Source organism: Streptomyces sp. NPDC002935 (assembly GCF_040611295.1).
Lineage (GTDB): Bacteria > Actinomycetota > Actinomycetes > Streptomycetales > Streptomycetaceae > Streptomyces.
The window spans coordinates 1-57,166 of record NZ_JBEXNW010000008.1; the positions used below are offsets into that span (position 1 = coordinate 1).

The following is a 57,166-nucleotide window of genomic DNA, read 5'->3' on the forward strand; positions in this document are numbered from 1 at the left end:
CGCCGCCAACACCGGGGAATGACCAACATCAACTGACGCAGTGGGGGTCACTTTTCACCCGCCGGAATCGGCTCACTATTCAAGCGTCGCCGACACCCCGTACGGGATGAAAGCTCGATGGGCGGGCTGCTCCTCTGGCCCGCCGATGAGCCCTGGCCGATGTGCACGGCTCCCGACCACTACAACCCCGCTCGCGGTTGCGCGGTTGTCGGGCCGTCCCCCGTCGCCATGGTGCCCGTGCTGCAACTCATCGCTCGCGACGTCCCGGCATTGGTGTTCCCGGCCGGCGCCGACGTGCTCCAAGTGCTCTGGTGTCCGCTGATCCATTCTGAATACGACCAGCACTCGCCGGTGCCGGTGCTGCGGTGGCGATCCAATGCCGACCTGGCGGATCGTCCACTGCTGGATGAGACACCGCAGCCTCACGAGTTCGACGACGAGTACGTCCCACAGCCCTGCGTAATACACCCCACTGAGACTGTGGAGTACCCCAACTGGGACTTGCCCACGGAGTTGTCCGAGCACGTGGGCAAGTGGAGCGAACAGATAGAGCAGTCCTGCGGCATCTCCTACTACGACGCCTTCACCACCCAGCAGAGCAAGATTGGCGGATACCCCGGCTGGACACAGCCACCGAACTGGCCGCACTGCGCCTGCGGCTCACGAATGGAACACTTGCTGACAATCTCGGCGAGCGAATCGCGTGGCCGTTGGCTCCCGGTCGAGGAGCGCACCCGTCCCGGTTGCGGCTGGGAAACTTCAGATAACCCGGAACTACAGCATGGCAGTCACGAAATGATCATGGGTGACTGTGGAGGCGTCTATGTCTTCGTCTGCCGCACTTGCCCTACCTGGCCCACAATCCACCGCTACGACTGCTGAGCTGTAGAGAACCGAGCTCGGGCCGTGCGGCTCGGAGCCCGTCCCGCCGCGCAGAGGACCAACCATTTCTAAACCGTACTTCGTGTGCGCGTGCCACAGCCGTGCCACATTGTGCGGTCATTCACGGTCAACGACGGCTTGCTGCAGTCGAGATGCGCCGATGAGCTGGGACGGCGCTACAGCCGGAGTGACCTGGACATTCTCACGGTCGACCACGTCCGCCCTTACAAGGCGGCACTCGCCAGGCCTCAGAGTCGATGAGTCAAGTAGTGCCCCGGGGTGACCAGTTCTCCTGAGCACGACATCGGAGAAGCCCTGGCTTCCTTCGTTCGTGCCTTGCATCGCAGCCGCCAAGACGATGACCCCAGGGGTTCTCTGCCACAAAGGCACGCTCTCGGCGGCTAACCGCTGGGCAGCCCAGAACCAGCCTGGAAACGACCGGATGATCAGGCGGGTTCTCAAGGCTAACGGTGCGCAAGCACATCTTCCGGCAGAGGAGCCTCAGCTCGTGAACGTGAAGTACTTCCAGGCTCCGTACGTCGTCGTGTTCACGCTGTCGCCCGAGCCGCTGATGTAGCAGTCGCGGACGCGGAAACGGTGGCCGATGGGCGGGGTGCCCGTGAGAGTGACGACGGACTTACCTGCAGAGTCGAGCTTGAAGTACTGCTTCCCCGTGGTCTCCCAGCCGTTGGAGTATGCCTGGATCTGCAGCATCTGCTTGCGGCCCGGGTACGGCGTCATGGTGGTCGTGACGACCGGGTCCTTGGACTGGTGGAAGTAGTAGTAGGTGTGGTCCCACGTGTAGCGGGTCTTGTAGGAGCCGCCGAGAGCTGTGGACACCGTCACCCTGGCGCCGACAATGCTGGTCGTCGTCTTCGGCGCGTAGCGCCCGTCGCCGGCGAACTTCGCCGTGAGCTCGGTCTTGCGCGTCAGAGGGAGGGTGACGGACAGGTTGCCGCTGGAGTTGACCGTGCCGGACTTCACCAGGGTGTTGGGTTTGTCGGCGCCGTACGGGTTGGCCCAGATCTCGACCGTGCGGTTCTTGTACGTGGTGCCGAGGTGTGCGGTGAACGTGACGGACTGCGCGTAGTCGTACGCCTTGCCGTTGTTGTCCAGCGTCAGCGTGGACGTGGCGCGCGAGACGTCGACGGTATCCGTGGCGGTCGCCGCGGTGTGCGTGCTGTCACCGGCGTACGTCACCGTGTACTTCACCTTGCCGCCGGCCGGCGGGGTGTCCGTGAAAGAGTAAGCGCCCCCCGCGCCCAGGTACTTGGTGCCGAGGGACTTGCCGTTCGGCGACTCCAGGTCGGTGCGGGTGAACTGGAACGGGGTGCCCGCGGGCAGCGCCGGGTTCGCGGTCAGCTTGCCCTTCACGGTCAGGGCGGCGGCCCTGGTGGCCTTGGCCGGGGCATCGACTGTCAGGGTGGAGGCGTACTTGCGGGGCTCGTCGACGACGTGGAACACCGTTTCGCTGCCCACCGGGGTCAGCACGAACAGCTTCGAGCCGTCGGCCGACCAGTTGATGGCGGCACCCCACAATGACAGTTCGTGCGACAGGTTGCGGATGCTCGTCGGCCGGGCGGGGTCGTCACTGAACACAAGGGTTTCGCCGGTGTCATTGGCGTCGGCGGCGATGGCCGCGACTGTGCCGTCCGGGCCGACGCTGATCCTTTCCAGTGGCGAGGGGGTCGGGAAGGTACGTACCTCGGACAAGTCGGAGAGGCGGTACTCGGTGAGCGCCAGGCTGTAGCGGTCGGCAACGATGACGTTCTGGCCGTCCGGCGTGAGGGCGGCGTCCCTGAAGGTGCCGCTCTTCTCTGCCGAGACGCGGATCGTTGGAGTGCCGGAGGAGATGTCGTAGACGATGATCGAAACGGAGCCGCTGCCCACGTCGAGGGCGAGCAGCGTGTCCGGGTTGTCGGGGTCGGCGTAGAGCGCCGGCGCGCTCGCGAAGTCGTGGCCGACCGCCCGGTCGAGGGTCACCGTGGGCGTCTCCGCACTCAGGTCGACCTCGCCGATCCCGGAGGACTCGTAGTCGCCATAGCCGAACCAGAGTTTTCCGTCGGCGTAGACGACTCTGGAAGGGGTCGTTCCGTCGCCCGTCGGGTACTCGGCGGTTTGCGTGAGCTGCCCGGTGTCGATGGCGACGATCTTGTCCGCACCATAGAGCGCGGCATAGAGCGTGCTGGAGTCCGGGCTGAGCTCCAGGCCCGCGGCCTGGGGCAGGCCGGGGAATGTCTTGACAACCTTGCCCGTGAGGTCGGTGACAACGATCTGGTCGCGCGTGGCGTTGCTGATGAAGACATGCTGGTGGACGGGGTCCACCGCGGTGTCGTTCGCTATGAAGACAGGTATGTTCCGGCTGGAGTCGGCGGACGCCGTTGCGGCGAACACCACCGAACCGAACAGGGCCGCAAGAGCCACAGCAGTGGGAAGAGTACGCAGACGCACGGTGTCGAACCCCCGGGTGAAAGTGAGCGCATGAGGGTGCCACCGACACGTCCGATGTGTGCAAATCGCGTGCTGCATGTGGCGAGTGAGCGAAGACTAGATCATGTTGCGGAAAACTGCAGCACACGGATCGCTGCAGCCCTTCCGGACGTCGAGTGAGTACTGCGGTCCAGCAGCGAGGTATAGCAACCCCCCGACCGTGGCCAACCAGTGGTGGCCCTGCATGGCCGTCTGGCCGACCCAATGGGCCACGGGGAACACCGGGGAACCATCTGACCTCGCACCCTGTACCGACGCCACTCAGCCAGAAGTCATCGGCGCCGCCAAGGTCTCCGGTGCGATTCCTGGATAGGGGCAACCCCCACGGTTCGAGGGCGAGATGCCCTTTTCCAACTGGCCCAGGCCCCCCACGAGAACCAGGCACTGGCGGCCAGGCCGCGGATGACGCTTGGGGCGTCGTGTCCATTCACTGCGCCGATCAAGCCGCCAATGGCGCAGACGATGAGCAGCAGGGTAAGGAAGGACCAGATCACGATCTTCATGACGGGGAACGCTATCCGGCCCGCTCCGACCCTCCGAGCTCCGGACCCGTTCAAGGCAGCCGAGTACGACCAGGCGGAGCGAGCGGCCGCAACGAATGCTGCGGTACAGCAGCGGAGTACAGCAACCACCGTGACCGCAGCCGACCGCCAGCAGCCCTCAACAGCCGAGTGACCAGCTTGCTGGACCGCAAAGACCCCCTTGCCGAGAGTTCGGGACGAAGAGGTCGTGGGTTCAAATCCCGCCACCCCGACAGCTAAGTAGCAGGTCAGAGGGCCCTTACCGGGTAGGTAAGGGCCCTCTGGCGTAGCTGCGTGCCTAACTGCGTGACTATCGATTCCTGAGTGCCTACGACCCGCGTCGGTCGGAGCCGAAGATGCCGTCCATGGCCACGGCGCCGGTCTGGATCACGGGCCGGATCTGCTTCCGGTACACCTCCTCGGTCACCGCGGTGCCCGAGTGCCCGACGAGGCGAGAGATCTCCTCCAGCGGGACACCCCGGTCGGAGAGCAGGGACACGAAGCTGTGCCGGAGCTCCCTCGGCGTCCACTCGTCGAGGAGAACCGTTGGCACCCGTAGGGCCACGAGGCGCACGCACACAAGAACACCCACAAAGAGCAACCCCAACAGCCCCTCTCAGCGCAGTTGCTCGGCCAATCCGACGATGATGCCCTCCGGGCCGCGGAGGTAGCAGAGCAGATAGGTGTCCTCGAACCGGGCGATCTCGCCGACGAGTTCGGCGCCGTGAGGGCGCAGACGGGCAACGGTGTCCTCGAGGTCGTCGACGGCGAACATGACGCGGTGCGTGCCCAGAATGTTGTGCGGCCGGTTGCGCGGCCCGGCGCTGATCACTGCGGGGCTGCGGTACTTCGCCAGCTCGAGCCGACTGTGACCGTCCGGGGTCCGGAGCATCGCGATGTCACAGCGGACGCCGTCGAGTCCGGTGCACTGGTCGGCGACGAGGCCCGTGACCTCCGCCCTGCCCTCCAGCTCCATACCGAGTTCCACGAAGAACGCGATGGCGGCATCCATGTCCTCGACGACGATGCCGACGTTGTCCATCCGCTGAATCGCCATGCTGGATTCTCCTTCTTCCTCGTGCGGCCGGTGGTGGCCTCTGTTGTCCCTGGGACGGAGCCGGTGGCACGTTCTCGACATCCGCAGACTGTCGAACTCCGAAAAATCTGGATCGCGCCGCAGGTGAGAATCATCCGGATGTACCAACCCACGCCAGCACGATGAGAATGGCTCCCACGAAGGCCCACACCATGGTTGCTGCGCCGTGCGAGGTAGGGATCAGAGCAAGCATGCTCAGCCAGATACCCGGCAGGAGCGGCCGTAGCCAGTGGACGTTGGCGCCCTCCTGTCGAATACGTGTCGAAGGCGCCGATCCATCACGCTCGGCGTCCGTGGAGCACCAGGTCTGGAGGGATGCGCCGACGATCGCACCAGGCGTCTTCCAAACGGTCGGTCGTTCGGAACGTGCCGCAGTCGTGCCACATCGTGCGGTCAACCACGGTCAATGACGGCTCGTCGCAGTCGAGATGCACTGTTCCGCGCGGCGACCGGGCGTACCTCTTCGGGAGACCTTGCAGCGCACTGAGGTCGATTGAGCGGAGTCGGTGCCCAGACCCGGTGAGCACGTCCTCAGTAGTCGACAGAGCGCAGTTACGAACCCGACGCCCGGAGGAGATCCTTCTCCTTCTCCAGTGGTTCGGCCACCGAGCAGCCGGTTGGTTCTCTCAGAGCAGCGTTTGTGAGAGCACGCGTTGGAGGGCTACGGGATTTCGTGCGCGCAGTTCGGGCCCGGCCGTCACGAGGCGTTACCGAACCCAAGCTCGACGTCCAACTGCCTTTACCTCAGCCGCTATCGACCTCTACCGACCTGTCGCCGCACTCCAGATGCGCGACGACAGGGTTGCTTCGTTGACCGGATTTGGTGTAGATCCAAAACTCGACGTCTGATTCATGTTGTTGCGCTGTGCCACAGGCATGGTTGAACGGGTAAGTCACCTGTCCATTTCTCACTCGCCCGTACGAGGGATGAGAGAAGGAATGGGCCTCCTCCGCCCACCCCGATCCCTTGACTCCCTTGAAACCAAAGCCCTCCGCATTCTTTCCTGGATCAGAATAATGGACACCGAGATAGACGAGCGCTCCTTTTCGATGCGTTTCCCAACGCGTAATGGCGGGACGGTTGTGTTCTTGGACAGCCATCCTCAGCCATGTCCCAGCCTTAATCCCCAGCTGCTGATCGATGTACCAGGCGGCCTGCAAGCAGTAGAGGGCCGGCGTTCCAATTGCACCGAACAGTGATGATGCTGGGACCAGCTTGGCGAGTCGAGTGACGAACCTTGCAGCCTCGAAGACATCTAGTTCGACACTGGTGGACTTGCCATTGCTTAGCTGAGCAATGAGCTCTAGCCCCGTGTTTCCCTTTTGAAATATCTTGACTACCTTGGCTCCTTCCGGAAGGTCCAGGCCTCTAAGCCCCCTACTAAAGGCAGCCGGACCCACGTCTTTGAGGATTGCTTTTCCACAAACTGCGGCGGCTTTGCCGAACTGCACGTCCGGCAGATCCTGCGGGAACCGCTGAATCTCCGAAGAGCTGGGCCGCTGAGGGATTACTTCGGCGGCCAGCGCCGTGGATCCAGGAATCGCCATCAGCGCTGCAGCGAGCAACACTGAACCAACACCGAGGAAAGGTCGTTTCGCACCCATGGGATGCTTCTCCCTTTCAGGAACACGTCACCCCGGGCCTCGTCAACAGAAGGGAGCATCCGGGGAGTTGGCCCAGAAGGAAAGGAAGGACCAAGTTTGGGCTCCGATGAGCCCGTCGACGACGATATCGGCACATTGCTGGAAGTCCTCCGTTGCGGACTTCGTGAGCCGGCCAAAGTCCCCGTCCTCGTCCAGGCCTGCATCGATCGCCTGGTTGAGGTAGCACTGGGCTTGCTGGACCGCCCGGCCGGACGATCCCTGGTGAAGGGTCGGCCGGTTCTTGGTGTAATTGCAGATATCGTCTGGGCCCTGGGCTACGAGGTTTGTTGGATTCTTCAACTGGTGTACGGCCTGAACGCCGGACACTGCGTTCGCAGAAGGACCAGTGGACGCAGCGACAGTTGGCGCTCCCGCGAGGGCAATTGGAAGAGCCAGGGCCGCTGCGGCGGTGAACGCACGTCGCATCCTCATCGCCTCCAAGGAGAGAGCGCCCTCTCTTCATCATGCGCTTCGCGCACCCCGGTTGCATCTCGGGGACCCTGAGCGTGCGGGATTCCGAAGGCGGTGAGATTCCCGCCCGTTACAGTGCTGTTGACGGAGTTCTTGAGGGCCCGTCAGTAAGACGGGAAATCCGCACGGTCTCCAAGGGCGGTGAAGTTCCGAGGCGGCGCCGGCCTGCCTGCCGTGGGCGCCGGAACCCTCGCCGACCACCTGTCGCCGAAGTCTCTGCGCTACGAGATCGCCCAGTGCGCTGCGCGGATGGGGCCCGCCTGCTCCGCATCCCACATCCCGCGAGCTGTCTACCGAATCGCCGGATCTCGGCCCTCGCGTACCGTCCAGCCGATCGTGCCCGGGAGTTCCCCGGCGCGGATTGTGACGCCCAGGCCGGAGGCTGCCACGGCCGCCGCCGTGCCGAGGCAGAGCAACCAGCCAGGGAAGCCCGCCACGGTGCCGAGCAGGGCCGGTGCGGCCAGTGCGAACGCGGCGAGCAGCCAGACGAGTTGGCGTCCGTGCAGATCGCGGCGGAACTTCGCACGGCCGGCCAGGGAGAGGCTCGGGCGGTCGGGAGAGGTGGGGTGCAGGTTGACGGGAGCGCCGTTGACGGGGTCGGCGAGGTACGGGCGGGCGGCATCGCGGGAGAGCTCGCCCCACACCACGTGCCCTGTGTCGGCGACGAGGGCTACGGGGAGTCCCTTGTCGATCAGCTTCCAGCGCGTCGGCAGGCACATCCAGGCCTGGTGGCCGCCGAGTTGAAGTCCGGCCTGGAGCAGGTCCGTGGTGGTGCGCGTCAGGCCGGTGCCGCCGCCCGCCGGATACATCGGATAGACCTGTAATGGGGCGCCACCTCCGACCGGTGACACTTCGAGCCAGTGCGTGTGCTCGGCCTTGATCGTGCCGGGCTTGTCGCCGCGCTTCTCGTACCTCTTCCAGATGGGTGCCTCGACGCGTACGCGCACGGCGTGCACCTGCCCTGCGGCGGCGTCCGCGCACAGGACGCGCTGGCGGGGGCCCAGCCGGCGCCCCAACAGGTCGGTCACGACGTAGACGAGCAGCCAGAAGCCGAGGCCTGCCCCCACGATGACGGCGAGGACTGTCAGCACCCCCTCGTACAGAGTGAAACCGAACCGCAGTACGGCGAGCGGTGTGACGATCGTCAGTGCCACGCCCGCCGCCAGGCCCCAGTCGTGGGGTGGTTGGCGTAGCGAGCGCGGGATCGAGGCCTGCGCCGCCACAGTCGACTCGACCCGCACCGCGGCCGCCGTCCGGCACGCGAGTATCCATCCGCCGGCGGCAAGGGCGGCGACCCCGAGGGCTGCGACGATGTCCCATCTGGGAGTGGGCGCGTCGTGCCCTACGACGGTGAGACCGACCGCGACGGCAACCGCGACGAGCACGGCACCGCCGCACAAGCGGGTAAGGACTGTGGCACGTCGCATGGCGCACCTTTCTCCGAGGCTCCGGTGACGGGGTGGTCAAGGGAGTGGGGGGAGGGGTGCGCTATTCCGTCTGGTTCAGGTGGGGGCACGACATTCTCGGCCGGACAACACGGAGAAGTAAAGGGGGTTCCGGGGCTTCGCCACTGGAACCACTCGCACCCGTGAGGCAGTCTTCTCCTTCGTGGGGAATCTTCCGTCTCAGAGTGCGTCGAGCGACGCCGCAGCTCACATGGTGGTGGCCGGGGACGACGCGCTGGCGCATCGGCTGGCCGCCGAGTTGCGCGGGGTGTACGGCGAGCAGGTGACCCTCGTGGTGCCGCCCGCGCAGCGCAGTGTGCGGCCCCCGATCGTCGGACGGACGCGGGCCACGGCCCTGTTCGACCGGGTGTCCGCGGCCGTGAACCGTGCTTCCGGGAACGGAGGCGGGGGCGGCGGGAGCGGGGAGTCCGGGGGCGTCCGGACCGTTGAGACTCCCGGGTCCGAGCGGGTGCTGGAGGCCGTCGACCTCACCGACGACGTACTCGCCCACGCGGGCGTCGAGCGGGCCGCCGCGCTCGCGCTCGTGTACGACGACGACGAGACCAACATCCGTGCCGCGCTCACCGCCCGGCGGCTCAACCCCCGGATCCGCCTGGTCCTGCGGCTCTACAACCGGCGCCTCGGGCAGCACATCGAGGCCCTCCTCGACCAGGCCTCGGCACTGGCCACCGCCGCGGCCGCGGCCGCGGCCGACAGCACACTCGATGGCGGCGCCTCGAACACCGCCGGGGGCGCCTCGGGGCCGGGTGCCTCGCGGGCGAGCGGGCGCGTCGAGGCCTTCGACGCGTCCACCACCGTGCTGTCCGACGCCGACACGGCCGCGCCCGCGCTGGCCGCGACCGCCGTGGCAGGTACCAGCAAGGTCGTCCAGACCGACGGGCTGATGCTGCGCGCGGTGGAGCGGCCGCCGCCCGGTCCGGGTGAAGTCGCCGATCCGGGGCTGTGCACACTGGCGTTGCTGTCCGCCACGACCAACGACCCCGCCGGCGCCGACGGTTCCGAGGGCAGCGGGGCACAGGGGCCTCAACTCCTGCCCGACGAAAGGGCGGTGGCCGCCGCGACCGGACGCGGCACGGTCGTCCTGGAGAACGTGTCGTACTCCGGTCCCGAACTGTCCTCCGGGCGGGGCGTCGTCCCGTGGTTCGGCTCCCTGCTGTCGCGGCGGCTGCGCTGGTCGTTCGCGGGACTCGTCGCGTGTGTGGTCGGGCTCGCCGTGGCGTCGGTGCTGGTCACCGGGGAGCCCGCGCTCCAGGCGACGTATCTGACACTGCTCGATCTCTTCGCCATCAACGACCCGGCCATCGGTAAGCCACTCGGGCGGCAGATCCTCCAACTCTGCTCCGGGATGGTCGGGTTGCTGCTGCTGCCGGTGCTGCTGGCCGCCGTGCTGGAGGCGCTCGGCACCTTCCGCAGCGGCTCCGCTCTGCGGAAGCCGCCGCGCGGACTGTCCGGGCACGTGGTGCTGCTCGGCGTCGGCAAGATCGGTACACGCGTGCTGGCGCGGCTGCGGGAGCTGCGCATTCCCGTGGTGTGCGTCGAGGCGGATCCCGAGGCGCGGGGGCTGGCGCTGGCGCGACGGCTGCGGGTGCCCGTGGTGCTGGGGGACGTGACGCAGGAAGGTGTGCTGGAGGCCGCCAAGATCAATCGGGCCCACGCGCTGCTGGCGTTGACCAGCGCGGACACGACGAACCTGGAGGCCGTGCTGTACGCACGGACCGTACGGCCCGATCTGCGGGTTGTCCTGCGGCTGTACGACGACGACTTCGCGACCGCCGTGTACCGCACCCTTCGGTCCGCGCATCCCGACGCGCTCACCCGGAGCCGCAGCGTGTCCCATCTGGCCGCGCCCGCCTTCGCGGGGGCGATGATGGGGCGGCAGATCCTCGGGGCGATCCCCGTCGAGCGGCGGGTGCTGCTGTTCGCCGCCGTGGATGTGGGCGGGCACCCGCAGTTGGAGGGGCGCACGGTGGGCGAGGCGTTTCGGGCGGGGGCGTGGCGGGTGCTCGCGCTGGACACGGCGGCCCCCGGAGAGCGCCGGGCGGCCTCGGCGTCCGCCGCGCGCGGCCCCGGGCTGGTGTGGGACCTGCCCCCGACCTATGTACTGCGGTCCGAGGACCGTGTGGTCCTTGCCGCGACGCGGCGCGGACTCGCGGAGCTGCTCGGCCGGCGGCCTCGGCAGCGGGCCGGGGCGTAGGCCGGTTCGCCCCCTCCGCCCCTACCCGTCCCGTAGGTGGGGGCTTCGCCCTCGGGCCCCCAGACCACCGCCAAAGACCGCGCGCGGTTGCCCGCGCCCCTAAAAGGGGACGCGGGGAACCGTTCGACAACGGCGGTTACCGAACCAAGTGCCGCTCCGCGAAGTCCAGTTCCAGGCGGACCTGCTTGATGCGTTCGTCGACCACCAGGGAACCGTGGCCCGCGTCGTAGCGGTAGACCTCGTGGACGGCGTCGCGGGCGGCGAGGCGGGTGACGTAGTTGTCGATCTGGCGGATGGGGCAGCGAGGGTCGTTGACGCCGGCCGAGATGTAGACGGGGGCCTTGACCGCGTCGACGTAGGTCAGCGGGGAGGACGCCTCGAAGCGCTCGGGGACCTCTTCCGGGGTGCCGCCGAGAAGCGTGCGGTCCATGGCCTTCAGCGCCTCCATCTCGTCGTGGTACGCCGTGACGTAGTCGGCGACCGGGACGGCGGCGATGCCGAGGGTCCAGGCGTCGGGCTGGGTGCCGAGGCCGAGGAGGGTGAGGTAGCCGCCCCAGGAACCGCCGGTGAGGATCAGGCGGTCGGGGTCGGCCAGGCCTGACGACACCGCCCACTCGCGCACCGCCGCGATGTCCTCCAGCTCGATGAGGCCGACGCGGTGCTTGAGCGCGTCGGTCCAGGCACGGCCGTAGCCCGTGGAACCGCGGTAGTTGACCCGGACCACCGCGTAGCCGTGGTCGACCCAGGCCGCCGGGCCCGCCGCGAACGAGTCGCTGTCGTGCCAGGTCGGGCCGCCGTGGATCTCGAAGACGGTGGGCAGCGGGCCGGCGGTGCCCGCGGGCTTCTGGACCAGGGCGTGGATACGGCCGCCGGGTCCCTCGACCCAGGCGTCCTCCACGGGGACCGATCCCGGGGACTTCAGGCCGGGCGGGTCCAGGACGATCTCGCCGGTCGTGGAACGGACGGCGGACGGCTCGGCCGCCGACGACCACAGGTACTCCACCGTCCCGTCCGGGCGGGCCGTCGCCCCGGAGACCGTGCCGGGCGGGGTCGCGACCTCCGTCAGCTCTCCGGAGGCGAGGTCGTAGCGCCACAGGTCGCTGCGCGCCTCGAAGCTGTGGGCGATGAGGAGGGCCGAGCCGTCCGGATACCACTCGGCGGCCACGTCACCGGGGAGGTCGAGACCCAGGTCCGTCTCCTTGCTGGTCGTCACCTCCCACACCAGGGGTTCCCAGCGACCGCGGCGCTGGTGCCCGATGAGCAGGCGGGTGTCCCCGTCGACGGGGGAGAAGCCCAGCACCTCCAGGCCGAGCTCGACCGTGCCGCCCTCGGTGTCGTCGAGCTCGGCGACCGCCGAACCGTCCGGGCGCAGCACCCTCAGCGCCGAGTGCATCGCGTCGCCGTGCTCGGTGTGCTCGACGGCGATCAGCGAGCCGTCGTGCGAGAGGTCGCCGACCCCGGCCGACTCGCGGTGCCGGTAGATCTCCACCGTGGTCTCACCGGCGCGGGCCACATGGATCGTCGATCCGTCATCGTCCGTCGAGCGGCCCACGACGGCCGTACGCCCGTCGCGGGCGATGGCCAGACCCGCCGAGTAGGAGGGTTCGAGGCCGGGGACCGCCGGCTCGTCGACGCCTCCGTCGACCAGGCCGGCGTCGAACGGGCGGCGCCGCCAGATGCCGAACTCGTCGCCGTCCTTGTCGTCGAACCACCAGATCCACTCGCCGTCGGGCGAGAGCAGCCCGTCCATCGTGCCGTTCGGCCGACGGGTGACCTGGCGCTGCTCCCCCGTCGCGCGGTCCCACGCGTACAGCTCGTACGTCCCCGTCGCGTTCGAGACGAACAGGGAACGGTGCGGGGCGTCCTCCGCCCAGTCCGGCAGCGAAACCCGCGGTGCCCGGAAACGCTTCTCCCAGTCGGGCATCTCTGCCCGCTGCCGCTCGGTGGACCTGGTGCTCTCAGTCATGGCCCCATAGTGCCTGGCCCGCCCCGCCCCGCGCCGACGAGCTCCCCGGCCTGTGGACAACTTCGGTGCACCGCACGCTCCGCGGCCCGCCCATCGGCACGCGAAACGAGCCCGCGCTGACGGCAGGCGGCGCGGGGTCCGGTCCCGTTGGAGGGGCATGTGCGCAGGTCAGGGGCGATGTCAGTGCCGGGGTGCAGACTTTTTCGCATGACCGATCTGCGCAAGACCGTCGAGCGTTACTGGGCCGCCGCGGACGCCCGGAATTGGGGCGCGTTCGCGGACCTGCTCGCCGAGGGCGTCGTCTACACCCTGCCGCAGACGCGGGAGCGCATCAGCGGCAGGGAGCGGTACGTGGAGTTCAACCGCGAGTATCCGGGCGACTGGCACGTCCGGATCGAGCGCGTCATAGCCGAGCCCGGTCAGGCCGTCACCTGGACCCACGTCACCGTGGGCCTGGAGGAGATGCACGCGATCACGTTCTTCACGGCGGACGAGGAGGGCCGTATCGACACGGTGACCGACTTCTGGCCCGAGCCGTACGAGCCGCCGCCGGGCCGGGAGCATCTGGCCGAGCGCTTCTGAGCGGGACCCACGGCCAGGTCCCGCGCGGCCGCCCCGTACCGTGGACGGCGTGTACCGGTTCCTGCTGACGCCCCGCTGGTGGGGGATCAACGTCTTCGTGCTGTTGGCCATCCCCTTCTGCGTGTTCATGGGGTCGTGGCAGTTGGGGCGGTTCGAGGACCGGGTGCAGGACCACCGCACGGCGGACAGGGCGGCCTCGGAGGCCAGGACCGACCCGGCCCGGCCGCTGGCCGAGATGCTGCCCGTGACCATGGAGACGTCCGGCAAGCAGACCACCGCGAAGGGCCGGTACGGCAAGCAGCTCCTCGTGCCCGGCCGCGAACTGGACGGCAGGCGCGGGTACTACGTGCTGACGTTCCTGCGGGTCGACGGCGGCAAGGCGCTGCCCGTCGTCCGGGGCTGGCTGCCCGGTGACCCCGACCCGGCGAAGGCCCCGGCCGCACCCGGCGGCGAGGTCACCGTCACGGGTGCGCTCCAGGCGTCCGAGAGTCCCGGTTCGAACGGTGTCAGCGCGGCCGGCGGGCTTCCCCCGGGGCAGACCGCCGCGATCAGCTCCGCGTCGCTGGTGAACCTCGTGCCGTACGCCCCGTACGACGCGTGGATCACGCTCGACAAGGCCGACGCCGGGATGAAGGCGGTGCCTCCGACCGCGCCGCAGAACACGGGCCTGGACCTCAAGGCGTTCCAGAACCTCGGCTACACCGGCGAGTGGTTCGTCTTCGCGGGCTTCGTCGTCTTCATGTGGTTCCGCCTGCTGCGCCGCGAGGTGGAGTTCGCCCGCGACGCCGAACTGGGGCTGCTCCCGGACACCCGCGACCAGCAGTCCGAGGACGCCGACGCCACCACCACGGTGACGCCGTCCGCCACGGCCTGACAGGACGGCCGGGGCGAGCCCGACCGCCACTCGCCGGTCAGGACGATGCCAGGATTCCCGTGTGGTAGACCGTGCCCGCGCAGGCGTTGGAGACGATCACCGATGCCGTCGCGCCGCCCGTCGCCGCCGTGCTGGAGACGTTGACGCTGCCGTCCAGGACGCCGTCCTCGACCATCAGCTGGGCCACGGTGCCGCTGCCGCCCGTTTCGGCGGAGGTGCCGCCGTTGCCGGCGGTGCCTTCCGTGGGGGTCGGGTCCGGTGAGGGCTCCGCGGCGGTCGGACACGTCTCCGAGGGCACCCAGGCGAACTTCACCACGTACGAGCCGCCCGGCTGGAGCACCACGGAGGTGACCTCGGTGGAGGGGTCGGGCAGCCCGGTGGCCGCGTCGCCCGCCACATGCGTCGCCACACCGATCTTGCCGGCGTCCGCCGCGCCCTGGGCGACCGCGTTGACGGTGCCGGCGCCGGTGACCGTACAGGCGGTGGTGGAGACGTTCGAGACGGTGAAGGAGCCGTAGACCACACCGGTGGAGTCCGGGCCGGCGGCGGCACCGGAGGCCCCGCCGAGCTGCGCGGTCGTGCACGCGGTGGCGGCCGTGGCCGAGGCGGAGGGGTCGGCACCGCCCGTGGCGACCCCGCCCCCGCCCGTGTCCTTGTCGTCCGGTTTCGCCGTCTTGCCGTCCGTGCCCTTGTCCTTGGACGTGCCGGCGGAGCCGCCCGCGTCCTTGCCGTTGCCGCCCGAGCCCTTGCCCTGGCTCGCGCCGCCCTGGGCCTCCGCGGTGTTGCCCACCATGGACGGGTCGGCGTTCGACCCGGAGGAGTTGGAGACGTGGACGAACGCCGGGATCGCCGTGCCGATGAAGAGCGCCGCGGCCGCCATGCCGACCAGGGCCTGGCGCTTGCGGGCCCGTCGGGCCGGTACCGCACGGCGCAGATGGTCAAGGGTGCCGTCGGGGGGTTCGATCTCCTGGACGGCCTGGTGCAGCAGCCGGCGCAGTGCCAGCTCGTCGGAGCCGAGGCCTTCGGGTCCCAGTCCGTCCGTGCCCTGGGTGTCGGGCTGTTCGTCGGGGCCGTGGTTCACAGTTCCGTTCCCAGCGTGCGATTGCTTGTGCTCGTGTTCCGGGCGCCCCTGATCCTCGGGGCGCGGCAGGTCGTCGTTCCCACTCATGCCGAGGCCCCCATGGCGACACGGAGCGCGGCGATACCGCGCGAGCCGTACGCCTTCACCGAACCCAGGGAGACGCCGAGCGTCTCGGCGACCTGAGCCTCGGTCATGTCCGCGAAGTAGCGCAGGACCAGGACCTCGCGCTGGCGGCGCTGGAGTCCCTTCATCGCCTTGATCAGCGCGTCGCGCTCCAACTGGTCGTACGCGCCTTCCTCGGCGCTCGCCATGTCGGGCATCGGCTTCGAGAGGAGCTTGAGGCCGAGGATGCGCCGACGCAGGGCCGAGCGCGAGAGGTTGACGACGGTCTGCCGCAGATAGGCGAGCGTCTTCTCCGGGTCCCGGACGCGTTTGCGCGCCGAGTGCACCCGGATGAAGGCCTCCTGGACGACGTCCTCGCAGGAGGCGGTGTCGTCGAGCAGCAGCGCCGCGAGGCCGAGGAGCGACCGGTAGTGCGCCCGGTAGGTCTCGGTGAGGTGGTCGACGGTGGTGCCCGCCGCCAGGCTGTCGTCGGCGCCGTCGCGCTGATTCGGAATGCGGGCGGGCCGCGCTGCAGGCATGGGCGCGATCACCGGCATGCCGCCGGGCGCGCCGGGGCTGCGGGGTCGGCGGGGTGGACGCAGGGCCATGCCCCGTGTCTGTACCGCGGTGAATTCGAGTACCTCTGCCACGCCAGTTGGACACACGTCCCCCCGGCAGGGTTGTACGCGACTGGCATCACATTCGCGCCGGGTGTCACTTCGGCCGGATTCCGATCCCTCGGACCGCTCCTCGGACCGCCCGCCGGTTCGCCGTTCAGCGCGCGCGACACTGCACCAGATGCCCTCATGCGTAACAGCTCTTCCCCTATGCCCAATGCCCTGCCGCCCCCCGGACGCCCCTGAATGGCGACCGCAAAGACGCTCCCCGTCCGCCGCGCGGTTGCGGAGGACGGGGAGCAAAATCTTCGAACGCCGACAGGGCTCCGTTCAAGTGGTCCGGACCATTAAATTGATCACTGGACCAAAAGAGATCCTACAAAGCCGCCGCCCGAAGGGCACCGAGATTACGGCCGGCGCACGCCGGGAGCGCAGAACCTGTGGAACCCGCCCCCTCCGAAGGTCCGGACCTAGGGCCTGCCGATGATCTCCGCCGCCACCAACTCCGCGATCTGTGCGGTGTTCAGGGCAGCACCCTTGCGCAGGTTGTCCCCGCACACAAACAGTTCGAGAGCCGTCGAATCGTCCAGTGCCCGGCGGACCCGGCCCACCCAGGTCGGGTCGGTGCCCACCACGTCCGCGGGCGTGGGGAACTCACCCGCGGCCGGGTTGTCGAAGAGCACGACTCCGGGCGCGGTGGCCAGAATCTCCCGGGCCTTGTCGACCGTCACCTCGTCCTGGAAGCGGGCGTGCACGGTCAGGGAGTGCGTGGTGACGACGGGGACGCGGACGCAGGTCACGGCGACCTTCAGATGGGGCAGTCCGAGGATCTTGCGGGTCTCGTTGCGTACCTTCATCTCCTCCGAGGACCAGCCGTCCTCGGCGAGCGACCCGGCCCACGGCACCACGTTCAGGGCGACCGGCTCCGGGAACGGGCCGGTGTCGTCACCCACCGCCCGGCGTACGTCACCGGGGCTGGTCCCCAGCTCCGTACCCGCGACGAGGGACATCTGCCGGCGCAGGGTGTCGACGCCGGCGCGGCCCGCGCCGCTGACCGCCTGGTACGAGGAGACGACGAGTTCGCGCAGCCCGAACTCGGCGTGCAGGGCGCCGAGAGCCACGATCATGGACAGGGTCGTGCAGTTCGGGTTGGAGACGATCCCGCGCGGGCGCACGCGGGCGGCGTGCGGATTGACCTCGGGGACGACGAGGGGCACTTCCGGGTCCATCCGGAAGGCGCCGGAGTTGTCGACGACGACCGCGCCCTTGGCGGCGGCGATCGGCGCCCACTGGGCGGCCACCTCGTCCGGTACGTCGAACATGGCGACGTCGATCCCGTCGAAGGCCTCCTTCGACAGGGCCACCACCTCGACCTCGACGCCGCGCACGGTCAGCTTGCGGCCGGCCGAGCGCGGCGAGGCGATCAGACGGATCTCGCCCCAGATGTCCGCGTGCTGGGACAGGATCTGGAGCATGACCGTGCCGACGGCCCCGGTCGCTCCCACGACCGCGAGCGTCGGTCGTCCGGTCATCGCCCGGTGCCTCCGTAGACAACGGCCTCGTCGCTGTCGGAGTCGAGTCCGAAGGCGCTGTGCACGGCGCGTACGGCCTCGTTGACGTCGTCGGCGCGGGTGACGACGGAGATACGGATCTCGGAGGTCGAGATCAGCTCGATGTTGACCCCGGCGTCGGTGAGCGCCTCGAAGAACCCGGCCGTGACACCCGGGTTCGTCTTCATGCCGGCGCCGACGAGCGAGATCTTGCCGATCTGGTCGTCGTAGCGCAGCGACTCGAAGCCGATCACGCTCTTCGCCTTCTCCAGGGCGTCGATGGCCTTGCGGCCCTCGGTCTTCGGGAGGGTGAAGGAGATGTCCGTGAGGCCCGTGGTGGCCGCCGACACGTTCTGCACGATCATGTCGATGTTGATCTCGGCGTTGGCGATGGCGCGGAAGATCGCGGCGGCCTCACCCGGCTTGTCCGGGACACCGACGACCGTGACCTTGGCCTCGGAGGTGTCGTGAGCGACACCGGAAATGATGGCCTGCTCCACCTTCTGGTCCCCTTGCTGCTGTGTCTTTCGAACGAGCGGTTCGCTGCTGACCCAGGTGCCCTGAAGTCCGCTGAAGGACGAGCGCACATGGATCGGGATGTTGTAGCGGCGGGCGTATTCCACACAGCGGTGGAGCAGCACCTTGGAGCCGGAGGCGGCGAGCTCCAGCATGTCCTCGAAGGCGATCCAGTCGATCTTCTTCGCCTTCTTCACCACGCGCGGGTCGGCGGTGAACACGCCGTCCACGTCGGTGTAGATCTCGCACACCTCGGCGTCGAGCGCCGCGGCCAGCGCGACGGCCGTGGTGTCGGACCCGCCGCGCCCCAGCGTGGTGATGTCCTTCTTGTCCTGGGAGACGCCCTGGAACCCGGCGACGATGGCGATGTTGCCCTCGTCGAGCGCCGTACGGATACGGCCGGGGGTGACGTCGATGATGCGCGCTTTGTTGTGGACCGAGTCGGTGATGACGCCTGCCTGGCTGCCGGTGAAGCTCTGGGCGCTGTGGCCCAGGTTTTTGATCGCCATCGCCAGCAGGGCCATGGAGATCCGCTCTCCGGCGGTCAACAGCATGTCGAACTCTCGGCCGCTGGGCATCGGAGATACCTTCTCGGCGAGATCGATCAGCTCGTCCGTCGTGTCGCCCATCGCGGAAACGACCACGACCACCTGGTGGCCGTTCTTCTTCGCTTCCACGATTCGCTTGGCGACGCGCTTGATGCCCTCGGCATCGGCTACGGAGGAACCTCCGTACTTCTGCACGACAAGGCCCACGTGCGCTCCTCGCTCAATCCGTCTCTGCACCGCACAACTGCGGTCGGCTCAGTCTAACGAGCGGCCGGATTTCCCTTCCGGAGTATCGCATCGTGAGATGTCCCGCTCACGACGTGATCACTTCGGGCTGTCAGGTCGGTAAGGGACCTCCGGCCGCTCCGAGACGGCACCTGCCCGTGGCGAAGCCCCGCCACTCCGAAAGTGCCCCGAGTCACACCGTGGGCCTCCGGATCTCCGCCGGAGCGCGGCGGACTGCACCGCGCGCCTCCGCCGGATCGCGGTCGGCTACTTGACCGTGCGCAGGCCGAGCGGCCCGGCGATCTCCTCCGCCATCACCTTGCCGGCAGCCTCCGCGAGGGCTTCCTCGCCGATCTCCTGGTCGGTGTCGAGGCCGTCGAGCTCCTCGAGGGGCTGGTTCAGCCGGACGTGGGCGACCACGGACTGCAGGGCGCGCAGGGTCGCGGAGGCGGTGGAGCCCCAGTTGGAGAAGTAGGAGAACTGCCACCACCACAGGGCTTCCGTGGTGCGGCCCGCGCGGTAGTGGGCCATGCCGTGGCGGAGGTCGGCCATGACGTCGGCCAGGTCGTCGGAGATACGGGCCGGGACGGGTGCCTTGCGGGGCTCGTAGGGGTCGAAGACCTCGGAGTAGACGTCGATCGGTTCGAGCATCACCGCGAGACGCTCACGGATTTCGTCCACATCGGCTTCCGGGCCGAGGTCCGGCTCGTAGCGCTCGTCGGGGACGATGTCCTCGTGTGCGCCAAGACGGCCGCCGGCCAGGAGGAGTTGGGAGACCTCCAGGAGGAGGAAGGGCACGGCCGAGTCCGGCTCGTCGCCCTTGGCCACCTCGGTGACGGCGACCAGGAAGCTCTCTACCTGGTCCGCGATCTGGACCACGAAGTCGTCGGGGTCCGGGCTGGTCGCGTGCAGCGTGGCGTCAGACATCTAGAAGTCGTCTCCCCTCGAAGGCGCGGCCGAGCGTGACCTCGTCCGCGTATTCCAGGTCGCCACCCACCGGGAGGCCGCTGGCCAGGCGGGTGACCTTGAGGCCCATGGGCTTGATCATGCGGGCGAGATACGTGGCCGTGGCCTCGCCCTCCAGGTTCGGGTCCGTGGCGAGGATGAGCTCGGTGACCGCGCCGTCGGCGAGGCGGGCCAGGAGTTCCCTTATCCGCAGGTCGTCCGGGCCGACGCCCTCGATCGGGCTGATCGCGCCGCCGAGCACGTGGTACTTGCCCCGGAACTCGCGCGTGCGCTCGACCGCGACGACGTCCTTCGGCTCTTCCACCACACAGATCACCGAGAGGTCGCGGCGCGGGTCGCGGCAGATGTTGCACAGCTCTTCCTGCGCGATGTTGCCGCAGGTCGCGCAGAAGCGGACCTTCGCCTTGACCTCCAGGAGGGCGTGCGCGAGCCGACGGACGTCCGTCGGCTCCGCCTGCAGGATGTGGAAGGCGATCCGCTGCGCGCTCTTGGGACCGACGCCGGGGAGCCGCCCCAGTTCGTCGATGAGGTCCTGAACAACGCCTTCGTACAACGGATCGCCTTTCCGAGTGCCCTGGTACCGCCTGGTTCCGTCTTACGTTTCTTCCTGGTGCGTACGGTAGTTGGCCACCACCGGTCTTAGAAAGGCAGACCGGGAATGCCGCTGCCGCCGCCGAGCCCCTGGGTGAGCGGGCCGAGCGTCTGCTGCTGGAGCGCCTGCGCGTTCTCGTTCGCCGCCTGGACGGCCGCGACGATCAGGTCGGCGAGCGTCTCGGTGTCCTCGGGGTCGACCGCCTTCGGGTCGATCACCAGACCGCGAAGCTCTCCGGAGCCCGTCACGGTCGCCTTGACCAGGCCGCCGCCCGACTGGCCCCCGACCTCCGTCCGCGCCAGTTCCTCCTGCGCGTTCGCCAGGTCCTGTTGCATCTTCTGGGCCTGCTGCAACAACTGCTGCATATTGGGCTGGCCACCACCGGGAATCACGATCAGCTCCTGGTTTCGAGTACGGCTGTGTGGACCGTTTTTCCTGTCCAGCACGAGCCTACGTGGTCGACGGGCCCGTCGCCCAAGCACTCTTTCGAGTGACACTGTCGCGGCGCCTATACCTGATCAAGACCCTCTTCCAGGCGGAAAAGCGAGTAAACCAGGTCCATCGCCACCCATTGGGCGGTAGGAAGGGGGCGGCGCATTTACACCACGCGTCACACGGCGTCACGCAGTGTCAGCTCCGTCACCGTGGTCAGCACCATCACCGTGGTCAGCACCGTCACCGTCGTCCGTCATCACCGTCGTCAACTAGGGAGTGCCGGGTGAGTCAGCCGGAGATGCAGCCGGAGGGGCCGCCCCAGGACGGGCGGAGCGAGGGGGCGGCGGGGCTGCGGCCGGGCGACCTGACCGGTAGGCCGTTTCCGCTCGGGGACTGGGGGGAGCCCGCCGAACGGCTCCACGAGCTCTACCGGTGGGTGGAGCAGGGGGCGCTCGACACTGCGGCCTGGTACCTCTCCGACCGCACCTGGAAGCGGTGGGGTGCGCGTCTGCTGCGGTGCGGGGCCGCGCTCGGTGCCGTCGCCGGGGCCGCGCTGCCGTTGCTCGACCTCACCGGGTCCGTGAGCGGGGCGGCTCCGTGGGGATATCTGGCGCTGCTGGCCGCGGTCGCCTGCGTCGCCGTCGACCGGTTCTTCGGAGTGACGTCCGGATGGATAAGGGATGTGGCCACCGCCCAGGCCGTACAGCGGCGACTTCAGGCACTTCAGTTCGACTGGGCGTCCGAGAGTGTGCGGGAGTGCCTCGGGCCCACGGACGGGACGGCCAGTGAGGCGGCCGACCGGTGTCTCGGGGTACTGCGGAGGTTCTCGGAGGACGTCACGGAGCTGGTGCGCACCGAGACGGCGGACTGGATGGTGGAGTTCCGCACGGGGCCGGCGCCGCTGGGGATCCAGTCGTCGTCGGCGGGAGCGCCCCGGGCGGACGGGCCACCGCTGAACGGACGCACCCCGCTGCCGCCGGGAACCCGCCCGAACATGCCCCGCCAGCGCCCGCCCGAGCCTCGGTAGCGGTCCCGGGCGGGTCGGTCCCTTCACCTGTGCCGCGGCCTCCGCGGGATCACCCGGCGCCGCAGATCTTCAGTCCGACCGGCGTCCCGCACGGGAGATGGCCGTGGGTGCGGACGACGTCCTGGCCGCTGCCCCGGCTGATGTAGGCGAGGAAGCTGGAGGCGAGGGAGTCGGCGGGCGGGTCTCCGTAGGTGTAGGCGTACTCGATCTCGCGGTACGGGTAGTCCGAGGTGCCGTGCTCCAGATCCTCGACGGAGGCGGTGTGGCCGTCGAGGCCGATCTTGTGCAGGCCCGTGTGGCGGACGGCGCTGTTCAGTTCGCTGTAGCCGATCGCGCCGGGCAGCTTGGCGACCGTGTTCAGCACCTGCTCGGTGGAGTCGAGTTCGCAGCGCACGAGCGGCGCCGTCACGTCGTCCTTGTGGACGCAGTCCAGCGAGGAGTTGGCGATCTCGCCGCGTCCGAGCACCCGCCGCTGGAACACCTGCCGGGTACCGGAGTTGGCGTCCCGGCTGACGAGAACGACCCGCCGGTCGGGTCCGCCGAGCTGCTTCCAGTTCCTGATCTCCCCGCGGTAGAGACGTCGTACGTCGGCCAGCGACAGGTCCTTGAAGGGGACGTCGTCGTTGACGACCAGCGCGAAGACCGACACCGCGATCCGGTTCTCGCTCAGCTGCCGGAAGTCGCCCGGCTTGGGACCGTCGGAGAAGGCGACGACGGCCGGGGACCCGCTCTTCGACTCCCGCCCCGCCGTGTCGAGTTCGCGCACTCCGGCCGTACTGCCGTGGGCGTCCACCGTGATGGTGGAGCCTTCGCAGTCCTGCTCGTACTTGTCGGCCAGCTCGCGCATGACGGGCTCGAAGGCGGTCGAGCCCGTGACGGTCAGCGTGCCCTGTGCGCAGCCGATCGGCGGCGGTGAGTCGTCGCGCAGGACGACGATCAGGGCGAGCGCGACGACGCACACCGTCAGCAGCACGGTGATCAGCCGGGCCGCGCGGCTGAACAGCGGCGGCTGATCGTCCGGTGTCGTACTGCGGTTGGGCCGGACCTCGCCGTCCCGGATGCCGCCGACGATCCGTATCGGGCATCCCACATCGCCGCCCGACAGCAGGACGAGCAGCTTGAAGTGCTCGCCCCGGTTCAGCGGGACCCGCGGGATGCGCAGCGTGCCGTCCGCGTAGCTGAGACCGGCGGCCGGGGTGAAGTGGTCCATCAGATGGTCGGTGCCGGGCGGCTGGGTCACGGACACACCGCGGATGGTGCGGTCGGTGAACACTGCGGTCAGACCGTGCCGTTCACGGCTCGTGTAGTCGTCCCCGGCGATGCTTTGCGAGCCGTCGTTCTCGATCCGCAGCAGCACGAGGGTGGCGTCGGACATGCCGGGCGTCTCGTCGAACAGCCCGAGCCGTACGTTCGCGCGCCCCGAGCGGACGTCGTCGCCGATGGGGTTGTCCATCTGGACGCGGTAGCCGACCCGTTTGCGGCGCGGCACCCTGCGCTCGTACCAGACCATCACGGCGGAGGCGACGACACCGATGACGGCGGTCCCGACGGCCACGACGTTCTCTGCGCTCAGCCACTCCACGTGAGCCACTCCCCCGAGCCTGCGGTGCGGTCACCGTACGGCTCTGGCCGGAAACACCTCACATACGGGAAGTGAACTTCAACAGCCTTGGACTGCACACCAGTTGAAGCGTTCCAAGGTACGTCGCGGGCCGCTGCCCGCGCGGTGGGCTCAGCCGCTCTTCGAATAGGTCAGCGCGTCGCCCGAGTTGGTGTTCACCCGGCGCAGCCGGCCGTCCGACAGGAGGGTGACCTCGGAGGCGGCGCCCGGCGAGCAGGACGAGGCCGGTTCGCCGGAGGTGACCTGGGAGGGGCCGATCTCCAGCGGTCCGCCGGCGCCCGGGACCTCGGTCAGGGCGGCCTGGAAGACGCAGTGGTAGGTGCCGCTGCCGGCCGGGCCGTCCGCGGTGAGCGTGAGCACCGTGTCGCCGACCTCGCCCTGCTCGATGGTCAGGCGGCGGGAGTTGTGGCCGGTGGCGTTGTCGATGGCGGCGTCCCAGGTGCCGAGGAAAGCCTCCGGAACAGTGCCGCCCTGCGACGCCTCGGCGCTGGGCGACTCGGAACCGGCGGACGGCGCCTGCGAGGTGCTCTGCCCCGGTGTGCTCGGCGCGCCGGAGGCCGGCGTGGACGCCTTGGGGTCGTCCTGGCCGCCGCCCGTGCCGCCCTTCAGCAGCGCGTACACACTGCCGCCCGCGCCGAGCGCGACGACCAGGGCCACGACGACGAGGAGAGCCGTGGACCGGCCGCTGCGGCGCGGGGGTTCCGGGCCGAGCGGGGCGACGGCGGGGCCGTACGGCGGGGTCGGGCCGTAGGGCGGGGTGGCGCCGCCGGGTCCGTAGGGGTTGGCGGCGACGCCCGGGCCGTACGGCTGCTGCTGGGGTGATCCCCAGCCGGCCTGCGGGTAGCCGTACGCGGGGTGGGCGGGTCCCTGTCCGGAGGGCTGCGGGTGCTGCTGCGGGTAGCCGTAGGCGGGGTGCGGGCCGGCCGGCCCCGTCGGAGGAGGCGTCGCGCCCGAGCCCGCGATGAGCGTGGGGAGATGGTTCAGGGGGCCGGGCTGCCCGGGCGGCGGCGGGGTGGCGCCCTCCTCGGCGGGGGTGGGCGCGTGCTCCGGGGACGCCTCGGCGGACGCGGCCGGTGTCGAGGAGGAGGCGGAGGGCGTCGAGGAGGAGGCGGACGGTGCCGAGGACCCGGGCGGGGCGGACGGCGGCTTCGAGAGGTCCGGGGCGGGGACCGGCGACACCGGTGCCGGCGGAAGAGCCGGCCGGTCGGGTGCGGCACCGGACCGGGGCTGCGCCTGTCCCTCCTCGGGGTTCTCCGTGTCGAGCAACTGCACCGCGTGGCGCCCGAGCTGGGCCACCAGCGCGCTGGGCAGCCAGGGATCGAGGGTGCGCCCTTCCGAGACGGTGTCCTCCGCGCCCGTGCGCTCCAGGATCTCGTCGAGGCCGGGCCGGCCGGCGGGGTCCTTGCGCAGACAGGCGCGCACGAGGTCGGCGAGCCCCTCGGGCACGCCCGTCAGGTCGGGGTCCTCCTGGGCGATGCGGAACATCATGGCGTGCACACCGCTGTTGGCCGCTCCGAAGGGAAGGGAGCCGGTGGCGGCGTACGACAGGACCGAGCCGAGGCAGAAGATGTCGCACGCGGGCGTGACGCGGTCGCCGCGCACCTGCTCGGGAGCCATGAACCCGGGCGAGCCGACGAGCGCCCCGGTGTGGGTCAGACCGCCGTCGGTCACCGTCTCCAGGGCGCGTGCGATGCCGAAGTCGATGACACGGGGGCCGTCGATGGTGACGAGGACGTTGGAGGGCTTGAGGTCGCGGTGGATGAGGCTCGCGGCGTGGATGTCCTTCAGCGCGTGCGCGAGGCCCGCGGCGAGGATGCGCACGGAGCGCTCGGGCAGTGCGCCGTGGTCGCGCCCGACGACGGCCTGGAGCGAGGGCCCCGCGACATAGCCGGTGGCCACCCAGGGGATCCCGGCGTCGGTGTCCGCGTCCAGGACGGGTGCGGTCCAGAGCCCCCCGACCCGGCGCGCGGCCTGTACCTCCTGGCGGAAACGTGCCCGGAACTCCTCCTGCTCGGCGAGTTCCGGGCGGACGAGCTTGACGGCGACGGTACGTCCCCGGTCGGACCGCGCGAGATAGACGTGACCCATCCCTCCGGCACCGAGTCGCGCCAGCAGTCGGTACGCCCCGATCCGCTGCGGATCCCCTGGCCCCAGCTTCTCCATGGCAGCGCCCACCTCCCCCGTATGTGTGCAACAGACCGAGGATAGTGCGCCATACGGGGAGGTGGACGGGGCGGTGTCTACGGTTCCGTCACGACTGGTGCCGTTTTCGTAACAGGTGCCGCGGACGCGTTGACGTCCGCCGCCGCGAGCTCGTCGAGGACGGCCGACAGGCGCTCCAGGACGCGGACGGTCTCGGCGAGCCCGTCCTCGCCGAGCGCCTCGGCGATCCGGTCGGCGAAGGCGGCGTGACCGGGGCCGATCTCCGCGACGGCGGCGCGGCCCCGCTCCGTCGGGGAGAGGAGTTTGGCGCGGCGGTGAGCGGGGTTGGGCAGGTACGCGGCGAGGCCCTTGTCCACGAGCAGGTCGGCGATGCGCTGCACGCTCTGCCGGGTGATGCCCATGACGCGGGCGATCCCGGAGACGGGCAGGGGTTCGCCGAGGACGGCACCGAGGACCTGCCACCAGGCGGCGGTGATCCCGGCGGGCCGGGCCAGTTCCTCGGCCACGGAGAGGTACTGGCCGTTCAGCCGGAAGACCGCGAGGGCGCCGCGGCTGAACAGGTCCTGCCGCCGTCGGCTCACCGGCCCGCCTTCTCGAGGACGGCGTACGCCTCGGCGTCGGAGTCGTGGAAGAGCCGGTACCAGGCGTCGAGGACCTCGCCCTCGTAGACCCCGAGCAGCCGGAAGACCTCGCGGGCGAAGGCGACGGGTTCGGTGGGCCCGGCGGTGACGAGCCCGCGGTCGGTGACGGCGTCGGTCTCGGTGTACCGCTCGCCGCCCCGGTAGCCCGTGGCGGCCAGGTAGAAGGAGACGGCGCTGGTGTGGTCCCGGTCGTCGAGCAGCCCCTCGCGGGCGAGGCCGGCCGTCGCCCCGCAGATCGCGGCGACGGGGACGCCGGCGTCGAGGAACGCGCGGGCGGCGCGGGCGAAGGGTGCCAGGTCCTCGGAGGTGTCCCAGAGGTCGGCGCCGGTGAGCACGAGCAGCGAGCTGTCCTCGGGACGGAGCTCGTCGAGCGCGAGGTCGGGCTGGATACGGAGCCCGCCGATGGTGGTGACCGGCTCCCGGCCGGGGCCGACCGTGCGGATCGTGTGTCCGGCGCGGGCGAGGTACGCCGTCGTGTGTCCCGTCTCCCAGTCGGCGAAGGTGTCGTAGACGGCGAGGTGGACGGGCTTGCGGGGTACGGGACTCGCGTCGGCGTCTGCGGTGGTGTTCATGACTCCTCCTCGGGCGGGCGAAGCAGCTTATGTAAGCATGCTGTCAACTGGACAGGATGCTGTCAAGCGATCCCCGTGCCGTCGCCCGGGATCCCCGCCGGACGCCGGTCGCCGGCCGACCGCCGACGGGGGCCGCCCGGAGCGCGCCCGGAGACCGCCCGGAGGCCCCTCCGACACCACCCGGAGGCCGCCCGGACTCCGCCGCGTCCCCTCGGCCAAGCCCGACAGACTGTCGCGGAAAGTCCCCGACCACAGACAGGACGCCGATATCGCGCCCGGTCCGTGGACATTTACGCTTCGCGGCATGACCCCTCAGCCCAACCCCCAGGCCGGCGCCGCCGTGAAGGCCGCGGACCGTGCGCACGTGTTCCACTCCTGGTCCGCGCAGGAGCTCATCGACCCGCTCGCCGTTGCCGGCGCGGAGGGGTCGTACTTCTGGGACTACGAAGGCAAGCGGTATCTGGACTTCACCAGTGGGCTCGTCTTCACCAACATCGGGTACCAGCACCCGAAGGTCGTCGCCGCGATCCAGGAACAGGCCGCGACGATGTCCACGTTCGCGCCCGCCTTCGCCGTCGAGGCGCGTTCGGAGGCGGCCCGGCTCATCGCCGAGCGGACCCCGGGCGACCTGGACAAGATCTTCTTCACCAACGGTGGCGCGGAGGCCGTCGAGAACGCCACGCGGATGGCCCGGCTGCACACCGGCCGTCCGAAGGTGCTCTCCGCCTACCGCTCGTACCACGGTGCCACCTCGACCGCGATCAACCTCACCGGTGACCCGCGGCGCTGGCCGAACGACAGCGGCGCCGCCGGTGTCGTCCACTTCTGGGCGCCCTTCCTGTACCGCAGCCCCTTCCACTCCGACAGCGAGCGGCAGGAGTGCGAGCGCGCGCTGCAGCACCTGGAGGACACGATCGCCTTCGAGGGGCCGGCGACCATAGCGGCCCTCATCCTGGAGACGATCCCGGGCACCGCGGGGATCATGACGCCGCCGGTGGGCTACCTCGCCGGGGTGCGCGAGATCTGCGACCGGTACGGGATCGTGTTCATCCTGGACGAGGTCATGGCCGGGTTCGGGCGGACCGGCAAGTGGTTCGCCGCCGACCACTACGACGTGACGCCCGACCTGATGACCTTCGCCAAGGGCGTGAACTCCGGCTATGTGCCGCTGGGCGGTGTGGCGATCTCCTCCGCCATCGCCGAGACCTTCGCCAGGCGGCCCTACCCGGGCGGGCTCACCTACTCCGGCCACCCGCTGGCCTGCGCCGCCGCCGTCGCGACGATCAACGTCATGGAGGAGGAGGGGATCGTCGACCAGGCCGCGGCCATCGGCGAGACCGTCCTCGGGCCGGGGCTGCGCGAGCTGGCCGAGCGGCACCCGAGCGTCGGCGAGGTGCGCGGCACGGGCGTCTTCTGGGCGCTGGAGCTGGTGAAGGACCGGGAGACCAGGGAGCCGCTGGTTCCGTACAACGCCGCGGGCGAGGCGAACGCGCCGATGGCCGCGTTCGGCGCCGCGGCCAAGGCCCGCGGTCTGTGGCCCTTCATCAACATGAACCGCACGCACGTCGTACCGCCGTGCAACATCACCGAGGCCGAGGCCAAGGAGGGACTGGCGGCCCTGGACGAGGCGCTGTCGGTGGCGGACGAACACACGGCGTGAGGCTGTAGGGGTTCCCAGAGGCTGTAGGGGCGTCCGCCCCTGTGGGGGCCGCCCCTGTGGGGGTGTCCGCCTCTCGGAGGCCGCCCCTGTGGGGGAGGTGTCCGCCCCCGTGGGGGTCGTCGCGCGGTTGCCCGCGCCTCTTCGGGGGTGCCGGGAAATCCGCCCGCCGACCCCCACCGCGTATGGTGGCGTGCTCGACGAGATACGCGAGTAGATCCGCGCACCTACCCACGCGATGGGGGAGTGAGACGACCACCATGGCCGGTACCGGCGGCAGTGGCGCCGTAACCCGTAGCACCCTGCGGCAGCAGATCGCGGACGCGCTCCGCGACGAGGTGCTCGGGGGTCGCCTCCGGCCGGGCCAGGAGTTCACGGTGAAGGAGATCGCCGAGCAGTACGGCGTCTCCGCCACCCCCGTCCGCGAGGCCCTGGTCGACCTGTCGGCGCAGGGGCTCCTGGACGCGGACCAGCACCGCGGCTTCCGCGTGCACGAGTACTCCGCCGCCGACTACCGCGGCATGATCGAGGCGCGCAGCCTGATCACGGAGGGCATGTTCCAGAGTCTCGTGGCCGGCGGCATGCGGCAGGCCGACGACCCCCGCGCCCTCGCCGCCCTCGCGGCCGTCCGGCGCCGCGGCGAGGAGGCCCAGCGCGCGGCCACCGCCGGCGACCTGAACATCCTCATCGGCTACGACCTGCGCTTCTGGCGCGAACTCAGCAGCCTCTTCGGCAACCCCTACCTCGGCGACTTCCTGCACCGGCTGCGGGTCCAGTCCTGGGTCTGCACGGTCCAGCACCTGCGCCGGGTCTCCGACCTCAGGGGCCAGCTGTGGTCCGGCCACACGGAGCTCGTGGACGCCCTCGCCCGCCGCGACCCCGATACGGCGCGGGCGATCGTGACGGCGTACAACGATCACGCCCTCGCCCTCATCGAGCGCCTCGACGCCAAATAGCACCCGGCCGGGGCCGGATCACCCCGGTCCGTGTTTGAGGACAGCTCCTCCGGGCGATCGGGGGGTTGGGGGCGCGGCCCCCGTGGCGACGGGCGAACCCCGGCCCACCCGGGGGCCTACTTGCGTACCGGCCTCTTCACAGAGTGGCCACGCGCACTACGCTGCCCTGACCACCCTGCACCCCAAGGAGCAAGAGGAGCCGTCTGTTGGCCTGTGACCTGTGGTTGGTCCCGCTCGTCGACGTGCTGTGCCACACCCCCGACAACCCCTTCGCCGAAGAACTCGCGCTCTACGACAAGGTGCTCGCCGAGGCCGGACTCCCACCGGTGCCGGTGTACGCGTACATGCCGGGCCTCTCGGGTGACGTCGCCCCGGTCGCCGGGTTCGACTACGACGCGCTGCACTTCCTGCGCCGCGCGTACCTCCTCCAGATGTGCGGGCTCGCGGTGACGCCGGTCGACGAACTGGGCGGCGACTACGAGCAGTTGCTGGAGATGTTCGAGGCGAACGCCCAGCAGTCGCATCTGGTCTGGCACTACGACCACGCGGGCGCGTATGTCCCGGTCGAGTTCCCGCACCCGCTGGCCAACGACGAACTCCTCGCGGGTGGCGGACCCCTGGGCTCCTCCCAGGCCCTCCTGCGTGAACTCGAGTTCGTGGCCCCCTCGATCGGCATCGACCCGACCAACCCGCCGGCGGCACCGCAGCCCCCCAGCGCTCCCACGGAGCTGGAGGAGCCTGCCGCCCCCGCCCCCTACGACGCCAGCCCCTTCGCCCGCGAACGTCACGTCTGGCTGGGCCTGCACGCCGCCGCGACCCGGAGTCTCGCCCAGGGCTCAATGATCATCTTCAGCTGAGCGGCCCTCCTGGTGCGGGGCCCGTCCTCCTGCGGCCCCGCACCGGCGGACATCGCCACCCGGCCCGCCCAGATACGCGTACGCGCGACCGGCCCGCCCGGATACGCGTTTGCGCACCCGTCCGGCCGTCAGGCCAACTGGGACAGGCCCTTCTGGAGGTCCTCAGCGTTCATGACGGGGGAGAACTCAAGCTTGGCGCCAAGGCTCATGAAGAACGGCTCGGCGATCACGGGCAGTTGACTGCTGTCCTGCAGGTCGAAGACCATGTAGCAGGCGCGGTTGCCGTCGTGGGTCGTGAAGTAGGCCGCCTCCGGCTTGAGATGCTCCATCGTTTCCTGCACCAGCTGCTGCAGCTTTCCGTCGCGGATGAGCTCATTGGCCTTGTCCGTGTCCATGGTCGCCCTGAGCAGCACGCGCATCGCACTCACCTTCTCCACTGGCCGACGCACACATAGGCACCCAAACGTGCATTTTCAGGCTATGCCCCTTGTCATTCGCCTGCCCACTCCAGCGCCGGAGCACCGAGCGCGGTAGCAGCAGCAGCGGTAGCGGCATCAGCAGCGTTTGGACGAGTGGGGCGACCGCGCCCGGCCGGTCCGCCAACTCGGCGGCCAGGTCTGCCCGCTGAGGGCGGGCACGGGCGCGTACGGGGTGTTCCGTCCCGAGAACGGCGTGAGCACCTCCACCCGCGCCCAGGTCCTGCAGTGGGACGACAACGGCAGCGCCGACCACCTGTGGGGACCGACCTCGCGTTGAGGCCGGCTCCCCGGGTACGGGTACGCCCCCGGATGTCGGCCGGGGGCGTACTCGTGGAAACAACCGCTTCGGACACCGCGGCGGATCCGGTTCGGACACCGCCGCGGACGCCGCTCCGCGTTAGATGAACGAGTTGATCTCGATCGTCTCGTCGCGGCCCGGGCCGACGCCGATCGCGGAGATCGGCGCGCCCGACATCTCCTCCAGCGCCTTCACGTAGTCCTGCGCGTTCTTGGGGAGATCCGCGAAGGTCTTCGCCTTGGTGATGTCCTCCGACCAGCCGGGGAGGTTCTCATAGATCGGCTTCGCGTGGTGGAAGTCGGTCTGGGAGTACGGGAGTTCCTCGACACGCTTGCCGTCGATCTCGTACGCCACGCAGACCGGGATCTCCTCCCAGCCGGTCAGGACGTCCAGCTTGGTGAGGAAGAAGTCGGTCAGACCGTTGACGCGGGTCGCGTAGCGGGCGATGACCGCGTCGAACCAGCCGCAGCGCCGGTCACGGCCGGTCGTCACGCCGCGCTCGTGGCCGATGCGCCGCAGCGCCTCGCCGTCCGCGTCGAAGAGCTCGGTCGGGAACGGCCCCGAGCCGACACGGGTCGTGTACGCCTTGAGGATGCCGATGACCCGGCTGATCTTGGTCGGGCCGACTCCGGCACCCGTGCAGGCGCCGCCCGCGGTCGGGTTCGACGACGTCACGAACGGATACGTGCCGTGGTCGATGTCCAGCAGCGTGCCCTGGCCGCCCTCGAAGAGCACGACCTTGTCCTGTTCGAGCGCCTCGTTGAGGATCAGGACGGTGTCCGCGACGTACGGCTTGAGCCGGTCCGCGTAGCTCAGCAGCTCCTCGACGACCTGGCTCGCCTCGATGGCGCGCCGGTTGTAGAGCTTGGTGAGCAGCTGGTTCTTGACCTCCAGGGCCGCTTCGACCTTCTGGGTGAGGATCGACTCGTCGTAGAGGTCCTGGATCCGGATGCCGACGCGGTTGATCTTGTCCGCGTATGTCGGACCGATACCGCGTCCGGTGGTCCCGATCTTCCGCTTTCCGAGGAAGCGTTCCGTCACCTTGTCGACAGTGACGTTGTAAGGCGTGATGATGTGAGCGTTTCCGCTGATCAGCAGCTTGGAGGTGTCGACGCCGCGCTCGTTGAGTCCGTTCAGCTCGGAGAACAGGACGGACGGGTCGACGACGACCCCGTTGCCGATCACCGGAGTGCACTCCGGCGTGAGGATTCCGGAAGGGAGGAGGTGGAGGGCGTATTTCTGATCGCCCACGACTACCGTATGGCCGGCGTTGTTGCCGCCCTGGTAGCGCACCACATAGTCCACGGATCCACCGAGCAGGTCGGTGGCCTTTCCCTTGCCTTCGTCACCCCACTGAGCACCGAGCAGCACAAGTGCGGGCACAGGCGTACACCCCTTCCGGGCGGGGCATGTCCAAGGTCGGGGACGTACGCGGCTGGATTTTGGTACGGCTGCGTACGCCGGCGACCACCTTTGGCCGCGACCGTCGGACCGGATGCCCCGGAATAGACGAAGCCCCTGGCGCAATAGCGCAAGGGGCTCTTGCACAAAGATGCTACCCGAGGAAGCGAGGCATGACCGAGGTGGCGGCTTCCGACCAGCTTCTGGTGGTCATCGACCCGGTCGCCCGACGGACCGACGGCGAGTCTGTACGGATCGCGAAAGACGTGCTCAGCGCGGGTGCGGCGACCAAAGTGTGCCTCCCGGAGGGGCCCGAGGAATTCGCCCGCGCGCTGATCCGTCGGGGTGCGCGCCGACCGGTCGTGATCGGTGACGACGGTGCCCTGCTGCGGGCGGTGTCCCTGCTGTACCGGCGGCGGGAACTCGCCGCGTGCGCGCTGTCCCTCGTGCCCGTGGGCGGTGTGCTGTCGCTGTCCCGGTCGCTCGGGGTCCCGATGGGGGCCGTCGCGGCGGCCCGGGCGGTCCTCGACGGGGCCGAGCGACGGCTGGACCTGCTCGTGGACGACAGTGACGGCGTGGTGCTCGGCGCGCTGCGCATCCCCTCGCTGCCCTCCCGGCCGCCCGCCCCGGTGGGCGCGGGGGCGCTCGGGGAGGCCGGTGCGCACCCCTGGCTCCGCACCTGCCAGTCGCTGGTGCGGACCCTCGCCTCCCGGCCCTCCCGGCTCGCCCCCGGGCCCGGCCCGGGACCCTCCCGGCTGCGGATCGAGGTCGACGGGGTGTGTGTGGTGGATCTGGACCAGCCCGTGGAGACCGTGTCCGTGACACCCGGGGAATCGGGAACCGGCGCCGCGATCGAGGTCCGCGCGGTGTCCGTCGGGGCCGAGGCCTCGCCCCTGCGACTGGTCGGACACAAGGTCACCGTCTCCGGCGCCGACTTCCGCTACCGAGCGGACTCCGTGGTGTCCGGACCGGTCCGTACCCGCACCTGGACGCTCCGGGAAGCGGCGTGGAGCCTGACCCTGCCGGCAGCCCACTGAGGGGGCGGGGTCCGGTCCACGCCGACAGGCGAGACGCCGACACCCGCTGACCGGGCGGGGTACCGATTGCCGGTGCACGCCGACGCAGCAAAACCGGAGTGGCCGATGCACGCCGACGAAGCGGGACCGGAGTGGCCGGCCCCCGCCGACGAAGCGGGACCGGGGTGGCCGGTCCCCGCTCGTCATCCGTCGCCGTACAGCGTCTCGCGGTGGGCGCGCCAGCGTTCCATCATCGCGGCGATCTCGCCGTCGATGAACTCGAAGAACGCGAGGGTCTCGGAGAGCCGGCGCCCGGCGGGGGTCGCGGAACCGAGGGAGTCGACGCCCGCGCGCAGGGCGACTTCCCAGCGCTTGAGCACCGCGTCGCGGTTGGTCACCGCCTCGTACCACTGGTTGCTGTGCACCCGGTACCGCTCGCGCCGCGAGCCGGGTTCGCGCTCGCGCGAGACCATGTGCTGCTGCGCGAGGTAGCGCACCGCGCCGGAGACGGCAGCGGGGCTGACCTGGAGCTGCTCGCCGAGTTCGGCGGAGGTCATGGCACCGGAGTCGGAGGCCAGCAGCGCCGCGAAGACCCGGGCGGGCATCCGCTGCATCCCGGCCTCGACGAGCTGCGCCGCGAAGCCCTCGACGAACTTCGAGACCGCTTCCGGATCCCGCTCCGCCGTGGTCGGTTCCGCCATCTGTCGATCATCTCCCCTGCTCGCGCATCACCGTCGAGTGTATCCAGGGTTTATATGTTTCCTTAACTTCACAAATTTCTGAAAGAAGCGTACGTTCTGAATCATGACGAAGGCAATCAGCGTCGCCGGACTGCACAAGTCGTTCGGCAAGACGCACGCGCTGGACGGCCTCGACCTGGAGGTCGAGGCCGGTGAGGTGCACGGCTTCCTCGGTCCCAACGGCTCCGGGAAGTCCACCACCATCCGGGTGCTGCTGGGCCTGCTGCGCGCCGACTCGGGCGCCGCCCGGATGCTGGGCATGGACCCCTGGTCGGACGCGGTCGAACTGCACCGCCGGGTCGCCTACGTCCCCGGCGACGTGACCCTGTGGCGCAACCTCTCCGGCGGCGAGGTCATCGACCTCTACGGGCGGCTGCACAACGGGGGCCGGGCCCGGCGCGGCGGGCAGAGCGGCGGCGGACGGACCGGCGGCCTCGACCCGGCGCGGCGTGCCGACCTGATCGAGCGCTTCGAGCTCGACCCCACCAAGAAGGGGCGCACCTACTCGAAAGGCAACCGCCAGAAGGTCGCCCTCGTCGCCGCCTTCGCCTCGGACGTCGACGTGCTCATCCTGGACGAGCCGACCTCGGGGCTCGACCCGCTCATGGAAGAGGTCTTCCAGCGGTGCGTCCGGGAGGAGCGCGACCGGGGCCGCACCCTTCTGCTGTCCTCGCACATCCTGAGCGAGGTCGAGGAACTCTGCGACCGCGTCAGCATCATCCGCAAGGGCCGGACCGTCGAGAGCGGCTCCCTCGCCGACCTGCGCCATCTGACCCGCACCAGCGTCACCGCCGAACTCACCGGGCCCCCGAACGGACTTGCGTCCCTGCCCGGGGTCCACGACCTCGACGTACAGGACACCGGGGTCCGGCCGGACGGAGTGCGGTGCCGGGTCGAACTCCACGCCGACGCCGACAGCCTGAACGCCGTCCTGCGGTCGCTGACCGACTCCGGCGTACGGTCCCTGACCTCCACCCCGCCGACCCTGGAAGAGCTGTTCCTGCGGCACTACCAGGAGGATGTCCGGGCGGACGGATCCGACGAGGCGATGGCCCGATGACCGCCACGACCGCCGGCACCTTCGCCGCACGCGTCGGCGGCTCCCGCCCGCTGGCCGGCACCGGAACCCTCCTGAGGTTCGCGCTGCGCCGCGACCGCGTGATGATGCCGCTGTGGATCGGCGTCATCGCCCTGATGGTGCTCTCCCTGCCAGCCTCGCTGAAGTCCGTCTACAGCACCCCGGCCGAACGCGCCTCCCTGGCACGGCAGATGCTCGCCAACAGCTCCCTGCGCGCCACCTACGGACCGGTGTTCAGCGACTCGCTCGGCGGACTCACCGCCTGGCGCATCGGCGCCTACGCCGGAGTCCTCGCCGCCATCATGAGCCTGATCGTCGTCGTACGGCACACCCGGGACGAGGAGGAGAGCGGACGCCAGGAACTAGTCTCCGCCGCGATGGTCGGGCGGCGGGCCCCGCTGACCGCCGCGCTGCTCGCCGCGTTCGTCGCCAACGGCGTCCTCGCGCTGATCGTCGCGGGCGGCCTCGCCGGACAGGGCGGCGCCGGCGCGCTGGCGCTGGGACTCGCGATCGGCGCGACCGGGATGGTCTTCGCGACCATGGCGGCCATCGTCGCCCAGCTGACGGAGAGCGCACGGCTCGCCAAAGGGCTGACGGGCGGGCTGATCGGCGCCGCGTTCGTCCTCAGGGCGGCGGGCGACTCCGCGACCGACGACGGCTCGTCGGTGCTGACCTGGCTCTCCCCAGTGGGCTGGCTGGAGAACCTCCGCGCCTTCGCGGACGAACGCTGGTGGGTCCTGCTGCTGTTCGTCGCGACGGTCGCCGTACAGGGCGCCGTCGCCTACACCCTCGCCGGGCGGCGCGACGTCGGCATGAGCTTCCTGCCCACCCGGCCGGGACCCGCGTCCGGCCGCCTCGGCACGGCCGGAGCACTGGCCTGGCGGCTGCAACGCGGCGCGGTCCTCGGCTGGAGCCTCGGCTTCCTCGCCGCCGGCGCCGCGTTCGGCGGCATCACGAAGGGTGCCGCGGACCTGGTCGGCGACAACGCCAAGACCCGCGAGATCATCGAGCGGATGGGCGGGCAGTCCGGGATCACCGACGCATTTCTCGCCACCATGGTGAACATGCTGGGCATGGTCGCCGCCCTCTACATCGTCTCCTCCGTGCTCCGGCTGCACGGCGAGGAGACCTCGCAGCGCGCCGAACCCCTGCTCGCCGCCGCCGTCGGACGGCTGCGCTGGGCCGGCGGACACCTCGTCCTCGCCTTCGGCGGCGCGGTCCTCATCATGCTGCTCGGCGGACTCGGCCTCGGTCTCGGCTACGGCTCCGAACTCGGCGCCGTCCTCGGTGCCTGCCTGGTCCAGGTCCCGGCGATCTGGACCCTGGGCGGCGTCGCCGTCCTGCTCCACGGCCTCTCGCCCCGCCTCGCCCCCGGCGCCTGGGCCGCGGCCGGACTCGCCCTCCTCCTCGGCTGGATCGGCCCCGCCCTGAACATCCCCCAGGCCGTCATGGACCTCTCCCCCTTCGGCCACCTCCCGAAGCTGCCGGGCGGCACCATGGCCTGGACACCCGTCCTCGTCCTCACCGGGATCGCGGCGGCCCTGACCGCCGCGGGACTGACAGCTCTGCGGCGGCGCGACCTGACCCTGTGAGAGGCGGCGCCGCCGAGCGGGGGGTGGGCAAGGGCGTGGGCAACGGGGTGGGCAAGGGCGTGGGCGGCGTCCGTCAGACCTCGACGGTCAGGCCCTCCAGACCGCGGATCACGAAGTTCGGCCTGCGGACCGGCTCCTCGACGAGCCGGAGAGCGGGGGCCCTGGTCAGAAGCGCGCTCATGGACGCCGCCAGTTCGAGCCGGGCCAGCGGAGCTCCGATGCAGTAGTGGATACCCGCGCTGAAGGAGATGTGCGGGTTCTCCGCCCGGGACAGGTCCAATGTCTTCGGGTCCGCGAACACTTCGGCGTCACGGTTCGCGGACCCGAAGAGCATCGCGATCTCCGCGCCCCGCGGGACCGTCGTACCGTCGATCTCGATGTCGTCGAGCACCCAGCGCTCGAACAGCTGGAGCGGAGTGTCGTAGCGCATCAGCTCCTCCACCGCCGTGGGGATCAGCGTGTGGTCCGCCCGCAGCGCCGCCAGCTGCGCGGGGTGCCGGAACAGCGTCCACCAGCCGGTCACCGTCGAGTTGACCGTCGCCTCGTGCCCCGCGTTCAGCAGCAGCACGCACGTGGAGATCATCTCCTGCTCGGTGAGCCGGTCGCCCTCGTCGTGCGCCGCGATGAGCCCCGAGATCAGATCGTCCGCGGGCTCCTTGCGGCGGGCCTCGATCAGCCCGCGCAGGTACTCGGTGAACTCCACCGACGCCCGCACCGCCTTCCGCGCCACCTCCTCGGACGGGTTCAGCTCGTACATCCCGCAGATGTCCGCCGACCAGGGCCGCAACGGCGCACGGTCGGACTCCGGGATACCCAGCATCTCCGCGATCACCGACACCGGCAGCGGCTCCGCCACGTCGGTCAGCAGATCGCCGCCGCCCGCCTCCACCAGCCGGTCGACCAGCTCACCCGCCAGCCCCTCCACATAGGGCTTCAGCCGCTCCACCGTGCGCGGTGTGAACGCCTTCGAGACCAGCCGCCGGATCCGCGTGTGGTCGGGCGGCTCCAGATCCAGCATCCCGTGATCGTTGAGCACATGGAACGGCTCGTGCTCCGGCGGCGGCGCCGTCCGCCCGAAGTCCTCGTGCGTGAACCGGTGCTGATACGTCCGGCCCAGCCGGCGGTCCCGCAGCAGCGCCGACACATCCGCGTGGTGCGGCACCAGCCACTGGTTCGTCGGCTCGTAGTAGTGCACCCGGCCCCGCGCACGCAGCTCCTCGTACGCCGGATACGGGTCCGCCACGAACGCCGGGTCCCACGGGTCGAAAGCCTGCGAACTCTCCAAAGCTGCCATGAACGGACGCTAGCCCGACCCACCCCCCGCTGAACAGGCCCGTCCGGACCGGCGCCCGCCGCAGCCCCTCCCTCTCCCCTCGGCGCCGCGCCGAGCGATGTCGAGCGCGGTCACCTCGGTGTGACCAGCCGGGCCTCGTACGCGAACACCGCCGCCTGCGTCCGGTCCCGCAGCCCCAGCTTCACCAGGATGCGGCTCACATGGGTCTTGATCGTCGACTCCGCGACGACGAGCCGCCCGGCGATCTCCGCGTTCGACAGCCCTTGCGCGATCAGCACCAGCACCTCCGTCTCCCGGTCGGTCAGATCCCCGTACGCCGCATGCGCCGTCGCCGACAGCCGGGGCTCGTCCGCGAGCTTGGAGAACTCCGTGATCAGCCGCCTGGTGACCGAGGGGGCGAGCAGCGCCTCCCCCTCCGACACCACCCGCACGCCGTCGGCGAGCTGGCGGGCCGAGGCATCCTTGAGGAGGAATCCGGACGCCCCCGCCCGCAGCGCCTGGTACACGTACTCGTCGAGATCGAACGTCGTCAGCACCAGCACCTTCGCGGCGCCGTCGGCGGCGACGATCTCCCGGGTCGCCTCGATCCCGTTCATCTCCGGCATGCGGATGTCCATCAGCACGACGTCCGGAGCCAGCTCCCGTACGCGCTCGACCGCCTCCCGGCCGTTGACCGCCTCGCCGACCACCTCGATGTCCGGCATCGCGCCCAGCAGTACGGAGAAGCCCTCGCGGACCATCATCTGGTCGTCGGCGATCAGCACGCGGATCGCTCGGCCCGTGCCGCCGCTCATCCGGTCCCCTCCCCCGACGGCACCGGCAGGAACACCGCCACCTCGTACCCTCCGTCGTCCATCACGCCCGTCGTCATCTCACCGTCCAGCATCGTGACCCGCTCGCGCATGCCCGTGATGCCGTGCCCCGCGCCGTGCGTGGACTTCTCCAGGGTCGTCGCCGGCGCGGGACCGTTGACTATGCGCAGGCCGAGCCCGCCGAGCACATAACCGACCTCGACGCGGGCCGACGCGCCCGGTGCGTGCCGCAGGGTGTTGCTGAGCGCCTCCTGGACTATCCGGTACGCCGACAGCTCGACGCCCTGCGGAAGCTCGCGCACCGCACCGGTGACCGCCTTCTCCACGGTCAGCCCCGCGTCCCGCACATTGGCGAGGAGCGCGTCCAGATCGGCGAGGGTGGGCTGCGGAGCGTCCGGGGCCTCGTAGTCCTCGGCCCTGACCACGCCCAGCACACGGCGCAGCTCGGTCAGCGCCGCCACCGCGTTCTCCCGGATCGTGACGAAGGCCTGCTCCAGCTCCGGGGGCGGATTCTCCACCCGGTAGGGCGCCGCCTCCGCCTGGATCGCGACGACCGACATGTGGTGCGCCACCACGTCGTGCAGCTCGCGGGCGATCGTCGTGCGCTCTTCGAGCAGCGTGCGCCGGGAACGCTCGTGTGCCGTCTCCGACTGGTGAGCGGTCACCTCCTGCTCGGCCTCCCTGCGGATGTTCAGGACCGTGACGACCAGGAGGGCCAGCGCGGAGACGAAGAGCAGCGGGAAGGTGTTGATGCTGTAGTAGCCGCCGCCGAACAGGGTCTCGGCGAGCAGGCTGTACGCCGCGGTCAGCAGCCACATCCACGCCGCGACGCGGGGGCGTGAGCGCAGCGCCACGACCGTCAGCACCGTGACATGCGCTATGAAACTGCCGGGCGCCCACGGCCAGTCGCTCCAGGCGCTGCCGAACATGGCGGCGATCGGGGCCGCCGCCATCGAGAACCAGAAGGCGCCGACCGGGCGGACCAGGGTCGCCAGGACCGGGAGCAGGGCGAGGAGCCCGCACAGGAGGGGGGCGATCGTGCCGCCGCCGAGGCCGTCGCGTAGAGCGCCGGCGCTGTAGGCCGCGGCCATCGCCAGCAGGCCGGCGGCCGCCACCGCCGCGTGCGGGGTCCAGGCCGCGTACGCGCGCAGGGTCCCCCGGAGGCGGCGGGTGAGGGGGCCGTCCGTGCGCATGCGGGGGAGCGGGCGGTAGGCGAAGGCGTCGTGGAACATGTCCTGCCGCAGGCCGCGCACGGCGTCCGCGGCGAGGCGGTACTCCGGGCTGCGGGGCTTGGCCCCGGCACCGCCGGGGCGGGGAGGTGTCGTCTGCGTCTGGGTCGTCTCGGTCACGTTCAAAACGGTAGGGCCGGGTGGGGGGTGCGGTCGTCACCTGCGAGGAGGGTCCTTGCGAGTCCCCCTCAGGTACTACGGGTAGCGGCGGGGTGGAGACCGGCGACCGCTCGCGTACGAGTCGCTCGCGTCGGGTGGGGGCGCGTCGGGGTGGGGGCGGGTGCATCGTGGCTCGGGCGTGGTCCTGCGCACCGGGGGGTGAGGATTCAGCCCCTCCGGCGTTTGAGGAGCGGGGTCTGGGGGGCTGGGGGCGGGGCCCCAGGGATGACGGGGCTCGTGACAAGGAGTGGGGCAGCAGCCCGTGGGGCGGATCAGTAGCCCGTGGGGCGGACCAGGCCTGATTCGTAGGCGAAGACCGCTGCCTGGGTGCGGTCGCGCAGGCCGAGTTTGACGAGGATGCGGCCCACGTGGGTTTTCACGGTCTGCTCGGCCACCACCAGGCGTTGGGCGATCTCGGCATTGGAGAGACCCTGGGCGATGTGGGCCAGGACCTCGGTCTCGCGTTCGGTGAGGTCGCCGACGCGTTGCTTGAGGGGCGCTCGCGGGGTGGTGTCGAGGCGGGAGAACTCGGCGATGAGACGGCGGGTGATGCCGGGGGCGAGGAGGGCGTCACCCGCCGCGACCACGCGGACCGCCTCCGCGAGTTGATCGGCCGAGGCGTCCTTGAGGAGGAAACCGGAGGCGCCGGCGCGGAGCGCTTCGTAGACGTACTCGTCGAGGTCGAAGGTGGTGAGCACCAGGACCTTGATGTGCGGCGTGTCCGTGGTGATGCGGCGGGTCGCCTCGATGCCGCCGAGTTCGGGCATGCGGATGTCCATCAGGACGACGTCCGGGGCGAGTTCGGCGACCTTGAGGATCGCGTCCAGTCCGTCGACCGCCTGACCGACCACCTCGATGCCGGGGTGGGTGTCGAGCAGCACGGTGAATCCCTGCCGGACCATCTGCTGGTCGTCGGCGATCAGTACGCGGATGGTGCCGCTCACGGTCGTCATGGACTCTCTTCCCCTGGGATGCCTGTGAAGGTGTCGTCGGTCCGGGCGGCGTCGTGGGCGGTCGCCGCGTCGTCGGTGGACGCGGCGCCCGAGCGGGGGAGGAAGGCCGCCACCGCGAATCCGCCGCACGACGTCGCCGAGGTCACGAGGGTGCCACCCAGCATCGCGACGCGCTCCCGCATGCCGAGCAGTCCGTGTCCCGCGCCCGGGGACGGCGGAGCGGGGCGCTCGGGCCGTGAGTTGACGACCCTCACCTGGAGGCCGCGCGGGAAGTGCCAGAGCTCCACCCGGACCGCGGAACCCGGCGCATGGCGCAGGGCGTTGCTCAGCGCCTCCTGGATGATCCGGTACGCCGACAGCTCCACGCCCGGCGCCAGGGGAAGCTGTTCCCCGGTGACCTCCGTGGTCACGTGCAGTCCCGCGGCGCGCGTGTTCTCGACGAGGGCGTCGAGACGGTCGAGCGTGGGCTGCGGAGCGTCCGGCGCCACACCCGCACTCGCGCCGAGGCCGTACGGACTCTCCGGGTTCTCCGAACGCAGCACTCCGAGCACACGGCGCAGCTCGGTCAACGCCTCCAGGGCGTTCTGCCGGATGCCTTCCAGGTTCTCCTTCAGTTCCTGGGTCGGATGCTCGACCAGGTGCGGGGCGACCTGCGCCTGAATGGAGATCACCGACATGTGGTGCGCGACCACGTCGTGGAGCTCGCGCGCGATGCGGCTGCGCTCCTCCAGGACCGTGCGGCGGGCGCGCTCCGCCTCGGTCAGCGAGGCTTGCCGCACCAGTTGGGTACGGGCTTCTCGGCGACCGTGCAGCGCTGTTCCGAGAAGGACGACGGCGGCGAAGACGACCACCGCCAGCGTCCCGGTCGGACTGTACGACGGTCCGCCCAGCATGCCCCTCGCCCGGTACACCGGTCCGCCCGCCAGGCCCTGCAGCACATACGTGGCCAGACCCGTCAGGGACAGCGCGCCGACGGCGACGCGTGTGGGCATCCGCAGGGCGAGCAGGAAGAGCACGAAGGCCTGCGACAGCATCGCGGACGTGCTCCACGGCCAGTCCGGTCCCGGGATCGGAATGTCCCACGCGCTGTGCGCGCGGGCTACTACGGCGGCCACCACAGTGGTGCCCAGCGACAGCCACCAGGCCGGAACGGGACGCCACAGCGCGAGCACGATCGCCGCACCCAGCAGGAGGCCGCTCCCCGTGCCCAGCGCGAAACCGAGCCGATAGCTGCTGGTCAGCTCGTCCATGGCCGCCAGCCCGACTCCGAGGGCGATCAGGCACACCACGGCATGCGGCAGCCGGCGCAGCCACCGGGGCCGGGACAACGGCGGCAGCGGCGCGGCCGTCGGCATCGCGAGCTCGGCCAGGATCTCGCGCAGGAGCGACAGGACCGACGTGACCGAGAGGGAGGCCAGTGCTTGTATGCGGGTGCGATGAGGAACGCGGCCGGTGGATGGGGCGGTGGGGGCGGGGGGCTCGGCCAGCCGTGAGGGGGCGTCAGGGAGCATGGCGGGCCCGCGGTTCGGGGGCTGGTGCTCCTCGCTGGTCACGTCGCCAAGCCTAGGCACGTGGCGCCGCCTCGGGTGCGGCCGGGCCCTGACCGCGGTGGACGCGGACGATTCGGGACGTGCGGCCGGTGGGACGGCGGGGTCCCCGCTCGTGGACGCTGAAGGCGCACCAGCACAGGGCGAGGGCGCAGCCGAAGACGGGCAGCCAGGCGACTCTCGCGGCCACCCAGACCAGGTTGTCGGGGGTGGTGTGCAGGCCGGGGAGCCGGCCCGCGAGCAGGCCGAGGGCGGTGACCGCCATCAGGGACGTCTGGTGCCAGAGGAATATCGTCATCGCGGAGAGGTTGGCGAAGGCGATCGCGGCCCAGGCCGCGGGGTGCCGCATCCCCCGGCGCAGCGGCTCGCGCAGCAGCAGGGCGAGTCCGCACTGGGCCAGGCCGAAGGTGACCGCGGCCAGCGTCGGCGGATCCAGGTTGGAGACCGCGGTCCCCGGGACGCCGACCATGGACGACGGATATCCGGCCCACGCCACCAGCACCGCCGTCGCCACCGCTCCGCCGCCGAACAGCACCCAGCCCGCGCGCCGCCCCTCCAGCTCACCGCGCGTCCAGGCGGCGCCCAGCGTGTACGGCACCAGCCAGCCGGCCGCGACGTTCACCCAGCCGAGCCACGCCGGGCCTCCGAGGCCGAAACGGATGACGTCCACATGGAGGACGACGGCCAGCGGCCACAACGGGTTGACGCGGGTCAGCAACGGCGTCGCCGCCGTCAGCGCGGCGAAGACCACGAGGAACCAGAGCGGGGACAGCGCCAGCTTCACCAGCGTGTGCACCGTACGGAGTTCCGCGCCGGACACGAGCAGGCAGGCCGTCGCCACCGCCCAGAGTGTCAGCACCGCCGCCACCGGTCTCAGGAGGCGGCTCAGCCGCGTGCGCAGCCACTGCCCGTAGGTCGTGCCGCGCGCCCGCGCCGACGCGTAGCTCTTCGTCGCCACATGGCCGCCCACCAGGAAGAACACGGCGAGCGTCTGGAAGACCCAGGAGATCGGGGCCAGCCAGGGCATGTGCCGCAACGGGCTCGCCGTGTGCAGCGCGCCGCCGTCCGCGACGAGCGCCGTCACCAGCCAGTGGCCCAGGACGACGCCCAGGATCGCGAGGGCGCGCAGGGCGTCGACGGCGCGGTCCCGCTCGACCGGGGTGGCCCGGTCGAGGCGGTGGATCGCGGTCCGTACGCCGGTCAGGACGGTCGTGCCGGTCACGTCACGCACGGGTCACCTCCGAGGTGTCGCCGAGGACGATGCGGGCGAGGTTGGCCAGGGACACCGACCCCGGCTTGAAGTAGTCGCTGTGGCCACCGCTTCCCGCCCGGAAGACCTGGGCGCCGAAGGACGGGCACACCGGGTCGGGGCCGAGGCCGAGGGTCGTGCCGAGGAGCCCGACGCTCGTGTGCGGGACGTGCGCGATCCAGTCGGCGGAGCCGCGGCCCGCCCAGACACGAGCGGAGGTGCGCAGCCCGGCGACGGAGGACGCTCCGGTGCCGGGGCTGCCGAAGAAGACGATGTCGCTCGCGTCCGACCCCGGGGCCGCGCGGCCGCAGACCACCGTGCCGTACGAGTGGCACAGCAGGGACAGGTGCGCCGACCGGCCGACGACGCCGCGCAGTTGGCGCAGGAACGCCCGCAGGAGGGGAGCCGCGTCCTCCGCGCGGTCCGTCGTCAGGACCGTGGTGCTCACGGTGCCCGGCGTCTCGTACCCGAGCCAGGCGAGGACGGCTCCGCGCGGGCCGAGTCGGCCGTGCAGGGCGACGGCGCCGGCGCGGAAACGGTCGTACGTCTCCAGGGTGGTGTCCGAGCCCGGGACCAGGACGGCCACGCGGTCGGCGTGCGCGAGGTCGCCGAAGACCTCGACGGCCCGGCCGGGGCCCCGGCCGTCGAAGGAGAGGAAGTGGCGGGAGGGGGCGGTCAGGGAGCGGTCGGCGGCGGCCCGGGTGCGGTCGCCGTGGTCCGCGGCCATCCTGGCCGCCCGCGCGGCGTTGGCCCGGTTCGCCTCGTACGCCTTGTCCAATGTCGATGCCGTGAGCCGTGCGAGGACCGCGGGTGCCGGCGCGGGAATCTCCGGGCGGGCGGCGGCGGACACGGGGACGACGACGGCGGCCGTGACGAGCGCGGCGAGCAGCGTCCGGCGCAGCCGACGGGCGATCCGGCCTCCGGTGCGGCGGCGAGGGACTCCGGTCGCCGCGGCCGGTGAGCCCGGCCTGCCCCGCGGCGAGACCGCGGGAACACCCGCTGCCCCTCTGGTGGTCGGCCTCGACCGGAATGCCATGGTGTCCGTCCCTCCCCGTCCGCCCGTTCATCGGGCGTCGCTGGAAGGAAAATTACGGACCGTCATCTGTCGTCCGCGTCCCGCTGGGGAACTCACCTGGCAGGTAGCTCTCAGGTATTACGGGTATGACCGGGGTTCGGGAGCGGGCGGTCAACTCCCCTGATCGCCAGAGCTCTTGAGGACTCTCCCCACTGCCAGGCCAATTGGGCGACTACCAGGCCAGTTGGGCGATCTCCTCCGCCACCACGGCACAGGCGTCGGCGGCCGGGTCGATCAGCGGGAAGTGGCCGACGTCCTCCAGGAGGGTCAGACCGACCACCTCGCCCGCCTTGGCGGCCGCGTCCGCGTACGACTCGGCCACCGCCTGCGGAACGACGATGTCGGAGCGACCCTGGACGAGAGTGGTGGCGATGCCGGTGGGCAGCAGGCGCATCGGGTCTGCGTACGGCAGACGTTCGGCGAACGTGGCGTCCCCACCCAGGAGTTGGCGGGACGCCCCGCCGCAGACGTCGAGCTCCTCCGCGACCTCGAAGTCCGCGATCGGGGCGAGGGCGACGACGCCGCGCAGTGCTGCGGGGCGGTCGGTGTGCCAGGGCGCGTCGTCGGGCAGGAGGTGGCGGGCCGCCACCCACAGGGCCAGATGACCGCCCGCCGAGTGGCCGGTGACCACCATGCGCCGGGGGTCGGCCTGCGGGAGCGCCGCGCGTACGAGCGCGGGCAGTGCGTCGAGTGCGGCCGCCACGTCGTCGAAGGTGTCGGGCCACCGACCGGCGACCGGACCTCCGGTACTTCCGGTACTTCCGGCACTTCCGGCACTTCCGGTACTTCCGGCACTTCCGGTACTTCCGGTACTTCCGGTACTTCCGGTACTTCCGGCACCTGCGGCACCTGCGGCGCTTCCGGCGCTGGCATCGCCGGCATCGCTCCCCTCGCGGGCCCCGTCGTCGCCTCGGTCGCCGGCTCCGGTGGCGCCCGTGGACGAGGCCGCAACGTTCGGTCCAGGGGCCGCGGGGCCGCCCTGCGCGGGGATCGCGGGCCCTTCCGGCGCGGGGGCCGGCGCCTCGCCGCGGCGGTACTCGACATTCGCCACGGCGAAACCGCGGCGGGTCAGGAAGTCGGCGAACGGGGTGATGTGACGGCGGTCGTACGGGGCACGCCAGGCGCCGCCGTGCAGAACGACCACGAGCGGGGTGAGGACCGCCGGGTCGGGCTCGCGCGGGGCGTAGAAGTCGATCACCTGGTCGGGGTGGTCGCCGTACGCCATGGTGACGTCGGGCTCCACGGCCGGGTGCGAGAAGGCGGACGCCTCCTCGGCGGCGTCACGCTCGGCGGCGGCCTCACGCCGGGCTGCGGCCTCACGCTCGGCCGCTCTGTCACGCTGCGCGCCCGCGCCCTGCTGTGCCGCGGCGTCGGCGCCGTCCCGGGATGCGGCGTCGTCCTGCATGCTCCAACCTCTCAGCGGTGAAACGGATTTGGCGGACCAGGGAAGAATTCGGCCGTTGGCGGGGACGGTATCAGGCCGGTGACGTGCGCCGACACCGGGTTGTCACGCTCGGTGAGGGGTAAACGGTTCTGCTGTTTCGTTACGCTGGCGGTGGCGTCCAGCCGTCCGGGACGCGATCGACGAAGGAGACCGTCATGTCCGCCGAGTCCGGCACCGTACGGCCCGAGCCTGCCGAGTCCGGCACCGTACGGCCCGAGCCCGCCGAGCCCGCCGAGCCCGGCACCGTACGGCCCGGGGGGCGTACCGCGCGTGTCCGTGCGGCCGTTCTGCGGGCGGCCGGGGACGTGCTCGCCGAGGAGGGGTTCGCGCATCTCGATCTGGCCGATGTCGCCCGGCGGGCCGAGGTGGGCAAGACGACCGTGTACCGGCGCTGGGGGTCCGTCGCGGGGCTGGTCGCCGATCTGCTCGGCGACATGGCCGAGCAGTCGCTTCCGCGGGTGGACACGGGGAGCGTGCTCGGGGATCTGCGGGCCAACGCCGATCTGGTACGGCGGACGCTCGCCGATCCTCGGCAGGGCGCCCTGTTCCGGGCGGTGATCGCCGCGGGGGCGTGCGACGCGCGTACGGCCGAGGCGTTGCGGAGGTTCTACGAGGTGCGGGTCGCCGAGTGGGCGCCCTGCGTGGAACAGGGGGTTGCCCGGGGGGAGTTGCCGGTGGGGACGGATGCGGTGGGGATGGTACGGGCGGTTTCGGCGCCGTTGTACTACGGGCTGCTCACCACTGGCGTGGCGCCTGGTGCCGCCGATGCGGATCGGGCGGCCGAGGCCGCGGTTGCCGCGGCGGCGGCGGGGGTGTTCGTCGTCGCCGGTTGAGCCCCGGCGGGTCCTGGTCACGGGGCCGAGGCCGAGGCCGGAGCCCGCGCCTGGCCGGACCAGGGCACCAGGGAACCCCCGGTCGGGGCCGGGCCGGAGGGGATTTCGCCCCCTCCGCCCCTGCCCTTCCCGTCCCTGGGGCTCCGCCCCAGACCCCGCTCCTCAAACGCCGGAGGGGCTGACACTTGCCGGAGGGGCTGATACTTGCTAGCCCAGGGTCTCCGCCAGGACCCTTGCCGCTCGTTCCGTTTCCGCGAAGCCGACGTACAGCGGGGTGAAGCCGAAGCGGAGGATGTCCGGGTGGCGGAAGTCGCCGACGACGCCCTGGTCGATCAGGCGCTTCATCACGGCACCCGCGTCCGCGCAGCGCAGGGCCACCTGGCTGCCCCGTTCCGCGTGGGCGGCGGGAGTCACGGACTCGACCCGCCCGTCGGGGACGTACGCGGAGACGCACTCCAGGAAGAAGTCGGTCAGCGCGAGCGACTTGGCGCGGACGGCGTCGATCGAGACGCCGTCCCACACCTCCAGCGCGGCTTCCAGGGCCAGCATCGAGAGAATGTCCGGCGTGCCGACCCGCCCGCGCAGCGCGCCCGGCGCGGGTTCGTACGACTGGCTCATACCGAAGGGCTCGGCGTGCGAGTTCCAGCCGGGGAGCGGGGAGTCGAAACGGTCCTGGAGTCCGGCGCGGACGTAGAGGTACGCGGGCGAGCCCGGGCCGCCGTTCAGGTACTTGTAGGTGCACCCGACCGCCAGGTCCACCCCGTGCTCGTCCAGCCCGACCGGCAGGGCGCCCGCGCTGTGGCACAGGTCCCACACGGCGAGCGCGCCCGCCGCTTGGATCGCGGACGTCAGGGACGGGAGGTCGTAGCGCCGGCCCGTGCGGTAGTCGACGTGGTTGAGCAGCACCGCCGCCGTACGGGAACCGAGTGCCGAGGGCACCTCGTCCGGATCGACCGGACGCAGCTCGCAGCCCGTCATACGGGCCGCCGACGCCGCGATGTACCCGTCCGTCGGGAACGTCGTCGCGTCGACGAGGATCTCGTCCCGCCCCTCGCCCGCCAGCCGTACCGCACCCACCAGCGCCTTGAAGACGTTCACGCTGGTCGAGTCGCCGACCACGATCTGCCCGGCCGCCGCGCCGACCAGCGGGGCGATCCGGTCGCCGATCCGCTCGGGCGCGGTCCACCAGCCGCTCTCCTCCCAGCTGCGGATGCGGAGTTCGCCCCACTGCCGGCGTACGACGTCCTCGACCCGGCCGGGGACCCCGGTCGGCAGCGCGCCGAGCGAGTTCCCGTCCAGGTACACCACGTCGTCGAGCACGAACTGCTTGCGCAGCCCGGCGAGTTCGTCGGCGGCGTCCAGTTCCGCCGCCCGCGCGCCGAGCGCGGACACGGCGCCTTCCTCAGACATGGGACCTCGCCGTCCACAGCTCGGGGAACACGTTCTTCTGCGCGCGCTTCTCCAGCCAGGCCACTCCGGCGGAGCCGCCCGTGCCGGTCTTCGAGCCCATCGCGCGCCGCGTGGCGACGAGATGGTCGTTGCGCCAGCGCCACACCAGCTCGGCGACATCGGTCAGCGCCTCGCCGAGACGGGCGAGCTCGTCGCTGTCGTCGCCGGCGTACAGGGCCGCCCAGGTGGCCTCCACCTCGGGCGAGGGCTCGTAGCGGCGCGACACGTCACGCTCCAGCACGGCGGCCGGGATCGCGTGCCCGCGCCGCGCGAGCAGCCGCAGCACCTCGTCGTACAGGCTCGGCTCGTGCAGTGCCTTCTCCAGTTCGGCGTGCACGCGCGGCGCGCCCCGGTGCGGGACGAGCATGGACGCGGCCTTCTCGCCGAGCAGGAACTCCATGCGGCGGTACATCGCGGACTGGAATCCGGAGCCCTCACCGAGGGCCGAACGGTAGGAGTTGAACTGCGCGGGGGTGAGCTGCCCGAGCGGACGCCAGGACGCGTTGAGCGCCTCCAGCTCGCGTACGGACCGCTTCAGCGCGGCCACCGCGACGGGGATGTCGTCCGAGCGCAGGGCCTTGGCCGCCGTCTCCCACTCGTGGACGATGACCGTGAACCACAGCTCCATGACCTGGGTCGTCACCAGGAAGACCATCTCTCCGGGGTCGTCGGAGAGGGTGTGCTGGAGGTGGGTGAGCACGTCCGCCTGTACGTAGTCCTCGTACGGCGTCGTGCCCTGGAAGTCGAGATGCGGAGTCTCGGGCTCCTGAGCCTGCGTGGGCTGAGCCTGGTGGGACATCGCTGTCTCCTGCAATGTGCTCCGGGTAGCGGTCCGCCCCTGCCGTTACCGACACGGGGGCCCCGGTCCCCACCGGGCATCCTCCACAATCGTCCCCCGAAACCGCAAGGTCCGCCTGGTCACACCAGACGGACCCGCATCACGGCCCCCGGAAACCGGCCGGTCCCTAGCCCAGGGTCTGGGCGGCGGTCGGCGAGGAGTCCTTCAGGAACTGGCTGCAGCGCTCGTACTCCTCCTGCTCGCCGATCGCCTGCGCGGCGCGGGCGAGGGCGTGCAGGGCGCGCAGGAAGCCGCGGTTCGGCTCGTGCTCCCAGGGCACCGGGCCGTGGCCCTTCCAGCCGCTGCGGCGCAGGGCGTCCAGGCCGCGGTGGTAGCCGGTACGGGCGTACGCGTACGACTCGACGACGCTGCCGCGCTCGAACGCGTCGTCGGCGAGCTGCGCCCAGGCGAGCGAGGAGGTGGGGTACTTCGCGGCGACGTCGGCGGGGGCCGTGCCGTTCGCGAGGAGCTCGCGCGGCTCCGGGTCGTCGGGGAGGTGGGTCGGGGGCGGTCCCCCGAGGAGGTTCTCGTGAATCGTCATGGGTTCCAGTCTGCTCCATTGCCGGTGATCGGTAACGGTTGCCCACGGTGCTCGGGGAACGGCCTGCTCCTCCCGCCCGACGAACACCGCCGGACACCGCCGGACACCGCCGGTGCGGTCACGGAGCCGGATCGGCGCTGGAGGCCGAGGCACCCTTGGAGCCCGTAGAGCCCTTGGAGCCCGTGGCCCCGAGGACGCCCCGGGAGCGCTCCGGCTCCAGCGGGGGCGCCGTCAGCGAGCCGTGCGTATGGCACTCGGGGCGGAGGCAGCCGGGCGTCGGGCGGCGTACGGTCGTGAAGGCCAGCACCGCGCCGACCACCAGCACACCGGCGCACAGCGGCATCGCCCGGCGGAACGCGGCGTCGAAGGCGTCCGCCGAGCGGTACGCCTCCTCGCCCATCCCGGTGAGCAGCGGCAGCGCGGCCACCGCGAGGAGCCCGGCCACACGGGCCGCCGCGTTGTTGATCCCGCTGGCCAGGCCCGCCCGCCCGGTGTCCACGGAGGCCAGGACGGTGGCGGTCAGCGGCGCGACCAGGGTCACCATGCCGAGGCCCATCACCAGCAGCGCGGGCAGCACGTCGGCCACGTACGAGGCGTCCTCGCCCACCCGCAGCATCAGCAGCATGCCCGCCGCGCACAGCAGCGGTCCGACCGTCAGCGGGATGCGCGGGCCGATGCGCTGGGAGACTTCGCCGGAGCGGGCGGAGAAGAGCAGCATCAGGACCGTGGTCGGCAGCAGCGCCGTTCCGGCCTGGAGCGCGGAGTAACCCGCCACGACCTGGAGCTGGAGCGCGGTCAGGAAGAAGAAGCCGCCGAAGGCCGCGTAGACGCACAGGGTCACCAGGTTGACAGCCGTGAACTGGCGCGAGGCGAAGATGTCCAGCGGCAGCATCGGATCGGGCCGCCGACGCTCGACGTACACGAAGGCCACCCCCGCCAGCACGCCCCCGACCGCCGCCACCCACACGAGCACGGAACCGCTCGTGGCCTCGATCAGGGCGTACGTCACCAGGGCGAGCGAGAGCGCGCCGAGGACGGCGCCGAGGACGTCGAAGCCGCGGTGCGACGCGCCTTCCCCACTCTCGGTTTCGCTCGGGCGGGAGGCGCCCCCAGCGGACTCGGGGACGTGCCGCAGTGCGATCGGGGCGCACACCAGCGCGACGGGGATGTTCAGCAGGAAGACCCAGCGCCAGCCGGGCCCGTCCACCAGCCAGCCGCCCAGGAACGGCCCGACGGCGGCCCCGACACCCCCGAAGCCCGACCACAGGCCGATGGCACGGGCCCGGTCGTCCGGGTGGAAGGAGGCCTGGATGATCGCCAGCGAACCGGGAGTGAGCAGCGCCCCGCCGACGCCCTGGAGGACACGGGCGGCGATGAGCACGCCCACGTTCGGGGCGAGCCCGCACAGCAGCGAGGCGGCGGCGAACCACACCACGCCGATGACGAAGACCTTCCGGCGCCCGAAGCGGTCCCCGAGCGAGCCGCCCAGCAGGATCAGCCCGGCCAGCGACAGCATGTAGCCGTTCACGGTCCACTGGAGGGCGGAGAGGCCGGCGTCCAGGTCACGGCCGATGGTCGGCAGCGCCACGTTGACGACCGTCGAGTCCAGCAGGGCCATGCTGGAGCCGAGGACGGTGGTCAGCAGGATCCACTTCCCGGTCCGGGAGGCGATCCGTACCGCGGGTCTGCCGTCCGACAGGTCCGATGCGTCCCGCGCAGGCACAGCCATACCTCGGAGCATACGGAAGGGCCCGGCACCGTGGGAGGTGCCGGGCCCTTGCGCGGGGATGACTGTCGGAGGAGCGCCGGAGGCCTACCGGCGGACCACCGGACGACTACTTGAGCCGGGTGCCCGTGGAACGCAGGGCGGCGCAGGCCTCGGTCACGCGCTGGGCCATGCCGGCCTCGGCGAGCTTGCCCCAGGTGCGCGGGTCGTACTTCGACTTGGTGCCGACCTCGCCGTCGACCTTCAGGACACCGTCGTAGTTGCGGAACATGTGGTCCACGACAGGACGGGTGAAGGCGTACTGGGTGTCGGTGTCGAGGTTCATCTTCACGACGCCGTTCTCCAGCGCGGTGGCGATCTCCTCGGCGGTGGAGCCGGATCCGCCGTGGAAGACGAAGTCGAACGGGCTCGCCTTGCCGTACTTGGCGGCGACGCCCTCCTGGAGGTCCTTGAGGAGCTCGGGGCGCAGGACGACGTTGCCCGGCTTGTAGACACCGTGCACGTTGCCGAACGACGCGGCGAGCAGGTAGCGGCCCTTGTCGCCCAGGCCCAGGGCCTCGGCGGTGCGCAGGGCGTCGTCGACGGTCGTGTACAGCTCATCGTTGATCTCGTGGCTGACGCCGTCCTCCTCGCCACCGGTCGGGGTGATCTCGACCTCGAGGATGATCTTCGCGGCGACGGCCTTGGCCAGCAGTTCCTGGCCGATGGCCAGGTTGTCGGCGAGGGTCTCGGCGGAGCCGTCCCACATGTGCGACTGGAACAGCGGGTTCTCACCGCGGGCGACGCGCTCGGCGGAGATGTCGAGCAGCGGACGTACGTAGCCGTCCAGCTTGTCCTTGGGGCAGTGATCCGTGTGCAGCGCGACCGTGATGTCGTACTTCGCGGCGACGATGTGCGCGAACTCGGCGAGCGCGACGGCGCCCGTCACCATGTCCTTCTTGTGCTGACCGCCCAGGAACTCCGCACCACCGGTGGAGATCTGGATGATGCCGTCGCTCTCCGCCTCCGCGAAGCCGCGCAGCGCAGCGTGCAGGGTCTGGGACGAGGTCACGTTGATGGCCGGGTAGGCGAACTTGCCTGCCTTCGCCCGGTCGAGCATCTCGATGTAGACCTCGGGGGTTGCGATGGGCATCTGTCCGCTCCTTGTATGTGCGGGTCTGCGTACTGCTGCTGCGGTACGACGGGACTGGTGCTTATGGCCCTGACCTAGGGGGGCGACGTCATCGTCGGCCCCATCTTTCCAGACATCGCCGGATGCTCCAGACCCCCATCCGACATGCGGGACCCTGCCGTCGGCGGGGCCCCGCGGGAGCTTCGTCAGTCGAGCCCCAACTCGCCCTTGGAGTAGGCGAAGAGGTACGGAACACCGGCGCCGGCCTCGATCTTCTCGGCGGCACCGGTCGCACGGTCGACGATCGTGGCGACACCGACGACCTCGGCTCCGGCCTCCCGGACGGCCTGGACGGCCTCCAGCGGAGAGCCGCCCGTGGTCGAGGTGTCCTCGACCACGAGCACGCGCCGGCCCTTGATCTCGGGACCCTCGACACGGCGCTGCAGGCCGTGTGCCTTGGCGGCCTTGCGGACGACGAAGGCGTCCAGCCTGCGGCCGCTCGCTGCGGCGGCGTGCAGCATGGCCCCGGCGACCGGGTCGGCGCCCATGGTCAGCCCGCCGACCGCGTCGAAGTCCAGGTCGGCGGTGAGGTCGAGGAGGACCTGTCCGACGAGCGGGGCGGCCTCGCCGTCCAGCGTGATCCGGCGCAGGTCCACGTAGTAATCGGCCTCAAGACCCGAGGAGAGGGTCACCTTGCCGTGCACCACGGCCTTGTCCTTGATCTGCTGCAGCAGCGTGCCGCGTACATCACTCATGGAGGCCAGCTTAGAGCCGCCGCCAGCTCCAGGTCGTGGTGGCTTCGAGGGGCTCGATGGGTGTGACCAGGCGGGGGTGGGTGTTGAGCCCGTTCGGCGGACCGGTCTGCGGCTCCACGCACACGGCCGCCTCCTGCTCGTCGTAGACGACGACCCACTGCTCGCGGCTGCCGACCTTCAGCTCCAGCCGCCCCGGCCAGGTGAGCGTGACGTCGACGCCGTCCGGCATGCCGAAGCAGTCGTCCCAGGGGCCGGGCTTTTGGTCGAGGCGGCGGCCGGTGGGCAGGTGGTCGTCGCCCCGCTCCTCCTGCCAGCCGGGCCGGAAGTCGACGCGGACGTCCTCGCCGCCCTCCCCCAGGTTCCTGTTGAACCAGGGATGCCAGCCGATCTGGGCCGGGAACGAGTCCCCGTACGTCTCCACGGACATGGTGAGCGTCAGGGCGTCCCCCGTGAGGGTGAAACCCTGGGTGACGCGAGCGGGGTGCGGCCAGGGGTCCACCAGGTCGTACGTGATCACGGCCTCGTCGGCGGTGACGCGGGCCGGTTTCCAGGCCCCGTCGCGGGCGGTGCCGTGGATGGCGTGCGGCGGGGAGTTGAGCGGCATCTGACGGACGGCGGTGCCGTCGAGGAACCGGCCGTCACGGATCCGCCCGCACCACGGGACCATCGGGAAGCACCCGAACTTCTCGCCCTGCCGCAGCAGTTCGACGCCGCCGACCCGCAGACTTCCGACCCGTCCGCCGTTGCCCGGCGCCACGGTCACCTCCGCGTCACCCGCGGTCAGCGTGATGTCTTCGTTACTCACGGAGTTGACCCTACTGGGGCGGGAGCGCCGTGCGGTTTCCGCCCTCACCGGCGTTTGCGCAGCGCCCGGGTCACGACGATCGCCGAGGCCAGTGCCAGGGCCGCCGCGGGGGCCGCCCAGCGGAGGGTGGCGCGGGCGGCGGTGGCCTCCGGGGGCGGGACGGGGGCGTAGCGGCCACGCGGAGGAGCGTGGTCCACCTCCTCCGCGCTGCGCCCGATCATCGTGCGCCGCGCGTGCGCCGCCTCGGCCATCGCGTCCTCACTCCCCGGCGCCCCGGCCTCCGCCACGAAGTCCTCCCCGTCGAACGCGTCCCCGGCCGACGGATCGAGCGAAGGAGGCGGCACCTCGGCCTCGAAGACGGAGGAACCCTCAGCTCCGAGCCCCCCTTCGGACGCGGGCCCGCCTTCGGACGCGGGCCCACCTTCGGACGCACGCCCCCCTTCGGACGCGGGCCCGCCTTCGGACGCGGGACCGCCTTCTTGCCCGGGGTCAGCCTCGACTCCGGCCTCGACGTCGGCCCCGGACTCGGAATCGACGTCGGGCACGGGCTCGGACTCGACGTCGGACGCGGACGCGGAGTCGGTCGAGGGTCCGACGTCGGGTGTGGCGTCGGGTCCGGCGTCGGGTGTGGCGTCGGCCGGGGGCGCGAGGGCTGCGGCCAGTGCCTCTCCGAAGCGGGTCAGCAGGCGCAGCCCTGCCGAGGACACGGCGTCGTGCGGGAGTTCGGCCACGCGGCCGTCGCCGGAGGCCGTGCCGCCGAACGCGAGGGTGGTACCTCCGTCGGAGGGCAGGAGCCGCAGGGTCAGCGTCAGTTTCACGGCGCCCCCGCCGCGTACCTCCGTGGCGTCGCCCTCGACGGCGTACGAGCCGTCGTCCTGGGCGGTGACACGGATCGCGCCGCGATAGGTGATCGTGTGACCGGCGACGCGGACCTTCAGCCGCCCGGCGACGCGCGCGGCCCCCGCGCCTCGTTCGCGGCCGCCGGGGGAGGACACCTCGGCGGCGTCCTGCCCGGTCCCGGAGGCGGACGGCGTCGCCGCCGCGCTGTCGGAGCCGGCCGACGCGTCCTGCTGGAGACCCGGGATCGCGCGGGCGACCCGGGCGGGATCGCCCAGCGCCTCCCTCAGCCGCCCGGCCGGAAACGGAACGAACACCTCATGCTCCATGTCAGCCGAGCCTACCCAGCACGACCCGGAGCGCACCCGCGTATCACGGGATTCCCGCACCTCCGCCTCAGTCGGAGTACCGCGGATGCACCAGCGTCGAGGGCGGGAGGGGACGGGGGACACGGCTGCGGGAGGCGGCGCGCCCGTCCGCCGCCAGGGCCGCCTGGGTGAGGGTGCGCAGTCGCGGGCAGGAGGAGTCCAGCCGCAGGGGTGCGGGCGTACGGGAGGCCAGGATGAAACCCCAGTCGCCCGCGGAGCCCGCCGCGCCGCCGGTGGTGCGGTCGGGACCGGCGGCGAAGCCGGAGTCCCGGCCGCCGACACGGTAGGGCCTGGTGAACAGGCCGGCCGCGCGGATCGTCGCGTCGACCGTCCAGAAGGCCCGGTGCCGGTCGGCCAGCGGACCGGCGTGGACCACGAGGCGCCCGCCGGGGGCGAGGACGCGGCGGGCGAGGCCGTAGAACTCCTGCGAGTACAGCTTGGTGCTCGCGGTGATGCCCGGGTCGGGGAGGTCCGAGATGACGACGTCGTACGTCGACCGGGCGTCCCGGAGCCGGCTGAAGGCGTCCGCCGTCACCTCGTGCACCCGCGGGTCGTCGTACACATGGCGGTTGAGGGCGGACAGCGCGGCGTCGTGGCGCGCCAGCCGGACCACGTCCGCGTCGAGTTCGACGACGTCGACGCTGCGGACCCCGGAGTGGCGCAGCACTTCGCGGGCGGCGAGCCCGTCACCGCCGCCGAGGATCAGCACGCGCGCGTGCGGACCGTTCATCGCGGGGTGGACGAGTGCCTCGTGGTAGCGGTGCTCGTCGCGGCCGCTGAACCGCAGGCGGCCGTCGAGGAAGAGGTGGAGCGGACGGCCGCGGGTGCCGCCGGTGAGGACGACCTCATGGACGCCGGTGCGGAGCGCGACGCGCGCGTCCGCTCCGTACAGGGCGTGCCGTGCGGCCCGTTCGAAGTCGTCGACCAGCACCGCGGCGGAGCCGAGGATGCCGAGGACGACGAGGTTGGCGACCAGCAGGGTCCAGCGCGCGCGGCGGGTCAAGTCCCTTCGGAACAGACCGAGTACGAGGGCTCCGCCCACGATCGCGTTCACCGCTCCGGTCAGCAGCGCGCCCGTCACCTGGCCGAGCAGGGGCAGCAGCAGGAACGGGAAGGCGAGGCCGCCGACGAGGGCGCCCACGTAGTCCGCCGCGAACAGGTCCGCGACCGCGCCGCCGGGATCCTGGCGGCGGATGCGCTGTATCAGCTCCATGAGGAGGGGGAC

The 57,166-nt window shown here is 71.0% G+C and carries 50 protein-coding genes and 1 pseudogene (1 of these 51 cut by a window edge); 13 read left to right on the forward strand and 38 right to left on the reverse strand.

The window, feature by feature from the left end; genetic code table 11:
• Positions 1–117: 117 nt before the first annotated feature.
• Positions 118–882: a hypothetical protein gene (locus tag ABZX90_RS12625; RefSeq protein WP_355204185.1), complete on the forward strand. Its 765-nt coding sequence runs from the start codon at positions 118–120 to the stop codon at positions 880–882.
• A gap of 501 nt (positions 883–1,383) precedes the next feature.
• Here the strand turns inward: ABZX90_RS12625 and ABZX90_RS12630 are convergent.
• From ABZX90_RS12630 to ABZX90_RS12655, 6 genes and pseudogenes are all read right to left on the reverse strand, one after another.
• A complete protein-coding gene (locus ABZX90_RS12630) occupies positions 1,384–3,306 on the reverse strand; it encodes an Ig-like domain repeat protein (RefSeq protein ID WP_355204188.1) in 1,923 nt (640 codons plus the stop codon).
• 915 nt (positions 3,307–4,221) lie between these two features.
• Positions 4,222–4,428: pseudogene (locus ABZX90_RS12635) on the reverse strand (tyrosine-type recombinase/integrase); the annotation flags it as partial.
• Between the two features lie 81 nt (positions 4,429–4,509).
• Positions 4,510–4,950, reverse strand: coding sequence for a VOC family protein (locus ABZX90_RS12640; RefSeq protein ID WP_351129116.1), 441 nt, complete (start codon positions 4,948–4,950; stop codon positions 4,510–4,512).
• Positions 4,951–5,733: 783 nt separating this feature from the next.
• On the reverse strand, positions 5,734–6,594 hold the full coding sequence (locus ABZX90_RS12645) for a hypothetical protein (RefSeq protein WP_355204192.1): 861 nt from the start codon (positions 6,592–6,594) through the stop codon (positions 5,734–5,736).
• Positions 6,595–6,636: 42 nt separating this feature from the next.
• Positions 6,637–7,065, reverse strand: coding sequence for a peptidoglycan-binding domain-containing protein (locus ABZX90_RS12650; protein WP_355204195.1), 429 nt, complete (start codon positions 7,063–7,065; stop codon positions 6,637–6,639).
• Positions 7,066–7,394: 329 nt separating this feature from the next.
• Positions 7,395–8,531, reverse strand: coding sequence for a hypothetical protein (locus ABZX90_RS12655; RefSeq protein ID WP_355204198.1), 1,137 nt, complete (start codon positions 8,529–8,531; stop codon positions 7,395–7,397).
• A 229-nt stretch (positions 8,532–8,760) separates the two neighbouring features.
• Between ABZX90_RS12655 and ABZX90_RS12660 the strand changes: the two genes are divergently transcribed.
• Complete coding sequence (locus ABZX90_RS12660) at positions 8,761–10,764, forward strand: NAD-binding protein (protein WP_355204201.1); 2,004 nt, start codon at positions 8,761–8,763, stop codon at positions 10,762–10,764.
• 136 nt (positions 10,765–10,900) lie between these two features.
• On the opposite strand, the gene ABZX90_RS12665 is transcribed toward ABZX90_RS12660, so the two are convergent.
• Positions 10,901–12,730 carry a prolyl oligopeptidase family serine peptidase gene (locus ABZX90_RS12665; RefSeq protein WP_355204204.1) on the reverse strand — a complete coding sequence of 610 codons (1,830 nt, stop codon included), beginning with the start codon at positions 12,728–12,730 and terminating at the stop codon, positions 10,901–10,903.
• Positions 12,731–12,937: 207 nt separating this feature from the next.
• On the opposite strand from ABZX90_RS12665, the gene ABZX90_RS12670 reads away from it, so the two are divergent.
• Complete coding sequence (locus tag ABZX90_RS12670) at positions 12,938–13,312, forward strand: nuclear transport factor 2 family protein (RefSeq protein WP_355204207.1); 375 nt, start codon at positions 12,938–12,940, stop codon at positions 13,310–13,312.
• 49 nt (positions 13,313–13,361) lie between these two features.
• Positions 13,362–14,186, forward strand: a complete 825-nt coding sequence (locus ABZX90_RS12675) for an SURF1 family protein (protein WP_351129096.1) — start codon at positions 13,362–13,364, stop codon at positions 14,184–14,186.
• A 37-nt stretch (positions 14,187–14,223) separates the two neighbouring features.
• Here ABZX90_RS12675 and ABZX90_RS12680 read toward each other — a convergent pair whose 3' ends face one another.
• From ABZX90_RS12680 to ABZX90_RS12710, 7 genes are all read right to left on the reverse strand, one after another.
• Positions 14,224–15,267: a hypothetical protein gene (locus tag ABZX90_RS12680; protein WP_355204210.1), complete on the reverse strand. Its 1,044-nt coding sequence runs from the start codon at positions 15,265–15,267 to the stop codon at positions 14,224–14,226.
• Positions 15,268–15,350: 83 nt separating this feature from the next.
• Positions 15,351–15,977 carry a SigE family RNA polymerase sigma factor gene (locus ABZX90_RS12685; protein WP_351129150.1) on the reverse strand — a complete coding sequence of 209 codons (627 nt, stop codon included), beginning with the start codon at positions 15,975–15,977 and terminating at the stop codon, positions 15,351–15,353.
• Between the two features lie 479 nt (positions 15,978–16,456).
• Positions 16,457–17,518, reverse strand: a complete 1,062-nt coding sequence (locus ABZX90_RS12690; protein ID WP_355204213.1) for an aspartate-semialdehyde dehydrogenase — start codon at positions 17,516–17,518, stop codon at positions 16,457–16,459.
• Positions 17,515–18,807 carry an aspartate kinase gene (locus tag ABZX90_RS12695; protein WP_351129088.1) on the reverse strand — a complete coding sequence of 431 codons (1,293 nt, stop codon included), beginning with the start codon at positions 18,805–18,807 and terminating at the stop codon, positions 17,515–17,517. The genes ABZX90_RS12690 and ABZX90_RS12695 overlap by 4 nt, the downstream gene beginning before the upstream one ends.
• A gap of 285 nt (positions 18,808–19,092) precedes the next feature.
• The gene (locus tag ABZX90_RS12700; RefSeq protein WP_351129085.1) at positions 19,093–19,752 is read right to left on the reverse strand and encodes a DUF5063 domain-containing protein; all 660 of its coding nucleotides are present in this window, start codon (positions 19,750–19,752) and stop codon (positions 19,093–19,095) included.
• A complete protein-coding gene (recR, locus tag ABZX90_RS12705; protein WP_351129082.1) occupies positions 19,745–20,344 on the reverse strand; it encodes a recombination mediator RecR in 600 nt (199 codons plus the stop codon). The genes ABZX90_RS12700 and recR overlap by 8 nt, the downstream gene beginning before the upstream one ends.
• Before the next feature lie 86 nt (positions 20,345–20,430).
• Positions 20,431–20,775: a YbaB/EbfC family nucleoid-associated protein gene (locus ABZX90_RS12710; RefSeq protein WP_266765781.1), complete on the reverse strand. Its 345-nt coding sequence runs from the start codon at positions 20,773–20,775 to the stop codon at positions 20,431–20,433.
• Between the two features lie 326 nt (positions 20,776–21,101).
• On the opposite strand from ABZX90_RS12710, the gene ABZX90_RS12715 reads away from it, so the two are divergent.
• Entirely contained in the window at positions 21,102–21,845 is a 744-nt protein-coding gene (locus tag ABZX90_RS12715) for an SLATT domain-containing protein (protein ID WP_355204219.1), read from the forward strand.
• Positions 21,846–21,894: 49 nt separating this feature from the next.
• Here ABZX90_RS12715 and ABZX90_RS12720 read toward each other — a convergent pair whose 3' ends face one another.
• The 4 genes from ABZX90_RS12720 to ABZX90_RS12735 form a co-directional block, all read right to left on the reverse strand.
• Positions 21,895–23,427 (reverse strand): substrate-binding domain-containing protein, encoded by a 1,533-nt coding sequence (locus ABZX90_RS12720; protein ID WP_355204597.1) that lies wholly within the window; start codon positions 23,425–23,427, stop codon positions 21,895–21,897.
• A 150-nt stretch (positions 23,428–23,577) separates the two neighbouring features.
• Positions 23,578–25,629, reverse strand: a complete 2,052-nt coding sequence (locus ABZX90_RS12725; RefSeq protein WP_351129076.1) for a serine/threonine-protein kinase — start codon at positions 25,627–25,629, stop codon at positions 23,578–23,580.
• A gap of 77 nt (positions 25,630–25,706) precedes the next feature.
• Positions 25,707–26,210 carry a MarR family transcriptional regulator gene (locus ABZX90_RS12730; RefSeq protein WP_351129073.1) on the reverse strand — a complete coding sequence of 168 codons (504 nt, stop codon included), beginning with the start codon at positions 26,208–26,210 and terminating at the stop codon, positions 25,707–25,709.
• Positions 26,207–26,842 (reverse strand): DJ-1/PfpI family protein, encoded by a 636-nt coding sequence (locus ABZX90_RS12735; protein WP_355204223.1) that lies wholly within the window; start codon positions 26,840–26,842, stop codon positions 26,207–26,209. The genes ABZX90_RS12730 and ABZX90_RS12735 overlap by 4 nt, the downstream gene beginning before the upstream one ends.
• Before the next feature lie 304 nt (positions 26,843–27,146).
• Between ABZX90_RS12735 and ABZX90_RS12740 the strand changes: the two genes are divergently transcribed.
• From ABZX90_RS12740 to ABZX90_RS12750, 3 genes are all read left to right on the forward strand, one after another.
• Positions 27,147–28,502 carry an aspartate aminotransferase family protein gene (locus ABZX90_RS12740; protein ID WP_355204226.1) on the forward strand — a complete coding sequence of 452 codons (1,356 nt, stop codon included), beginning with the start codon at positions 27,147–27,149 and terminating at the stop codon, positions 28,500–28,502.
• A 257-nt stretch (positions 28,503–28,759) separates the two neighbouring features.
• A complete protein-coding gene (locus ABZX90_RS12745) occupies positions 28,760–29,455 on the forward strand; it encodes a GntR family transcriptional regulator (RefSeq protein ID WP_351129066.1) in 696 nt (231 codons plus the stop codon).
• Between the two features lie 206 nt (positions 29,456–29,661).
• On the forward strand, positions 29,662–30,312 hold the full coding sequence (locus ABZX90_RS12750) for a hypothetical protein (protein WP_351129064.1): 651 nt from the start codon (positions 29,662–29,664) through the stop codon (positions 30,310–30,312).
• A gap of 128 nt (positions 30,313–30,440) precedes the next feature.
• On the opposite strand, the gene ABZX90_RS12755 is transcribed toward ABZX90_RS12750, so the two are convergent.
• On the reverse strand, positions 30,441–30,731 hold the full coding sequence (locus ABZX90_RS12755) for a hypothetical protein (protein ID WP_351129062.1): 291 nt from the start codon (positions 30,729–30,731) through the stop codon (positions 30,441–30,443).
• A 145-nt stretch (positions 30,732–30,876) separates the two neighbouring features.
• Here ABZX90_RS12755 and ABZX90_RS12760 point away from each other — a divergent pair, with 145 nt between their 5' ends.
• Complete coding sequence (locus tag ABZX90_RS12760) at positions 30,877–31,068, forward strand: hypothetical protein (RefSeq protein WP_355204230.1); 192 nt, start codon at positions 30,877–30,879, stop codon at positions 31,066–31,068.
• Between the two features lie 120 nt (positions 31,069–31,188).
• On the opposite strand, the gene ABZX90_RS12765 is transcribed toward ABZX90_RS12760, so the two are convergent.
• Complete coding sequence (locus tag ABZX90_RS12765) at positions 31,189–32,472, reverse strand: adenylosuccinate synthase (protein ID WP_351129056.1); 1,284 nt, start codon at positions 32,470–32,472, stop codon at positions 31,189–31,191.
• A gap of 191 nt (positions 32,473–32,663) precedes the next feature.
• Between ABZX90_RS12765 and ABZX90_RS12770 the strand changes: the two genes are divergently transcribed.
• Positions 32,664–33,527, forward strand: a complete 864-nt coding sequence (locus ABZX90_RS12770) for a diacylglycerol kinase family protein (RefSeq protein WP_355204233.1) — start codon at positions 32,664–32,666, stop codon at positions 33,525–33,527.
• 182 nt (positions 33,528–33,709) lie between these two features.
• On the opposite strand, the gene ABZX90_RS12775 is transcribed toward ABZX90_RS12770, so the two are convergent.
• Positions 33,710–34,207, reverse strand: a complete 498-nt coding sequence (locus ABZX90_RS12775) for a MarR family transcriptional regulator (RefSeq protein ID WP_351129051.1) — start codon at positions 34,205–34,207, stop codon at positions 33,710–33,712.
• A gap of 103 nt (positions 34,208–34,310) precedes the next feature.
• On the opposite strand from ABZX90_RS12775, the gene ABZX90_RS12780 reads away from it, so the two are divergent.
• Positions 34,311–35,306, forward strand: coding sequence for an ABC transporter ATP-binding protein (locus ABZX90_RS12780; RefSeq protein ID WP_355204236.1), 996 nt, complete (start codon positions 34,311–34,313; stop codon positions 35,304–35,306).
• Complete coding sequence (locus tag ABZX90_RS12785) at positions 35,303–36,916, forward strand: ABC transporter permease (protein WP_355204239.1); 1,614 nt, start codon at positions 35,303–35,305, stop codon at positions 36,914–36,916. Before ABZX90_RS12780 ends, ABZX90_RS12785 begins: the two co-directional genes overlap by 4 nt.
• A gap of 73 nt (positions 36,917–36,989) precedes the next feature.
• Here ABZX90_RS12785 and ABZX90_RS12790 read toward each other — a convergent pair whose 3' ends face one another.
• The 8 genes from ABZX90_RS12790 to ABZX90_RS12825 all read right to left on the reverse strand — a co-directional run bounded on the left by ABZX90_RS12790 (position 36,990) and on the right by ABZX90_RS12825 (position 46,639).
• The gene (locus ABZX90_RS12790; RefSeq protein ID WP_355204242.1) at positions 36,990–38,210 is read right to left on the reverse strand and encodes a cytochrome P450; all 1,221 of its coding nucleotides are present in this window, start codon (positions 38,208–38,210) and stop codon (positions 36,990–36,992) included.
• A 110-nt stretch (positions 38,211–38,320) separates the two neighbouring features.
• Positions 38,321–39,004, reverse strand: coding sequence for a response regulator transcription factor (locus ABZX90_RS12795; protein ID WP_351129041.1), 684 nt, complete (start codon positions 39,002–39,004; stop codon positions 38,321–38,323).
• A complete protein-coding gene (locus tag ABZX90_RS12800) occupies positions 39,001–40,371 on the reverse strand; it encodes a histidine kinase (RefSeq protein ID WP_351129039.1) in 1,371 nt (456 codons plus the stop codon). The genes ABZX90_RS12795 and ABZX90_RS12800 overlap by 4 nt, the downstream gene beginning before the upstream one ends.
• 311 nt (positions 40,372–40,682) lie before the next feature.
• Positions 40,683–41,363, reverse strand: coding sequence for a response regulator transcription factor (locus ABZX90_RS12805; protein ID WP_351129036.1), 681 nt, complete (start codon positions 41,361–41,363; stop codon positions 40,683–40,685).
• Entirely contained in the window at positions 41,360–42,718 is a 1,359-nt protein-coding gene (locus ABZX90_RS12810) for a sensor histidine kinase (protein WP_355204601.1), read from the reverse strand. Before ABZX90_RS12810 ends, ABZX90_RS12805 begins: the two co-directional genes overlap by 4 nt.
• A 208-nt stretch (positions 42,719–42,926) precedes the next feature.
• Positions 42,927–44,132 carry an acyltransferase gene (locus tag ABZX90_RS12815; protein WP_351129141.1) on the reverse strand — a complete coding sequence of 402 codons (1,206 nt, stop codon included), beginning with the start codon at positions 44,130–44,132 and terminating at the stop codon, positions 42,927–42,929.
• A 1-nt stretch (position 44,133) separates the two neighbouring features.
• The gene (locus ABZX90_RS12820; RefSeq protein WP_355204246.1) at positions 44,134–45,195 is read right to left on the reverse strand and encodes an alpha/beta hydrolase; all 1,062 of its coding nucleotides are present in this window, start codon (positions 45,193–45,195) and stop codon (positions 44,134–44,136) included.
• Between the two features lie 211 nt (positions 45,196–45,406).
• Positions 45,407–46,639 (reverse strand): alpha/beta hydrolase fold domain-containing protein, encoded by a 1,233-nt coding sequence (locus ABZX90_RS12825; RefSeq protein ID WP_355204249.1) that lies wholly within the window; start codon positions 46,637–46,639, stop codon positions 45,407–45,409.
• Positions 46,640–46,833: 194 nt separating this feature from the next.
• Here ABZX90_RS12825 and ABZX90_RS12830 point away from each other — a divergent pair, with 194 nt between their 5' ends.
• Positions 46,834–47,511, forward strand: a complete 678-nt coding sequence (locus ABZX90_RS12830) for a TetR/AcrR family transcriptional regulator (protein WP_355204252.1) — start codon at positions 46,834–46,836, stop codon at positions 47,509–47,511.
• 207 nt (positions 47,512–47,718) lie between these two features.
• Here ABZX90_RS12830 and kynU read toward each other — a convergent pair whose 3' ends face one another.
• The 9 genes from kynU to ABZX90_RS12875 all read right to left on the reverse strand — a co-directional run.
• Entirely contained in the window at positions 47,719–48,921 is a 1,203-nt protein-coding gene (gene kynU, locus ABZX90_RS12835) for a kynureninase (RefSeq protein WP_351129026.1), read from the reverse strand.
• Positions 48,914–49,759: a tryptophan 2,3-dioxygenase family protein gene (locus ABZX90_RS12840; protein ID WP_351129024.1), complete on the reverse strand. Its 846-nt coding sequence runs from the start codon at positions 49,757–49,759 to the stop codon at positions 48,914–48,916. The genes kynU and ABZX90_RS12840 overlap by 8 nt, the downstream gene beginning before the upstream one ends.
• Before the next feature lie 166 nt (positions 49,760–49,925).
• Positions 49,926–50,339 carry a DUF3151 domain-containing protein gene (locus tag ABZX90_RS12845; RefSeq protein WP_266760921.1) on the reverse strand — a complete coding sequence of 138 codons (414 nt, stop codon included), beginning with the start codon at positions 50,337–50,339 and terminating at the stop codon, positions 49,926–49,928.
• 118 nt (positions 50,340–50,457) lie between these two features.
• Entirely contained in the window at positions 50,458–52,068 is a 1,611-nt protein-coding gene (locus ABZX90_RS12850; protein WP_355204256.1) for an MFS transporter, read from the reverse strand.
• Positions 52,069–52,174: 106 nt separating this feature from the next.
• Entirely contained in the window at positions 52,175–53,197 is a 1,023-nt protein-coding gene (gene fbaA / locus ABZX90_RS12855; protein ID WP_355204259.1) for a class II fructose-bisphosphate aldolase, read from the reverse strand.
• A 185-nt stretch (positions 53,198–53,382) separates the two neighbouring features.
• Complete coding sequence (pyrE, locus tag ABZX90_RS12860) at positions 53,383–53,931, reverse strand: orotate phosphoribosyltransferase (RefSeq protein WP_351129018.1); 549 nt, start codon at positions 53,929–53,931, stop codon at positions 53,383–53,385.
• Positions 53,932–53,941: 10 nt separating this feature from the next.
• On the reverse strand, positions 53,942–54,736 hold the full coding sequence (locus tag ABZX90_RS12865) for an aldose 1-epimerase (protein ID WP_351129017.1): 795 nt from the start codon (positions 54,734–54,736) through the stop codon (positions 53,942–53,944).
• A gap of 44 nt (positions 54,737–54,780) precedes the next feature.
• On the reverse strand, positions 54,781–55,902 hold the full coding sequence (locus tag ABZX90_RS12870) for a carbon monoxide dehydrogenase (protein ID WP_355204262.1): 1,122 nt from the start codon (positions 55,900–55,902) through the stop codon (positions 54,781–54,783).
• Between the two features lie 67 nt (positions 55,903–55,969).
• A protein-coding gene (locus ABZX90_RS12875; RefSeq protein WP_355204265.1) for a polyamine aminopropyltransferase crosses the window boundary here: on the reverse strand, positions 55,970–57,166 show its 3' portion. It continues 453 nt past the right edge of the window; 1,197 of the gene's 1,650 nt are visible here — the last part of the coding sequence; the start codon falls outside the window, past its right edge — the gene reads right to left on this strand; it ends in the stop codon at positions 55,970–55,972.

Excerpts from the sequence above, each read along its gene's own strand:
- ABZX90_RS12625 (WP_355204185.1), top strand. The coding sequence starts at position 118 with ATGGGCGGGCTGCTCCTCTGGCCCGCCGATGAGCCCTGGCCGATGTGC.
- ABZX90_RS12640 (WP_351129116.1), bottom strand. The coding sequence starts at position 4,950 with ATGGCGATTCAGCGGATGGACAACGTCGGCATCGTCGTCGAGGACATG.
- ABZX90_RS12645 (WP_355204192.1), bottom strand. The coding sequence starts at position 6,594 with ATGGGTGCGAAACGACCTTTCCTCGGTGTTGGTTCAGTGTTGCTCGCT.
- ABZX90_RS12650 (WP_355204195.1), bottom strand. The coding sequence starts at position 7,065 with ATGAGGATGCGACGTGCGTTCACCGCCGCAGCGGCCCTGGCTCTTCCA.
- ABZX90_RS12655 (WP_355204198.1), bottom strand. The coding sequence starts at position 8,531 with ATGCGACGTGCCACAGTCCTTACCCGCTTGTGCGGCGGTGCCGTGCTC.
- ABZX90_RS12660 (WP_355204201.1), top strand. The coding sequence starts at position 8,761 with ATGGTGGTGGCCGGGGACGACGCGCTGGCGCATCGGCTGGCCGCCGAG.
- ABZX90_RS12665 (WP_355204204.1), bottom strand. The coding sequence starts at position 12,730 with ATGACTGAGAGCACCAGGTCCACCGAGCGGCAGCGGGCAGAGATGCCC.
- ABZX90_RS12670 (WP_355204207.1), top strand. The coding sequence starts at position 12,938 with ATGACCGATCTGCGCAAGACCGTCGAGCGTTACTGGGCCGCCGCGGAC.
- ABZX90_RS12685 (WP_351129150.1), bottom strand. The coding sequence starts at position 15,977 with ATGGCCCTGCGTCCACCCCGCCGACCCCGCAGCCCCGGCGCGCCCGGC.
- ABZX90_RS12690 (WP_355204213.1), bottom strand. The coding sequence starts at position 17,518 with ATGACCGGACGACCGACGCTCGCGGTCGTGGGAGCGACCGGGGCCGTC.
- ABZX90_RS12700 (WP_351129085.1), bottom strand. The coding sequence starts at position 19,752 with ATGTCTGACGCCACGCTGCACGCGACCAGCCCGGACCCCGACGACTTC.
- ABZX90_RS12725 (WP_351129076.1), bottom strand. The coding sequence starts at position 25,629 with ATGGAGAAGCTGGGGCCAGGGGATCCGCAGCGGATCGGGGCGTACCGA.
- ABZX90_RS12735 (WP_355204223.1), bottom strand. The coding sequence starts at position 26,842 with ATGAACACCACCGCAGACGCCGACGCGAGTCCCGTACCCCGCAAGCCC.
- ABZX90_RS12740 (WP_355204226.1), top strand. The coding sequence starts at position 27,147 with ATGACCCCTCAGCCCAACCCCCAGGCCGGCGCCGCCGTGAAGGCCGCG.
- ABZX90_RS12745 (WP_351129066.1), top strand. The coding sequence starts at position 28,760 with ATGGCCGGTACCGGCGGCAGTGGCGCCGTAACCCGTAGCACCCTGCGG.
- ABZX90_RS12755 (WP_351129062.1), bottom strand. The coding sequence starts at position 30,731 with ATGCGCGTGCTGCTCAGGGCGACCATGGACACGGACAAGGCCAATGAG.
- ABZX90_RS12770 (WP_355204233.1), top strand. The coding sequence starts at position 32,664 with ATGACCGAGGTGGCGGCTTCCGACCAGCTTCTGGTGGTCATCGACCCG.
- ABZX90_RS12775 (WP_351129051.1), bottom strand. The coding sequence starts at position 34,207 with ATGGCGGAACCGACCACGGCGGAGCGGGATCCGGAAGCGGTCTCGAAG.
- ABZX90_RS12780 (WP_355204236.1), top strand. The coding sequence starts at position 34,311 with ATGACGAAGGCAATCAGCGTCGCCGGACTGCACAAGTCGTTCGGCAAG.
- ABZX90_RS12785 (WP_355204239.1), top strand. The coding sequence starts at position 35,303 with ATGACCGCCACGACCGCCGGCACCTTCGCCGCACGCGTCGGCGGCTCC.
- ABZX90_RS12790 (WP_355204242.1), bottom strand. The coding sequence starts at position 38,210 with ATGGCAGCTTTGGAGAGTTCGCAGGCTTTCGACCCGTGGGACCCGGCG.
- ABZX90_RS12795 (WP_351129041.1), bottom strand. The coding sequence starts at position 39,004 with ATGAGCGGCGGCACGGGCCGAGCGATCCGCGTGCTGATCGCCGACGAC.
- ABZX90_RS12805 (WP_351129036.1), bottom strand. The coding sequence starts at position 41,363 with ATGACGACCGTGAGCGGCACCATCCGCGTACTGATCGCCGACGACCAG.
- ABZX90_RS12810 (WP_355204601.1), bottom strand. The coding sequence starts at position 42,718 with ATGCCGACGGCCGCGCCGCTGCCGCCGTTGTCCCGGCCCCGGTGGCTG.
- ABZX90_RS12820 (WP_355204246.1), bottom strand. The coding sequence starts at position 45,195 with ATGGCATTCCGGTCGAGGCCGACCACCAGAGGGGCAGCGGGTGTTCCC.
- ABZX90_RS12825 (WP_355204249.1), bottom strand. The coding sequence starts at position 46,639 with ATGCAGGACGACGCCGCATCCCGGGACGGCGCCGACGCCGCGGCACAG.
- ABZX90_RS12830 (WP_355204252.1), top strand. The coding sequence starts at position 46,834 with ATGTCCGCCGAGTCCGGCACCGTACGGCCCGAGCCTGCCGAGTCCGGC.
- kynU (WP_351129026.1), bottom strand. The coding sequence starts at position 48,921 with ATGTCTGAGGAAGGCGCCGTGTCCGCGCTCGGCGCGCGGGCGGCGGAA.
- ABZX90_RS12840 (WP_351129024.1), bottom strand. The coding sequence starts at position 49,759 with ATGTCCCACCAGGCTCAGCCCACGCAGGCTCAGGAGCCCGAGACTCCG.
- ABZX90_RS12845 (WP_266760921.1), bottom strand. The coding sequence starts at position 50,339 with ATGACGATTCACGAGAACCTCCTCGGGGGACCGCCCCCGACCCACCTC.
- ABZX90_RS12850 (WP_355204256.1), bottom strand. The coding sequence starts at position 52,068 with ATGGCTGTGCCTGCGCGGGACGCATCGGACCTGTCGGACGGCAGACCC.
- fbaA (WP_355204259.1), bottom strand. The coding sequence starts at position 53,197 with ATGCCCATCGCAACCCCCGAGGTCTACATCGAGATGCTCGACCGGGCG.
- pyrE (WP_351129018.1), bottom strand. The coding sequence starts at position 53,931 with ATGAGTGATGTACGCGGCACGCTGCTGCAGCAGATCAAGGACAAGGCC.
- ABZX90_RS12870 (WP_355204262.1), bottom strand. The coding sequence starts at position 55,902 with ATGGAGCATGAGGTGTTCGTTCCGTTTCCGGCCGGGCGGCTGAGGGAG.